At 68.9% G+C, this 57,671-nt stretch carries 41 protein-coding genes, 2 pseudogenes and 1 riboswitch (1 of these 44 only partly in view); of the genes and pseudogenes, 27 read left to right on the forward strand and 16 right to left on the reverse strand.

The genetic code is table 11. The features are described from left to right. A protein-coding gene (locus ACJ512_RS12345; protein WP_407685902.1) for an MMPL/RND family transporter crosses the window boundary here: on the reverse strand, positions 1-2,367 show its 5' portion. The gene continues 1,041 nt to the left of window position 1, outside the view; the window shows 2,367 of its 3,408 coding nt (coding positions 1-2,367); it begins with the start codon at positions 2,365-2,367; the stop codon falls past the left edge of the window. 241 nt (positions 2,368-2,608) lie between these two features. Here ACJ512_RS12345 and ACJ512_RS12350 point away from each other — a divergent pair, with 241 nt between their 5' ends. Then, positions 2,609-3,331, forward strand: a complete 723-nt coding sequence (locus ACJ512_RS12350) for a GAP family protein (protein WP_407685903.1) — start codon at positions 2,609-2,611, stop codon at positions 3,329-3,331. 25 nt (positions 3,332-3,356) lie between these two features. Here the strand turns inward: ACJ512_RS12350 and ACJ512_RS12355 are convergent, their stop codons facing one another. The 4 genes from ACJ512_RS12355 to ACJ512_RS12370 form a co-directional block, all read right to left on the reverse strand. Further along, entirely contained in the window at positions 3,357-4,625 is a 1,269-nt protein-coding gene (locus ACJ512_RS12355; protein WP_407685904.1) for a glycosyltransferase, read from the reverse strand. Positions 4,626-4,675: 50 nt separating this feature from the next. After that, a complete protein-coding gene (locus tag ACJ512_RS12360) occupies positions 4,676-6,121 on the reverse strand; it encodes a condensation domain-containing protein (RefSeq protein WP_407685905.1) in 1,446 nt (481 codons plus the stop codon). A 58-nt stretch (positions 6,122-6,179) separates the two neighbouring features. Beyond that, positions 6,180-12,431, reverse strand: a complete 6,252-nt coding sequence (gene pks2 / locus ACJ512_RS12365; protein ID WP_407685906.1) for a sulfolipid-1 biosynthesis phthioceranic/hydroxyphthioceranic acid synthase — start codon at positions 12,429-12,431, stop codon at positions 6,180-6,182. A gap of 304 nt (positions 12,432-12,735) precedes the next feature. Then, positions 12,736-14,421 (reverse strand): IS1634 family transposase, encoded by a 1,686-nt coding sequence (locus tag ACJ512_RS12370; RefSeq protein ID WP_461479793.1) that lies wholly within the window; start codon positions 14,419-14,421, stop codon positions 12,736-12,738. 997 nt (positions 14,422-15,418) lie between these two features. Between ACJ512_RS12370 and ACJ512_RS12375 the strand changes: the two genes are divergently transcribed. The 6 genes from ACJ512_RS12375 to ACJ512_RS12400 all read left to right on the forward strand — a co-directional run bounded on the left by ACJ512_RS12375 (position 15,419) and on the right by ACJ512_RS12400 (position 24,019). Further along, positions 15,419-15,997, forward strand: coding sequence for a carboxymuconolactone decarboxylase family protein (locus ACJ512_RS12375; RefSeq protein ID WP_407688384.1), 579 nt, complete (start codon positions 15,419-15,421; stop codon positions 15,995-15,997). 66 nt (positions 15,998-16,063) lie between these two features. Next, positions 16,064-17,188, forward strand: a complete 1,125-nt coding sequence (locus ACJ512_RS12380; RefSeq protein WP_407688383.1) for an NAD(P)H-dependent flavin oxidoreductase — start codon at positions 16,064-16,066, stop codon at positions 17,186-17,188. Further along, on the forward strand, positions 17,185-17,847 hold the full coding sequence (locus ACJ512_RS12385; protein WP_407688382.1) for a TetR/AcrR family transcriptional regulator: 663 nt from the start codon (positions 17,185-17,187) through the stop codon (positions 17,845-17,847). Before ACJ512_RS12380 ends, ACJ512_RS12385 begins: the two co-directional genes overlap by 4 nt. 105 nt (positions 17,848-17,952) lie before the next feature. After that, positions 17,953-18,123, forward strand: a riboswitch (M-box (ykoK) riboswitch). Positions 18,124-18,412: 289 nt separating this feature from the next. Beyond that, positions 18,413-18,649, forward strand: a complete 237-nt coding sequence (locus tag ACJ512_RS12390) for an Rv1535 family protein (protein WP_407688381.1) — start codon at positions 18,413-18,415, stop codon at positions 18,647-18,649. A gap of 223 nt (positions 18,650-18,872) precedes the next feature. Beyond that, a complete protein-coding gene (ileS, locus tag ACJ512_RS12395; RefSeq protein WP_407688380.1) occupies positions 18,873-21,989 on the forward strand; it encodes an isoleucine--tRNA ligase in 3,117 nt (1,038 codons plus the stop codon). Positions 21,990-22,321: 332 nt separating this feature from the next. Next, the gene (locus tag ACJ512_RS12400; protein ID WP_407688379.1) at positions 22,322-24,019 is read left to right on the forward strand and encodes a PE family protein; all 1,698 of its coding nucleotides are present in this window, start codon (positions 22,322-22,324) and stop codon (positions 24,017-24,019) included. A gap of 26 nt (positions 24,020-24,045) precedes the next feature. Here ACJ512_RS12400 and ACJ512_RS12405 read toward each other — a convergent pair whose 3' ends face one another. Beyond that, positions 24,046-24,612: a class I SAM-dependent methyltransferase gene (locus ACJ512_RS12405; RefSeq protein ID WP_407688378.1), complete on the reverse strand. Its 567-nt coding sequence runs from the start codon at positions 24,610-24,612 to the stop codon at positions 24,046-24,048. 34 nt (positions 24,613-24,646) lie between these two features. Here ACJ512_RS12405 and ACJ512_RS12410 point away from each other — a divergent pair, with 34 nt between their 5' ends. Next, a complete protein-coding gene (locus ACJ512_RS12410; protein ID WP_461480067.1) occupies positions 24,647-26,044 on the forward strand; it encodes a DNA polymerase IV in 1,398 nt (465 codons plus the stop codon). Here ACJ512_RS12410 and ACJ512_RS12415 read toward each other — a convergent pair. After that, positions 26,009-26,947 carry an asparaginase gene (locus ACJ512_RS12415; RefSeq protein ID WP_407688377.1) on the reverse strand — a complete coding sequence of 313 codons (939 nt, stop codon included), beginning with the start codon at positions 26,945-26,947 and terminating at the stop codon, positions 26,009-26,011. The two genes, ACJ512_RS12410 and ACJ512_RS12415, sit on opposite strands and share 36 nt — an antisense overlap. A 193-nt stretch (positions 26,948-27,140) precedes the next feature. On the opposite strand from ACJ512_RS12415, the gene lspA reads away from it, so the two are divergent. Next, a complete protein-coding gene (lspA, locus tag ACJ512_RS12420; protein ID WP_407688376.1) occupies positions 27,141-27,722 on the forward strand; it encodes a signal peptidase II in 582 nt (193 codons plus the stop codon). Then, the gene (locus ACJ512_RS12425) at positions 27,719-28,645 is read left to right on the forward strand and encodes an RluA family pseudouridine synthase (protein WP_407688375.1); all 927 of its coding nucleotides are present in this window, start codon (positions 27,719-27,721) and stop codon (positions 28,643-28,645) included. The genes lspA and ACJ512_RS12425 overlap by 4 nt, the downstream gene beginning before the upstream one ends. A 1-nt stretch (position 28,646) precedes the next feature. On the opposite strand, the gene ACJ512_RS12430 is transcribed toward ACJ512_RS12425, so the two are convergent. Both ACJ512_RS12430 and ACJ512_RS12435 read right to left on the reverse strand, forming a co-directional pair. Continuing rightward, positions 28,647-29,405 carry a class I SAM-dependent methyltransferase gene (locus ACJ512_RS12430; RefSeq protein WP_407688374.1) on the reverse strand — a complete coding sequence of 253 codons (759 nt, stop codon included), beginning with the start codon at positions 29,403-29,405 and terminating at the stop codon, positions 28,647-28,649. Positions 29,406-29,421: 16 nt separating this feature from the next. After that, a complete protein-coding gene (locus ACJ512_RS12435) occupies positions 29,422-29,928 on the reverse strand; it encodes a lysozyme inhibitor LprI family protein (RefSeq protein ID WP_407688373.1) in 507 nt (168 codons plus the stop codon). Between the two features lie 240 nt (positions 29,929-30,168). Between ACJ512_RS12435 and ACJ512_RS12440 the strand changes: the two genes are divergently transcribed. The 4 genes from ACJ512_RS12440 (at position 30,169) to dnaE (ending at position 36,196) form a co-directional block, all read left to right on the forward strand. Then, complete coding sequence (locus tag ACJ512_RS12440) at positions 30,169-31,185, forward strand: SDR family NAD(P)-dependent oxidoreductase (RefSeq protein ID WP_407688372.1); 1,017 nt, start codon at positions 30,169-30,171, stop codon at positions 31,183-31,185. Between the two features lie 22 nt (positions 31,186-31,207). Further along, the gene (locus ACJ512_RS12445) at positions 31,208-32,011 is read left to right on the forward strand and encodes an SDR family NAD(P)-dependent oxidoreductase (protein WP_407688371.1); all 804 of its coding nucleotides are present in this window, start codon (positions 31,208-31,210) and stop codon (positions 32,009-32,011) included. A gap of 120 nt (positions 32,012-32,131) precedes the next feature. Then, positions 32,132-32,563 carry a type II toxin-antitoxin system Rv0910 family toxin gene (locus tag ACJ512_RS12450; RefSeq protein ID WP_407688370.1) on the forward strand — a complete coding sequence of 144 codons (432 nt, stop codon included), beginning with the start codon at positions 32,132-32,134 and terminating at the stop codon, positions 32,561-32,563. 66 nt (positions 32,564-32,629) lie between these two features. Beyond that, positions 32,630-36,196, forward strand: coding sequence for a DNA polymerase III subunit alpha (gene dnaE / locus ACJ512_RS12455; RefSeq protein WP_407688369.1), 3,567 nt, complete (start codon positions 32,630-32,632; stop codon positions 36,194-36,196). Positions 36,197-36,220: 24 nt separating this feature from the next. Here the strand turns inward: dnaE and ACJ512_RS12460 are convergent, their stop codons facing one another. After that, on the reverse strand, positions 36,221-36,397 hold the full coding sequence (locus ACJ512_RS12460) for a hypothetical protein (protein WP_407688368.1): 177 nt from the start codon (positions 36,395-36,397) through the stop codon (positions 36,221-36,223). A 151-nt stretch (positions 36,398-36,548) separates the two neighbouring features. Here ACJ512_RS12460 and ACJ512_RS12465 point away from each other — a divergent pair, with 151 nt between their 5' ends. The 11 genes and pseudogenes from ACJ512_RS12465 (at position 36,549) to ACJ512_RS12515 (ending at position 44,821) form a co-directional block, all read left to right on the forward strand. Then, the gene (locus ACJ512_RS12465) at positions 36,549-37,778 is read left to right on the forward strand and encodes a transposase family protein (RefSeq protein WP_407689821.1); all 1,230 of its coding nucleotides are present in this window, start codon (positions 36,549-36,551) and stop codon (positions 37,776-37,778) included. 58 nt (positions 37,779-37,836) lie between these two features. Further along, on the forward strand, positions 37,837-38,316 hold the full coding sequence (locus ACJ512_RS12470) for a VOC family protein (RefSeq protein ID WP_407688619.1): 480 nt from the start codon (positions 37,837-37,839) through the stop codon (positions 38,314-38,316). Between the two features lie 99 nt (positions 38,317-38,415). Then, positions 38,416-40,281: a lysophospholipid acyltransferase gene (locus tag ACJ512_RS12475; protein ID WP_407688620.1), complete on the forward strand. Its 1,866-nt coding sequence runs from the start codon at positions 38,416-38,418 to the stop codon at positions 40,279-40,281. Between the two features lie 241 nt (positions 40,282-40,522). Beyond that, positions 40,523-40,765: a hypothetical protein gene (locus tag ACJ512_RS12480; RefSeq protein ID WP_407688621.1), complete on the forward strand. Its 243-nt coding sequence runs from the start codon at positions 40,523-40,525 to the stop codon at positions 40,763-40,765. A 144-nt stretch (positions 40,766-40,909) separates the two neighbouring features. Then, positions 40,910-41,182: pseudogene (locus tag ACJ512_RS12485) on the forward strand (TetR/AcrR family transcriptional regulator); the annotation flags it as partial. A 58-nt stretch (positions 41,183-41,240) separates the two neighbouring features. After that, positions 41,241-41,483, forward strand: a complete 243-nt coding sequence (locus ACJ512_RS12490; RefSeq protein ID WP_407688622.1) for an aquaporin — start codon at positions 41,241-41,243, stop codon at positions 41,481-41,483. Between the two features lie 146 nt (positions 41,484-41,629). Next, positions 41,630-41,779, forward strand: a complete 150-nt coding sequence (locus ACJ512_RS12495) for a hypothetical protein (protein ID WP_407688633.1) — start codon at positions 41,630-41,632, stop codon at positions 41,777-41,779. Between the two features lie 56 nt (positions 41,780-41,835). Beyond that, positions 41,836-42,273, forward strand: coding sequence for a nitroreductase family deazaflavin-dependent oxidoreductase (locus ACJ512_RS12500; RefSeq protein ID WP_407688623.1), 438 nt, complete (start codon positions 41,836-41,838; stop codon positions 42,271-42,273). A gap of 34 nt (positions 42,274-42,307) precedes the next feature. After that, the gene (gene ilvA, locus ACJ512_RS12505; protein ID WP_407688624.1) at positions 42,308-43,597 is read left to right on the forward strand and encodes a threonine ammonia-lyase; all 1,290 of its coding nucleotides are present in this window, start codon (positions 42,308-42,310) and stop codon (positions 43,595-43,597) included. A gap of 362 nt (positions 43,598-43,959) precedes the next feature. Further along, positions 43,960-44,478 (forward strand): DUF5994 family protein, encoded by a 519-nt coding sequence (locus tag ACJ512_RS12510; RefSeq protein ID WP_407688625.1) that lies wholly within the window; start codon positions 43,960-43,962, stop codon positions 44,476-44,478. A gap of 112 nt (positions 44,479-44,590) precedes the next feature. Continuing rightward, on the forward strand, positions 44,591-44,821 hold the full coding sequence (locus ACJ512_RS12515; RefSeq protein ID WP_407688626.1) for a hypothetical protein: 231 nt from the start codon (positions 44,591-44,593) through the stop codon (positions 44,819-44,821). A 231-nt stretch (positions 44,822-45,052) separates the two neighbouring features. Here the strand turns inward: ACJ512_RS12515 and treZ are convergent, their stop codons facing one another. The 6 genes and pseudogenes from treZ to ACJ512_RS12545 all read right to left on the reverse strand — a co-directional run bounded on the left by treZ (position 45,053) and on the right by ACJ512_RS12545 (position 55,150). Continuing rightward, the gene (treZ, locus tag ACJ512_RS12520) at positions 45,053-46,786 is read right to left on the reverse strand and encodes a malto-oligosyltrehalose trehalohydrolase (protein WP_407688627.1); all 1,734 of its coding nucleotides are present in this window, start codon (positions 46,784-46,786) and stop codon (positions 45,053-45,055) included. After that, positions 46,779-49,079 (reverse strand): malto-oligosyltrehalose synthase, encoded by a 2,301-nt coding sequence (gene treY, locus ACJ512_RS12525; RefSeq protein WP_407688628.1) that lies wholly within the window; start codon positions 49,077-49,079, stop codon positions 46,779-46,781. Before treY ends, treZ begins: the two co-directional genes overlap by 8 nt. 3 nt (positions 49,080-49,082) lie before the next feature. Next, positions 49,083-51,284: a glycogen debranching protein GlgX gene (glgX, locus tag ACJ512_RS12530; protein ID WP_407688629.1), complete on the reverse strand. Its 2,202-nt coding sequence runs from the start codon at positions 51,282-51,284 to the stop codon at positions 49,083-49,085. 36 nt (positions 51,285-51,320) lie between these two features. Beyond that, positions 51,321-53,489: an acyltransferase family protein gene (locus ACJ512_RS12535; RefSeq protein WP_407688630.1), complete on the reverse strand. Its 2,169-nt coding sequence runs from the start codon at positions 53,487-53,489 to the stop codon at positions 51,321-51,323. 246 nt (positions 53,490-53,735) lie between these two features. Beyond that, positions 53,736-54,392: pseudogene (gene ripD, locus ACJ512_RS12540) on the reverse strand (NlpC/P60 family peptidoglycan-binding protein RipD); the annotation flags it as partial. Positions 54,393-54,709: 317 nt separating this feature from the next. Continuing rightward, complete coding sequence (locus tag ACJ512_RS12545) at positions 54,710-55,150, reverse strand: hypothetical protein (protein ID WP_407688631.1); 441 nt, start codon at positions 55,148-55,150, stop codon at positions 54,710-54,712. 62 nt (positions 55,151-55,212) lie between these two features. Between ACJ512_RS12545 and ACJ512_RS12550 the strand changes: the two genes are divergently transcribed. Both ACJ512_RS12550 and ACJ512_RS12555 read left to right on the forward strand, forming a co-directional pair. Next, entirely contained in the window at positions 55,213-56,523 is a 1,311-nt protein-coding gene (locus ACJ512_RS12550) for an adenosylmethionine--8-amino-7-oxononanoate transaminase (protein ID WP_407688632.1), read from the forward strand. A gap of 405 nt (positions 56,524-56,928) precedes the next feature. Further along, positions 56,929-57,564: a hypothetical protein gene (locus tag ACJ512_RS12555; RefSeq protein ID WP_461480068.1), complete on the forward strand. Its 636-nt coding sequence runs from the start codon at positions 56,929-56,931 to the stop codon at positions 57,562-57,564. Positions 57,565-57,671: the final 107 nt, after the last annotated feature.

Consider the following 57,671-nt stretch of genomic DNA (forward strand, 5'->3'; position numbering starts at 1 on the left):
CCCGGTCGGAACTCCGACCACCGACACCTTGGCATCGGCCAGCTCGGTGTTCGGCAGGGCGGAGCGGGCCGCCTTCTCGATCGTGTTGACCTGATCCATCGCCTCGGTGGTGAACGGGTTCAGCGCACTCTGGATGAAATAGCGGGCCGCGTGACCGTCCGGCGAGAGGAATATCTGGGCGCCCTTTTTGAACTCGTCCCTGGTCGTGATCTGGGGGGGCAGGTTGAACCCGGCCATCGACGGCGTGTCGGCGTCCTGCTTCATGTTCAGCAGGAATTGCGACGCCTCGTTGAGTCCGGTGCCCAGCTTCCTGGTCTGCTCGACCAACGCCTTCACACCGCCCGCGATCGCCCGGCTGCCGTCGGCCAGCATGGTGGAGCCCTGTTGCGCCTGCGCCATCGTGGCCTGTAGGCCCTTGATCGTCTTCATGGCACTGGATGCCTGCGTCAGCGTCTGCTGCACGGTGTCCAGCGTCTGGCCGATGGTCGCCGCCTTCTGGGCCGACTGCAGATTGCGGGACATGATCTTCAGCGAGTTCAGGGTGCCGTCGTTGTCGGCCGCGACCAGGGCCGCCAACCCGGCGCGCGACTGCATACAGCCGGGGTCGGAGTTGCATTCCGGGCTGTCGTTGAGCGCCGCCAGCATCGGGCCGGCCCACTGGGCCGTGTTCTCGGCGTGCGCGGTGGACGCGCCGAGGTTGTCGCCGAGTGATTTCATCTGCCCGGTGTAGGTGGACCCCTGGTCGAGCGCGGCGATGGCCTTGTCACCGCCCAGCATCTGCTCCATGGACGTCAGCGTCCCGACCACTCCGCTCAGACTCGACACGGTGCCGGTGACCTGGTCCCGAAGCTGGGCCAGGGCATCGGCCAGCTGGTTGGAGCCGTTGACCAGCTTGTCGAGGTCGTCGCCGTGGTTGGCGATCTGGCCGGATGCCTCGTCGAGCTTGCCGCCGACTTCGCCGGCCTGCCAGGACAGCTTCATCTGTTCCAGCCGTTCACCATTGGGCCTCGTCAGGCCCCGCACCATGGTGACGTTGGGTAGTTGGCTCACCCGGTTGGCGACCTGCTCGAGGTCGGCCAGGGCGGTCGGGGTGCGCAGGTCGTGGGAGGACTGGACGAACAACATCATCGGGGTCATGGCGTTCATCGGAAAATGGCGGTTCATCGCCGCGTAGCCCTGGGAGCTGTCGACGGAGGCCGGCATCGTCTTGAGGTCGTCGTAGTTGAAGCGCATCACGCTGGTGCAGCTGGCGAGGGCGACGAGCACCACCAGGCTGCCCACCAGATGGATTCGCGGCCGGCGCACCACCCGCGTTCCGGTGATCCGCCACATGCGGGTGGTCAACTCGCGGCGGGGCTTGATCCAGCCGCGGCGTCCCGCCAGGACGAGCAGGGCCGGCATCAGCGTCACCGCGGAGCACAACGCGATGACGATGGCGATGGAGATCGCCGGGCCGACGGCCGAGAACACCTGCAGCTTGGTGAAGACCATCGCGAGGAAGGTGACTGCGACCGTGGCCGCCGACGCGGCGATGACCTTCCCGATCGACATCAACGCGTTCTTGACCGCTTCGTCCGACGTCTGGCCGTGCCGCACATAGTCGTGATAGCGGCTGATCAGAAAGACCGCGTAGTCCGTTCCCGCACCGAGCATGACCGCGCTCATCAGGATCATGCTTTCCAGGTTGAACGGCAGGCCCGCGCCGACGAGCCCGGACAACACGCCCTGGGTGGTCCCGATAGATGCACCGATGTTGGCCAACGGCACCAACATGGTGACCACGTTGCGGTAGATCACGAACAAGATGACCAGCACGCAGATCACCGTCGAGATCTCGATGAAGTGCGCGTCCTCTTCGGTCATCGCGGTGATGTCGGCGATGCTCGCGAGCGGCCCGCTGAGGTAGGCGGTGAGCGTGGTGCCCTTCGTGACCTGCTGGGCTATCTCCTTGACGTGGCGATACGCCGCCAGCGTCGCGGGCGCCATGGCCTCGCCGGGGAAGCTGACCGGCAAGTTGATGGCCTTGCCGTCCTTGCTGGCCAGGAGCTCGCGCATCTCCGGCACTTTCAGGACGTCCTGGACGGCTATCTTGGCCTGCTTGTCCTGCTCGTCGTGCTGCAGCGTGTCGATGAGTTTGCGGTAGGTGTCCTCGTCGGCGGGTGTCAGGCCCCTCTCGTCGACCAAGATGATCAGCGCCTCGGAGCCCCCGCCGATCTCGTGGAAGGCCTTTTGCATCTCGTGGCCCACGATCACGGTCGGGGCGTCGTCCGGCAGGGGCTTTTGCTCCTGCTTGGCTGCCTGTACCGGAAGCGGGGGAAATATCAGCGCCAGGGCGCCGGCGAACATGATCCAGCCGGCGATGACCACGAGCGGTCGCCGTATGACGAAATCGCCTAGGTGGTCGAACAGCCCCCCGGGTTTCGCCGCATCATGAGAACCAGTACGGCTTGACACGCAACAACCCTACAATTCGATATCGATCCACGTCGGGGGATCGCGATCCGCGAGGTGATCGTGATCTGGATGTGATATTAGCCGGGCCGGCCGTCGCGCATCGATTTTCCGGTTGCCCGGTGCGGCCCGGTACAATCGCGTAGCGTTTGCCGTCATGTGGGGCTTCGTGCTGTGGATGGCGCTGGTCACGGCGCCCGACCCGGTGCGCATGGGTATCGCCATCCTGTTGGTCTCGCGGCCACGGCCGTTGCTCAATCTGTTTGCGTTCTGGCTCGGCGGCATGACAACGGGCGTGGTTGCTGGCCTGACCGCGTTGCTGGTTCTGCGCGACGCGTTGCCCGGCCTGGTGCACGACATGACGGCGACGATGGCCCGTCTCACCGGCGGGCACGTCCAGATCGTCGTCGGCGTGCTCGTCCTGTCGGTCGCCGCGGTGGGCGCGATGCGCAGGCCGGCCCGGGTGCCGGTACCCGCCGGGGGACCGGTCGCGCCGCCGCCGCAGTCGAGCACCCCGACGGCGTTCTCCCAACTGGTCTCGCGCGCCCGCGACACGCTCGGTGGCGGCAATCCGTGGGTGGCGTTCGTGGTCGGCCTGGGGCAGGCGACCCCGCCCGTGCAGTACCTGGCGGCGCTGACGGCCATCCTGGCCTCCGGGGCCGCGTTCGGCACGCAACTGGGCGCGGCCGTCACGTTCACCGCGGTGACGCTGGTGCTGGTCGAGATTCCGCTCGTCAGTTACCTGGTGGCGCCCGCGCGGACCGAGGCGATCACGCTGCGGGCGCACCGATGGATGCGCACCCACAGCCGGCGGATCCTGGTCGTCGGCGCCGGCGTGCTGGGCGTCGTCATGCTGGCCCAGGGGACGGGCTTCGCCTGAATCGGCGCCTGAGTCGGCGCCTCCGCTACCGCGTCGTTCCGCCGGAGCCCGCCGCGATCAGGTGGTGCCTCCGGACTTCGTCCTCGAGCAGGTCGGCGGTGGTGGTCACGCTGACCTTGGCCGGTGTCATGCGGTCGGCGATCTGGCGGGCACGCGCGACGTAGTCTCCAGCCAGGACGGTGCGCAGGTCTTTGAGCAGCGACTTCTTGGTCACTCCCGCGAAGCGCCGCGCCTTGCCGACTTTGAGCGTCGTGACCTGCAGTGCCCAGGCCGGCTGTTCGGCGCCGATCCACAGGACCAGCGTGGGCACGCCGGCCCGCATGCCCGCGGCCGTGGTTCCCGCGCCGCCGTGATGGACGACCGCGCGACAGGACGGGAACACGGCCGCATGATTGACCTCACGGACCACCTTGACGTTGTCACGGTGCGGTGCGTCGCCGAAATCGGTGACCCCGGCGCAGATCAGCGCCCGCTCGCCCAGCTGCGCGCAGACGTCGCCGATCATCGCGACCGCGTCGGCGGGCGATTCGACCCGCATACTGCCGAATCCGAAGTAGATCGGCGGTGTGCCCGCCGCGACCCACGACGCGACCTCGTCGTCGCACGCCGTCGGCTGCTCCAGCGTCAGCTGGCCCACGAAAGGACGCCGGCTGTTCCATTCCTCGCTGAGGCCCGGAAAGTAGACCGCATCGTAGGCCTGGATCTCCAGCGCTCCGTCGTCGATCATCCGCCTGGCCGACGAGCGCCACGTCTTCGGTAGGCCCAATGCTCGGCGCTGGGTGTCTTCGGCGTCTTTGGTCATCCACCAGTACATCCCGTAGAGCGCCCGCATCGTCGTACGGATCAGCGGCCCGGGCACGTACGGAACGAGGTGGCCGTTGACCCGGTGCGGGAAGTGATGCATGGCGGCCATCGGAATGCCGTAGTACTCGGCGATATTCGCAACGACGCCCTGATAGGTCTGCCCCGACACGATCACGTCGGCATCCTCGGCCAGCGACACCAGCGTCGTGCTCATCTCCGCCCAACCCCGCGTCAGGTACTCCGCGCCCGGCCGCAACACGTTGACCGGATTCTGGACCCGCCAAAAGTGCCTGAACACTTCCTCGTCCAGCTGCGTGTGCGAATCGGGACCATAGGCGACGGCCGACAGCCCTACGGACTCGACGAACCCGATCAGGTTGGGCGGCACCGCCATCCGCACCTCGTGTCCTCGGCGCCGCAACTCCAGGGCAACCGCGGCGCAGGGTTCGACATCGCCACGGGTGCCGTGGACGGCCAGGACAGCTTTCATCGCTGGTATCGGTTACCTTGCGCGCGTGGGCTTGTGGGGCCTGGCGGGCCTCACCTGGCGGCGCGGGCCGGAATCTCGGCCAGGCTGCCCGCGACGACCTTGTCGAACGCCGACTTCAGCGCGTCCGTGTAGCGGATCACCGACTCGCGGGCGACCGGGTTGTTCGGGAAGGAGACCATGATGGAAACCTCGTCGAACAGCCGGAACACCGTCGAGTACATGTAGGCCGGGCTGCGGCCGTCGGTGAACGCGGTCGCGTTCACCCCGTCCAGCGCGGTGGCCACGATCGCGGACAGGGGAGGCAGGCCCGCGTCCATGTAGCTCATCATGGTGAACTGCGGCCCGTACTTGCGCAGCCACGGGGCCAGTTCCAGCACCTTGTCGAACGGGACGTTCGCGCATTCCATGTTCGCGTCGAAGGATTCCTGCGCGGCGCGGGCGGTCTCCCCGAACGAGTTGGGGTTGATGGGCACCGTGAACGGCACCACACCGGTGAACCAACCCACCGTCATGAAATCCGCCGGGCTCTTGCGCTTGTCGGTCGGCGTGAGCCCGTAATACGTGTCCGCACCGGACAATTCGTGGTGAGCCAGGGCGGCGCAGGCGAACAGGCCGCCGCTGAACCGGGCACCCGCCTTCTGGCACAGGGCCTCGAACTGCGCCGTCTGCTCCGGCCCCAGCAACTGCACCGCGTGCACGTCCCCGCCGCACGGGATCGACTGGTCACCCAATGGCAGCGGGAAGTCGGGCAGGGTGCCGCCGTTGGCCTCGGCGAACTCGATCCACTTGCGCACCTCGGGGGAGTCCAACGTCATGGACGACACGGTCTGCGCCTCGCGCAGGCAGAAGTCGTCGTAGCTGGCCGCCGGCGGCAGGGTGACCGGCGCCTTGCCCTCCAGGATCGCGGTGTAGTTCATCAGGATCTCGACGTACAGCCCGGCGATCAGCATCGGGTCGCAGTGCAGGTGGTCGACCACGGCGTACAACGCGAAGCGCTCGTCGTACTGGACGATGCCGAAACGGAAGCAGTCCCACTGCAGCGGGTCCGGCGTCGCCAGGACGTGCTCTTCCCACTCCGGCTGCGTCATCTCACCGTATTGCTTGGCGACGAACTGGATGTCGCGCGGGTTCTCGATGGTGTGCCGGACGATGTCCTTGGGCCCGTTGTACTCGAACCAGCTGTGGTAGGTCGCGTGGCGACGAAGGTGCGCGTTGATGACGTAGGTCATCGCGCGGATGTCGCAACGGCCGGGAACGTCCCAGGAGCCCATGACGGCCCGCGAGTAGTCGAGCCCCTTCTCCTTGAACTCCACGTAGCCGCGAAGGTGGCCGACCTGCATCGAGCTCGCCGGCACCTGGCTGACCGGCGCCTGCCGGGCCTTCGCGAGCGAACCAGGCGTTGGCTGCCACGTCACGACTGAGCCCCCGTTCAGGTCCCAGTCGTAGGCGTTCCCCACCCGCAGGCTGTCGTGCTCGGTGCCTCCACCTATGAACACGTTTCCCTCCTCTGTTCCAACTCCTGAAAACCGGGCCACTTTGCCGTCCAGATCTCCGTCACGCCGGTGCATCCTCTTTGGGCGCCAGCTTGTCGAACAGGTGATCTGCCAAACCCCGCACGGTCGTGATATCGGCAGAGGTGATCCGTACCCCCGTTTGAGATTCGATGTGCGTCCGCAACTCCAGGTTGCCCAACGAGTCGAGGCCGTATTCCGAAAGCGGATGGTCCACATCGATGTTGCGACGCAGTATCAGCCCGATCTGCTCGGAGAGCAGACGCCGCAACCGGGTTGGCCACTCCTCGAGCGGCAGCTCGGCCAGCTCGGCGCGCAGCTTGCTGGAACCCGAACGCTGTTCGCCGGCCGTCTTGAACAGCTCGAGGAACTTGCTGCGTTCGGCGAAGGACGCGATCCACGGGGTCCCGACGAGCGGGGTGTAGCCCGTGTACGCCCGGTCGTGGCGCAGCAGCGACTCGAACGCGTAGGCGCCCTCGTCCGGCGTGATCGCCGCGCCGCTGCCCTCGGCGAAGTCGGCACCGCGGCCGATCTCGGCCCAGGCACCCCACGCGATCGCGGTGGCCGGCAGCCCCTGGGTGCGCCGCCACTGGGTGAAGGCGTCCAGCCAGCTGTTGGCCGCGGCGTAGGCGCCCTGGCCCGGCGAGCCCAGCAGGGCCGCCGCCGAGGAGAACAGACAGAACCAGTCCAGCTCCGCTTTCTGAGACTGGCCAGTGGTGGCCTGGTGCAGGTTCCAGGCGCCGTACACCTTGGGCGCCCAGTCGCGGTCGAGCAACTCGTCGGTGATGTTGAGCAAGGTGGCGTCCTCGACCACCGCCGCCGCGTGCAACACGCCACGCAGCGGAAGCCCCGTGGACGTCGCCGTGGCCACCAGCCGCTCCGCGGTGTCGGCGTGGGCGATGTCGCCGCATTCCACGATCACGTCAGAACCTATCGCTCGGACGAGCTCGATCGTTTCAAGCGCCTTCTGCGTCGGCTCCGAGCGCGAGCTCAGGACGATGCGGCCCGCGCCGGCCGCGGCCATCTTCTCGGCCAGGAACAGCCCCAGGCCGCCCAGACCGCCGGTGATGATGTAGGAGCCGTCGCGCCGGAACACCGGTGCCTGCTCGGGCGGCAGCACGACGCTGCTACGCCCGGCCTGCGGGATGTCGAGGATGAGCTTGCCGGTGTGCTCGGCAGCGCTCATCACCCGGATCGCGGTGGCCGCCTCGGCGAGCGGGTAGTGCGTGCTCTCCGGCATCGGCAGCACGCCCTCGGCGGTCAACCGGTACACCGTGCTCAGGATCTCGCTGACCTGATGCGGGTGGCTGACCGACATCAGGCCCAGGTCGACGCCCCAGAACGCGAGGTTGCGCCGGAAGGGGAACAGACCCAGCTTGGTGTCGCCGTAGATGTCACGCTTGCCGATCTCGACGAACCGGCCACCCAGGGCCAGCAGCTTGAGCCCGGCCAGCTGCGCGGCACCGGTCACCGAGTTGAGCACGATGTCCACGCCGTAGCCGTCGGTGTCCTGACGGATCTGGTCGGCGAACTCGATGCTGCGCGAGTCATACACATGCTCGATGCCCATGTCGCGCAACAACTGTCGACGCCCCTCGCTGCCGGCGGTGGCGAAGATCTCCGCACCCGCGGCGCGGGCGATCGCGATGGCCGCCTGCCCGACACCGCCGGTGCCGGAATGGATCAGCACCTTGTCGCCGGCCTTGATGCGGGCCAGGTCGGTCAGGCCGTACCAGGCGGTGGCGTGCGCGGTGGTCACCGCGGCCGCCTGCGCGTCGGTCATGCCCTCGGGCAGCTTGGTGGCCAGGCGCGCGTCACACGTGACGAACGTGGCCCAGCAGCCGTGGGGGGACATGCCGCCGACGTGGTCGCCGACCTTGTGGTTGGTCACGTCGGGACCGACGGCGGTCACGACGCCGGCGAAGTCGGTGCCCAGCTGCGGCAGGATCCCGTCCAGGCTCTGGTAGCGGCCGAACGCGAGCAGCACGTCGGCGAAGTTGATGCTCGACGCGGTGACCGCCACCTCGATCTCCCCGGGCCCCGGCGGAACCCGGTCGAAGGCGGCGAACTCCATGCTCTGCAGGTCGCCCGGCATGCGGATCTGCATGCGCATGCCGTCGCTCTCGTGGACCGCGATCGTGGTCTGGCGCTCCTCGGGCCGCAGCGGCGAGGGGCACAGCCGTGCGGTGTACCACTCGTCGTTGCGCCACGCCGTCTCGTCCTCTTCCGGGCCGACCAGCAGCAACTGGCGAACCACCTGCTCGGCGTCGGTGTTGTCGTCGACGTCGATGTGGGTGGTGTGCAGGTGCGGGTGCTCGGCCCCGACGACGCGCAGCAGGCCGCGCAGGCCGCCCTGCTCGAGGTTGGGCCGGTCGTCGGAGAGCACCGTCTGCGCGTTGCGGGTCACGACGTAGAGCCGTGGCGCCTCGCCCTCGATCTCGGGCAGCTCGCGGATGATGCGCACCAGGTGACGGACGTACTCGCCGCCCCGGGAGGCGCTTTCCGCGTCGGTGGCGCCGTTGGGCGGCGCGGTCAGCAGGACGACGCCGGTGAACCCGCCGTTGCCGATCTGGTTGCGCAGCCGCTCGGTGACGGCGGCGTGGTCGGCGTCCTGCGGCCACGACATCGTCGTGCACTCCGTGTCGTGCAGCTTCATCGCGTCGGTGAACGACGCCGCCACCAGGTCCGCGGCATCGGAGGTGCTGATCAGCAGCCACGCTCCGGGCTCGGCGGTGGCCACGTCGGGCAGCGACCGCTGTTGCCACTCGACGGTCAGCAGCCGCTCGCTCATCACGCGGGCGCGCTCGCTGCCCGGCGCCGAGCCGGTGCCCATCTGCAGCCCCCGCACCGTCAGCAGGACGGCGCCGTGCTTGTCCAGCAGGTCGAGGTCGGCCTCGACGGCACCGCCGGTCGCCGCGGTCACCCGCGAGTAGCAGTAGCGGGCGGTGTGGACGGGACCGTAGACGCGCAGCTGGTGCACGCCGAGCGGCAGCAGCAGGCCGCCGAAGCTGGCGTTCGCGACGCTGGGGTGAGCGGCCACCGACTGGAAGCAGGCGTCCAGCAGCGCCGGGTGCACGCCGTAGCTGGTTTGCTGCGTCCGGATCACGCTGGGCAGCCCGATCTCGGCCAGCACCGTGGTGCCGGTGCCCTCGGCGGTGTGCGCGGCGGCCAGGCCGGTGAAGGCCGGACCGTACTGGATGCCGCACATGTCCATCGCGTTGCGAAGGTCGGCGCCTTCCAGGTGGCTCGGGTGGGCCGCCAGCAGGGCGTCGATGTCCTGTGCCTGCGGGTGCTCCTCCTCGTCGAGCACGTCGAACAGGACCGCGCTGGCGCGCCGCACCTGCATGCCCTCGTCGGTGGTCTCCACCGAGAAGTTCAGCGCGCCGGGGGCCTCCGCGGTCGCGGTCAGGCTGACCTGGGTCTCCTCGTCCAGGAGCAGCATCTGCTCGAAGCGGACGTCGCGGACCCCCGCCGTCTCGCCGAACACGGTGCGGGCCGCGGCCAGCGCCATCTCGCAGTAGGCCGCACCCGGCAGCGTGGCCGTTCCGTGGACCTGGTGGTCGGCCAGCCAGGGCAGCACCGCGGTGCCGATCTCGGCCTGCCACACGTGGCGCTCGGGCTCCTCGGGCAGGCGCACGTGCTGGCCCATCAGCGGGTGCACCGCGACGCTGGAGCGCAGGGCGCGCGAGCTGTGGCCGTCGCGGCTCAGCAGCAGCGTCCGGTGCGTCCAGGACGCCAGCGGGGCATCCACCAGGTGGCCGTCGGGGTGCAGCACCGAGAAGTCGACTGCGGCGCCGGTGGAGTACACGTCGCCCACGAAGCCGCGCATACCCCGGGGCAGCGGCTGCTCGCGCCGCATGGCGGCGAGGGCGGCCACCGTCATGTCCAGGCTCTTGGCGGTCTGGTCGACGGCGTGGGTCAGCAGCGGGTGCGGTGCGAGCTCCCCGAAGACGCGGTAGCCGTCTTCGAGCGCCGCCTGCACCGCCGCGGAGAACCGCACCGTGTGGCGCAGGTTGTCCACCCAGTAGTTGGCGTCGCAGTACGGCTCCTCGCGGGGGTCGAACGAGGTGGCCGAGTAGTACGGAATCTCGGGAGTCAACGGCTCGATGTCGGCCAGGACCTCGTACAGCTCGTCGAGGATCGGGTCGACCTGCGGCGAGTGCGACGCCACGTCGACGGCCACCTCGCGGGCCATCACCTCACGCTGCTCCCACGCCGCGACGAGCTCGCGGACCGTCTCGGTCGCCCCGCCGATCACGGTGGACTGCGGGGAGGCCACCACGGCCACCACGGCGTCGTCGACACCGCGGGCCATCAGCTCCGAGAGCACCTGCTGGGCGGGCAGCTCCACCGAGGCCATCGCACCGTTGCCGGAGATCGTGGTCATCAGCTTGGAGCGCCGGCAGATGACGCGCACCCCGTCCTGCAGCGAGAGCGCCCCGGCGACCACGGCCGCGGCCGACTCGCCCATCGAGTGGCCGATCACCGCGCCGGGCCGCACACCGTAGGACTTCATCGTCGCGGCCAGCGCGACCTGCACGGCGAACAGCGTCGGCTGCACCCGGTCGATCCCGGTCACCTTCTCGGGCGCGGTGAGCGCCTCGGTCACCGAGAATCCGGACTCGTCGGCGATCAGGGGCTCCAGCTCGGCGATGGTCGCGGCGAACACCGGCTCGTTGGCCAGCAGGTCGGCACCCATCGCCGCCCACTGCGAGCCCTGGCCGGAGAACACCCACACGGGGCCCTTGTCGTCCTTGCCGGCCGCCTCCTGGTAGGGGGTGTCGCCGTCGGCGACCTCACGCAGCGCCTCGACCAGCTGCGCGTTGGTGCCGGCCAGCACGGCCGTCCGCACCGGGCGGTGCCCACGCCGGCGGGAGAGGGTGTAGGCCAGGTCCGCCGGCGTCAGCTCCGAGGCGTGGGCCTCGACCCAGTCGGCGAGCCGCCGGGCGGTCTCGCGCAGCCCCTCGGCCGACGAGGCCGACAGCGGGTAGAGCAGGGCGCCGTCGTGGCGGGTGTCGATCACCGCGCCGTTTCGTGAAGTGGTCTCGGGGGCCTGTTCCACGATGGCGTGCACGTTCGTGCCGGAGATGCCGTACGCCGACACCGCCGCCCGCCGCGGTTGGCCACCGTTGGTCGGCCAGGGCGTGGTCTCCTGCGGCACGAACAGGCCGGTCTCGATCTGGGCCATCTCGGCGGGCAGGGTCTCGAAGTGCAGGTTCTTGGGAACGACGCCGTGCTGGAGGGCGAGCACCGCTTTCATCATGCCCAGCGCGCCGGCGGCGGCCTGGGTGTGTCCGAAGTTGGTCTTGACGGCGCCGAGCACGCACGGTTGGTCGACGCCGTAGACCTCGGCGAGGCTGGAGTACTCGATCGGGTCACCGACCGGCGTGCCGGTGCCGTGCGCCTCGACCATGCCGACGGTGCTGGGGTCCACCCCGGATGCGGTCAGGGCCGCGCGGTACACCGCGGCCTGCGCCTCCGCCGACGGCATCGTGATGTTCATGGTGTGGCCGTCCTGGTTGGCGGCCGTGCCACGGATCACCGCCAGGATCCGGTCGCCGTCGCGCTGCGCATCGGCCAGGCGCTTGAACAGCAGCACCACGCAACCCTCGCCGGTCACGAAGCCGTCCGCCTTGCTGTCGAAGGCGTGGCAGTGCCCGGTCCCCGACAGCATGCCGCCGGCCGACGCGGACACCGACCTGCGCGGTTCGAGCAGCACGTTGACGCCGCCGGCGAAGGCGAGGTCGCTCTCGCCGTCGGCGAGGCTGCGGCAGGCCTGGTGCACGGCGAACAGGCCGGACGAGCACGCGGTGTCGATGGTCGCGGCCGGTCCGTGCACCCCCAGGGCGTAGGCGATGCGCCCGGAAGCCATGCAGGAGATGGTGCCCGGCGTTCCGTAGGGTCCGTCGAACGCGTCGGTGGCCGCCGACACGAATTCGTAGTCGCTGTAGTTGTATCCGACGAACACGCCGGTGGCCTCGGCCATGGTGGCCTTGGTGAGGCCGGCGTGCTCCATGGCCTCCCACGCCGTCTCCATCAGCAAGCGCTGCTGTGGATCCATCGCAGTCGCTTCTTTTTCGGAGATGCCGAAGAACTCGGGGTCGAAAGCGCCGATGTCATCGAGGAACGCGCCCCACTTGCACATCGACCGTCCGGGCACACCCGGTTCCGGGTCGTAGTAGTAGTCGACGTCCCAACGGTCGGCCGGGATCTCGACGACCAGGTCGTCGCCGCGCAGCAACGCTTCCCAAAAGAGGTCAGGGGAGTTGATGCCCCCCGGCAGCCGGCATGCCATCCCAATGACGGCTACCGGAGTAACTCCTGCCCTATCCACTGTCCTTCACCTCTCCTTGCCTATCCTGAAGTTCCTATCACTGCCGCAAGCTCTTATCAGCGCTTCGAGAAATATCGTTGAATTTTCAGTGCTGGCCGCGAACATCGCAGTGCCGCACGAACAACCCATCGACCCCCGCAATCGAAGCCTGCCGCTAGCGGGAGTTTCCGGCCTTCGTTGAGCGACGGCCTGATTTGCCCTGGTGGGGTTGTGTTTTTGGGCAGGGCTGGTGTATTACCCAACTCGCGGTGTTGGGCGCTGTTGGTCAGCGGGTGGGTGCGTATTGGTGGATTGCGAACAGGTCGGCGAGTCGCTGTTGGGTGGGGTTCATGTCGGTGAGCATGCGCTGCACGCGGGGCCGTCCCTTGCTGCCGTCGTGGTAAATCAACACGGTCTCTTGGATGCCGACGAGTTCGTCGAGCAATTCGCGTACCGACAGGTGCAGCCCGGCGTGCTCGGTCTGGCGGCGCATCAGGTGGGCGACGGCCAGGGCGAGCACGCAGTAGAACACGTGCACCCGGATCTTGGAGTCAGTCCAGTGGTGCATCGGGCTGAACGAGACCACGTGGGGGTCCTTGAGCTGGCGGAACCCGAATTCGGCGTCGGATTGCGATCGGTAGGCGGCCACCACGTCGGGCACCGGCCAGTCGCGGTTGGTGAACAGGATGCGCTTGCCGAACAGCCGCTCTTCCATGCGCTTTCGGGCCTTGGTGTCGGTGCGCCAGGACAGCCTCAACTGGGCGGGCGCCTCGCCGGTCAGGGTGACGGTGATGATGTCGGCGACCCAGCGGGGCTTGCAGATCGCGGTGATCTCGGCCTGGACCTGGTCGCGGTCGCGGCGGGTGCGGCCGCGCGCGAGGCGAGCGGCCAACTCGGCCAGGCGGCGCCGGGCCTTGGCCAGGGTCTGGTCCAGGCCGCGGGATTGCTTGGCCGCCAGGTTCGCCGAGTGGGTGAGCACCGCTCGGCGGGTGACGCCGAGCGCGGTGACGGTGGTGTCGACATAGCGCAGCCCGGGGTAGCGGTCGTCGTCCACGGGCCGGTAGTCCCGGGTCGGGATCTGCAGCAGTTCGGGGTGATCGCTGGGCGGCAGCGAACCGACGAACCCGATCCCGTGCGCCTCCACCACCGCATGGTTGTCGCCGCTGTTCTGCCCGGCGTCATAGACCACGGTCAGCGACTCCACGTGCTCGACCAGGTCCCGGTAGCGGGTGACCAGTTCGTCGACGACGGTGCTGAACTGGGTGACATCGGGCCGGTCCCCGGGATAGGCGTGCGCGATCACCGGCACCCCGCCGTCGCGGGTGACGACCAGGGCCAGCCCGACCAACCGCAGATCGGTGCGTTTCTGCTTGGCCTTGCCCCGCTGCGCGATCGGCGCGCGGTCGTTGCCGGTGTCGATGAAGGTGGCGAAGTTGGTCATGTCCAACGCCAGCCCGGTCAAATCCAGCCCGAACTCGGTCACCATCCGCCGTCCCAGCCGGGTCTCGATCTCACGCAGTTCGGTCTGGCCGAGGCGGTCCATCGCGTCCCAGAACCGGCGATGATCCACCGCGGCCCGGTCCAGCTTCACCCACCGCGGCCCGGCCGTGGTCGCCCACCAGTCGGCGAAGCCGCGCTTGGAACACGGGTCGACAATCCGGTTCGCGCACGCCAGCGCCAGATAGGTGCCCACCGATGCGGCCGCGTTCGCGTACCGGGGCGCCACCTCGTCGACGATGCCGGCCACATCCAGCCGGGCCAGCATCGACCACACCGCAGCCAGATCCCCGAACTGCTTGTGCTGGCTACGGATCGGCTGCCCGGCCGGCGTCTCGGACAGCTTCGCCATCACCTCCTCCGCGCTGCCCAAATACTGCTGAGACACGATGCGCGGCTTGCCCTGCACGCGGGCCGATTCCACCAGGTAGTAATAGGTCTGCTTGCCGCGTCGCTTACCCACGATCGACGCCATATATGGGTAATACACCCCAATCACACAAACCTCAAGCACCACAACACAAGACACGCCGCTCAACTACGAAGGCCGGAAACTCCCGCTAGACCTCGGCGCGATCTGAAGCGTAGCGGCTTCGGTTCACCTGCGCGGAAAAATCGTTCGGACGTACAAAAAATTTACAATCCTCAGGCGTGTCCCAAGCCGGTGCACCGGCTTGACTGACTCATCGGTCATTAGACCATCGCGCCCCTGTCATGCCTCCTGATCAGGTAGAAACTGCAGCTAGAGGCGCTGTGCGCCAACGTTGTCCAGTATTCGTGGGTTCGGGCCGCGGTGCGGCGGACGAGTGCGACAGTGATGTAGCCCTCCGCGGCTGGGTGGGCGTTCCCCTGGGGAAGCGCCCGTCGATGTAACAGGGGACTGCCGCATCGGCGGTGCTTTGCCGAGCGGTGATCGGGCGCCGCGGCGCCGCTTTCCGGCTGCCCCAGCGAGGTCCGGGCAGACGCGAGTTCGGCGCCTGGAAGTGGCGATCCAGGGGAGCCCGATGGCGTGATGGTAGGTGCTTCGGGGAATCCGCGTGGGCAATTCGGCGAATTGATATGCATAAGTGACGTATTCCACATCAATGCGTGCCGCGCCGTCACCCTGATCGTTACTATACAAGCGTTAAATTAATGGCTCGAACCGTCTTCGGGGCGGGGGCGGATCGGACCTCGTCGACCGTACGCGCAAACCGGTTGCCGGCCCGGATCGATCGAAATGTCACGGGCTGCCCGTCATGTCTGGTCGGCGGGCCGAGGTTTCGGTGTGGCCGCCGGACGGCCGTTGGGCGGCAACGGTTTCCGGTCGACCGTGCTGCGGACCCGGTGAAAGCCGCTGCACGCAAGGATGTTTCGGTAGCGGCCGAGTCCGCCCGGTCCGGCGGGTCGTCGTTGTGTCCGGCACCCACCCGATGGATACCATGGCCGGTGAACACAACGGATTCCCGCCAGTACAAGGGAGTACGCACGCCATGACGACAGCCCGGGTGCCCAGACTGCCGCTCGACGAAGCCAAAGCCGCCGCCGACGAAGCGGCCGTGCCCGACTACATGGCGGAGTTGAGCATCTTTCAGGTGCTGCTCAACCATCCGCCGCTGGCGCGCGCTGTCAACGACCTGCTCGCCACGATGCTGTGGCACGGCGACCTCGACCCGCGCCTGCGCGAGCTGGCGATCATGCGGATCGGCTGGCTCACCGCCTGCGACTACGAGTGGACGCAGCACTGGCGGGTCGCTTTCCGGCTGGGGGTGCCGGCCGACGACCTGCTCGGGGTGCGCGACTGGCGGCACCACGACTCCTTCGGGCCCGCCGAGCGTGCGGTGCTGGCCGCCACCGACGACGTGGTGCGCGACGGCGCGGTCAGCGCAGCGAGCTGGGCGGCCTGTGCGCGCGAATTGAACGGCGACACAAAGGTTCTGCTGGAGTTGGTCACCGCGATCGGCGCGTGGCGGATGATCGCGTCGATCCTGCACAGCCTCGAAGTCCCGTTGGAAGAGGGCGTCGCGAGCTGGCCGCCGGACGGCCGCCCGCCCGCATCCGACGCGTCGTGAGGGCCGAATCCTCCGCCCTTCGCAAACTAGATTGACTTATCAGTCATCAAATCTTAGCGTCGGCGAATGCGAACCAGGGCCGCCGAACTGCTCGGCGTGGAGTTCCCGATCTGCGCCTTCAGCCACTGCCGCGATGTGGTGGCCGCGGTGACCAATGCGGGCGGATTCGGGGTTCTCGGCGCCGTCGCGCACAGTCCCGAGCGCCTGGAGAACGAGCTGACTTGGATCGCGGAGCAGACGGGCGGCAAGCCCTTCGGGGTGGATCTGCTGTTGCCGCCCAAATACGTCGGGTCCGAGCGGGGCGGGATCGACGCCGCGCAGGCCCGGGACCTGCTGCCCGAGGAGCACCGCGCCTTCGTCGACGATCTGCTCGCCCGCTACGGCATCACGGCGACCGCCGACCAGACCCGCCGGCCGTCCGGCGGGCTCAACATCTCTCCCAAGGGTTACGAACCGCTGCTCGACGTGGCCTTCGCTCACGACATCCGGCTGATCGCCAGCGCGCTGGGGCCGCCCCCGGCCGATCTCGTCGCGCGCGCCCACGACAACGACGTGCTGGTCGCCGCGCTCGCGGGCACCACCCGGCACGCGCAACGGCACGCGGCGGCGGGGGTGGACCTGATCGTCGCGCAGGGCACCGAGGCCGGCGGCCACACCGGTGAGGTCGCCACGATGGTGCTGGTGCCCGAGGTGGTGGACGCCGTCGCGCCGGTCCCGGTGCTGGCGGCCGGGGGCATCGCCCGGGGCCGCCAGGTCGCCGCCGCGCTGGCGCTGGGGGCCGAGGGCGTCTGGTGCGGGTCGGTGTGGCTGACCACCGAGGAAGCCGAGACGGTCCCCGCGGTCAAGGAGAAATTCCTGGCCGCCAGCTCCTCGGACACGGTGCGGTCGCGGTCGATGACCGGAAAGCCCGCCCGGATGCTGCGCACCGCCTGGACGGACGAGTGGGAGCGCCCCGACAGCCCCGCCCCGCTCGGGATGCCGCTGCAGAGCGCGTTGATCACCGAGTCGCAGGTGCGCATCAACAAGGCCGCCACCCATCCCGACTCCAGGGCCCGCGAGCTGGCCACCTACTTCGTCGGCCAGGTCGTCGGATCGCTCGATCGGGTCCGGCCGACGCGTGCGGTCGTCCTCGACATGGTCGAGGAGTTCATCGACACCGTCGGGCGCCTCGAGGGTCTGGTCGACAGGTGAGCGGCGGCGTCCGCCGGAGCCGCGCGGTCACCGACGAGGACAAATCGCAGCGGCGCGACCAGATCCTGGGGGCCGCCAAAGAAGTGATCGCGCGCAAGGGTTTTCACGCGACAACGATCGCCGACATCGCCCAGCGGGCGAACCTGGCCTACGGCTCGGTCTATTGGTACTTCCACTCCAAAGACGAGTTGTTCCACGCGCTGACGGCGGCCGAGGACAGCGCGCTGCGCAGCCACGTCGGCGCTGCTCTGGCCGCGGCCGCAGACGGCCCGGATCAGGCGCCGCTGCGCGTATCCCTGCAAGTCGCCGCGCAAGCCACCTTGGAGTTCTTCGAGGCCGACAAGGACACCATCAAGCTGCTGCTGCGCGACCCTTACGCGCTCGGCGAACGATTCGAGAAGCAGTTGGGCGGCATGTACGAGCGGTTCGTCGACGACATCGAATCCGTCGTCCTCGCGGCGCAGGAACGCGGTGAGGTGGTGGCCGCCCCGCCGCGGATGGTGGCCCACAGCCTGGCCGCGCTGGTGGGGCAGCTGGCGCAGCGGCGGCTGAGCACCGACGACGGCGTCACCGCGGCCCAGGTCGCCGACTTCCTCGTCGCGCTGGTGTTCGACGGGCTGCGCCCGCGTGATCCCATAAGCCCTGCTCAGCCGGGATAAAGCTGGGCGACGCCTGTGGGACAGGTGAAGGGGAGCATAAAGAATCGCGAACACGGCACGCCGGGAATTTGACCGCGCCCTACCCGTCGTGCATCATCGGTCAGGTATGCACCTCGTTAGGTGAGGCGGCTACACGAATACAGGCCACTGACCCCGAACGTCGAAAGACGCCCCGGGTCAGGACAGCTCCTCCCGGCTTAAGGGTTGAGCCCAGGTGGCTTCCGGGCAACCGGATCACGTCGTGTGGTGTCAAAACTCTGACGAGAGGGGTGCCGGTCTCCGACGGTCGTCGGGTTCTGTACTCCACGCGTGCGCGCTGATCGTGCGGATAGTCCGCACGAGTCGTGACCGTCGAGGAGGTGAGGGACGCATGAGTTCCAGCGATAGTCCGGGTCGAAGTCCGAACTTCGTCTCGTCCCGATCCGTTCTCCGGCACGACATCCTCGGCTGAGTTGTCACTACGCCAATAGGCCTGCCAGCCAGGCGTTCTGGGAGCGGAACCACAACGGGACGGGACGCGTCAGTCCAGTCAGTTCTCGTTTTGGAAGTCCCCGAGGAGGCGATGATGACCGCAGCCCTGTACGACGAAGTGGTGAGCCCGGCGCCCGTCCGCACGCTGACGGTGGTGCGCGACACCGACGCGGTCGCGGCGCCCGCGCCCCGGAAGGCGGCGCGCCGGTTGGGCAGCCTGCCGTTCGGCGGCGACCCCCTGGTCGACGGCGCGGCCCACCTGCTCTGCATCCCGCTGCGGCACGTGTACGCGGCGCTGTGGCGCGTCGGCGTGCTCGAAGTCCGCGCGTGAGTGCATGAGTAGAATCGACGCAACGGCATCGATCCGGCCATCACCGGGGAGCCTTCGGAAGAACAGCCATTTCGGCCCAGTAGACCCGAACGGGTAGGCCCGTCAAAGCCTTTCAACGAGCGGCCACGCGAAAGTGCGGCAAGCGGGGTGGTACCGCGGCGCTCGCGCACCCGGCGCGGCGTCGTCCCTGTAACGGCGTTTGGCACAGGAGACGACGCGCGACGTGACCGACAAGGCTTACCCCAAACTGGCCGGCGGGGCGCCCGACTTCCCGGCGCTCGAGCTCGAGGTTCTCGACTTCTGGGACCGCGACGACACCTTCCGCGCCAGCATCGCCCGCCGCGACGGCGCCCCGGAATACGTCTTCTACGACGGCCCGCCATTCGCCAACGGGCTGCCGCACTACGGGCACCTGCTCACCGGATACGTCAAAGACATCGTCCCGCGGTATCGCACCATGCGCGGCTACAAGGTGGAGCGCCGCTTCGGCTGGGACACCCACGGGCTGCCCGCCGAGCTGGAAGTCGAGCGCCAGCTGGGGATCACCGACAAATCGCAGATCGACGCGATGGGCATCGCCGCGTTCAACGACGCCTGCCGCGAGTCGGTGCTGCGCTACACCGACGAATGGCAGGCCTACGTCACCCGGCAGGGCCGCTGGGTGGACTTCGGCAACGACTACAAGACGCTCGACCTGCCGTACATGGAGTCGGTGATCTGGGCGTTCAAGCAGCTGTGGGACAAGAGCCTGGCCTACGAGGGGTACCGGGTGCTGCCGTACTGCTGGCGCGACGAAACCCCCTTGTCCAACCACGAATTGCGGATGGACGACGACGTCTACCAGAGCCGCCAGGACCCCGCGCTGACGGTGGGCTTCAAGGCGATCGGTGGCCCGGTGGACGGCGCCTACCTCCTGGTGTGGACGACGACACCGTGGACGCTGCCGTCGAACCTCGCGGTGGCCGTCAATCGCGATGTCACCTATGTCCAGGTGCGGGTGGGCGACCGGCGGTACGTGCTGGCAGAAGCCCGATTGGGCGCCTACGCAAAGGAACTCGGCGAAGAGCCCGAAGTGCTCGGCACCTATCGGGGCAGTGATTTGTTCCCGGTACGGTACGTGCCGCCCTTTCCCTACTTCATGGACACGCCGGATGCGTTCCGGGTGCTTTTCGGCGACTTCGTCACCACCGAGGACGGCACCGGTATCGTGCACATGGCACCGGCCTACGGCGAGGACGACATGGCGGTTTGCGAGGCGGCGGGGATCCGGCCGGTCACCCCGGTCGACGCCAAGGGCCGCTTCGACGCAGGAGTCCCGGACTACCAGGGGCAGCACGTCTTCGACGCCAACGCGCAGATCATCCGGGACTTGAAGAACGGGAGCGGGGCGGCCGCGGCCAACGGCGCGGTGTTGCTCCGCCACGAGACCTACGAGCACCCCTACCCGCACTGCTGGCGCTGCCGCAACCCGCTGATCTACCGGGCGGTGTCGTCGTGGTTCGTCTCGGTCACCGAGTTCCGGGACCGCATGGTGGAGCTCAACGAGCAGATCACCTGGTACCCCGAGCACGTCAAGCACGGCCAGTTCGGCAAGTGGCTGCAGGGCGCCCGCGACTGGTCGATCTCGCGAAACCGCTACTGGGGCACCCCGATTCCGGTTTGGAAGTCCGACGACCCGGCCTATCCCCGCGTCGACGTCTACGGCAGCCTGGACGAGCTGGAGCGCGACTTCGGGGTGCGCCCGGACAACCTGCACCGGCCCTACATCGACGAGCTCACCCGGCCCAACCCCGACGACCCGACGGGTCGCAGCACGATGCGGCGCATCTCCGACGTGCTCGACGTGTGGTTCGACTCGGGGTCGATGCCGTACGCGCAGGTGCACTACCCGTTCGACAACGCGGATTGGTTCCAGACGCACTACCCGGGTGACTTCATCGTCGAGTACATCGGCCAGACCCGCGGCTGGTTCTACACGCTGCACGTGCTGGCCACCGCGCTGTTCGACCGCCCTGCGTTCAAAACCTGTGTGGCGCATGGCATCGTGCTGGGGTCCGACGGCCAGAAGATGAGCAAGTCGCTGCGCAACTACCCCGACGTCACCGAGGTGTTCGACCGGGACGGCTCCGACGCGATGCGCTGGTTCCTGATGGCCTCGCCGATCCTGCGCGGCGGCAACCTGATCGTCACCGAGCAGGGTATCCGCGAGGGCGTGCGACAGGTGCTGCTGCCGCTGTGGAACGCCTACAGCTTCCTGGCCCTGTACGCGCCGAAGGTCGGTACCTGGCGCACCGACTCGCCGCACGTGCTGGACCGCTACATCCTGGCCAAGCTGGCGGTGCTGCGCGAGGACCTCACCGCGGAGATGGAGTCCTGCGACATCTCCCGGGCCTGCGAGCATCTGCGCCAGTTCACCGAGGCGTTGACGAACTGGTATGTGCGGCGCTCGCGTTCGCGGTTCTGGGAGGAGGACCCCGACGCCGTCGACACCCTGCACACCGTGCTGGAGGTGACCGCGAGGCTGGCGGCTCCGCTGTTGCCGTCGGTCACCGAGATCATCTGGCGCGGTCTGACCGGCGGGCGCTCGGTGCACCTGACCGACTGGCCGGACGCGGGCGTCGCGCCCGCCGACGCGGACCTGGTGGCCGCGATGGACCAGGTCCGCGACGTGTGCTCGGCGGCGTCATCGCTGCGCAAGGCCAAGAAGCTACGGGTGCGGCTGCCGCTGCCGAAACTGACTGTGGCAGTGGAGCACCCGCAGAGTCTGGAGCCGTTCGCCGACCTGATCGCCGACGAGCTCAACGTCAAGGCCGTCGAGCTGACCGACGCCATCGACACCTACGGCCGCTTCGAGCTGACCGTGAACGCCCGGGTGGCCGGGCCGCGGCTGGGCAAGGACGTGCAGGCCGCGATCAAGGCGGTCAAGGCCGGCGAGGGCGTCGTCAACCCGGACGGCACCCTGACCGCGGGCCCGGCGGTGCTGCAACCGGGCGAGTACAGTTCACGGCTGGTGGCCGCCGACCCGGAGTTCACCGCGGCGCTGCCCGGCGGGGCCGGCTTGGTGGTGCTCGACGGCACCGTGACCCCTGAGCTGGAGGCCGAGGGCTGGGCCAAGGACCGGATCCGCGAGCTGCAGGAGCTGCGCAAGTCGACCGGGCTGGACGTCTCCGATCGCATCGCCGTGGTGATGTCGGTGCCCGCCGGGCGGGCCGACTGGGCGGCGGCACACCGGGACCTGATCGCCGGCGAAATCCTGGCCACCAGCTTCGGCTTCGGCGAACCGGGGCCGCACGCCGTCGCGATCGGCGACGGCGTGCGGGTGAGCCTGAGCCGAACCTAGCGTCCTGCGCCGTTAATTCGTCGGCCCCGTTCGCTGAGGCGCCGAGACTGCGGTGGTGGCGACGTCGAGGCGAAAAAGGAGCGCTGAACGCAGTCTCGAAGCCGCCAGCGCAGACTGGGCACCGCCGGCGGCGTCTGTTAGCAACCTCCGACGAACTTACGTGCGAGACCACTAGCCGCCGCGTGCCATCCGCGATACGGGCCGATCGATAGGATCAAGTTCGGCGATCACGTGTGCGGGTAGGGCGCCCGGCCGGCCCGGGGCTCCAGTGGTGCGCCGGGCCGGCGGAGACGCCCCATCGATTCCGGCCGCGGCGCAAAAAAGGAGAGACGATGTCTTATCTGGTTACCGGCCCGGATCTGATGGCGGCCGCGGCGGCGAATCTGGAGCGGGTCGGTGCGGCGCTCACCGAGGCGAACGCGGCCGCGGCGGCTCCGACGACCGCGGTGGCGCCGGCGGGCGCCGACGAGGTGTCGCGGGCGGTCGCCGCGCTGTTCTCCCGCTTCGGCCAAGCCCACCAGTCGCTCAGTGCGGGCGCCGCGGCGTTGCACGGAGAATTCGTGCGGACGCTGACCGCCGCGGCCGGCGCCTACGCGGGTGCCGAAGCCGCCGTTGCCGCATCTTTGCGCGGTGCGGGCAACGTCCTTGGTCTGTCGGTGTCGAGCGCGAACCCGGCCGGCGCGGTGGCGCTGATCATGGGGCCCAGCGGCATCCCCGTACCGCCCAACGTGTACCTGCGGGCCGTGAACGATCTGTATGTCCAGGTGCTCGATGCGGGTGCGTCCCCGTGGCCGTTGACGACGCCGGAGGGGCTCTACCCGATCACCGGGGTCAACAGCCTGCGCTTCGACACGTCATTGACCCAGGGCGTCGCCACGCTGTACTCGGCGATCCTGCACCAGATTGCCGTCGGCAACCACGTCGACGTTTTCGGCTACTCGCAGAGTTCGACCCTGTCCTCGCTGGTGATGTCGCAGCTCGCGGCGGATCACGTGCCGTCCGGCGACGTGTCCTTCATCCTGGTGGGAGACCCCAACAATCCCAACGGGGGTTTTCTGGAACGCTTCGTCGGTGGCTTCGTTCCCAGCCTCGGCCTGACGTCCACCGGCGCGACCCCGAGCGACCTGTATCCGACCACGGTGTACACCAGCGAGTACGACGGATTCGCCGATTTTCCCCAATATCCGATCGATTTGCTGTCGGACCTGAATGCCTACGCAGGCATGCTTCTCATTCACACCACGTACGGCAGCCTGACGGCGCAACAGATTTCCAGCGCCACCGATCTGGGCACCTACGGCGACACGACCTACTACATGATCCCCGAGAGCAACCTGCCGCTGCTGGACCCGCTGCGGTGGATCCCGTTCGGCAATCCGCTGGCCGACCTGATACAACCCGATCTCAAAGTGCTGGTCGACCTCGGTTACGGCAGTACGACCCAGGGTTACTCGCCCGGCGCGCCCAACGTGCCGACACCCTTCGGGCTCTATCCGACGAACGTCAGTCCGGGCGAGGTCGTGTCCGCGCTGGCCCAGGGGTTGCCGCAGGGATTCGCCAGGGCCGTCTCCGATCTGCAGACCGGGCAGTTGACGAATTACTCGTCTTTGCAAGGGTTTTACGACGGCATCTACACGTTCGGCCTCATTCCCAGCCAACACCCGACCCTAGCCCAGTTGCTGGGTGCGGGGGCCACCTACTTCAACGCCGACGTCCCCACCACCCCGATCACGCTGACCTCCTCGCCCACGGAAGTCGGCAACATTCTCGCCGGCGTGGTTTCCACGGACGTTTCGGTCACGCTTCCGGTGGTGGACACCGCGCTGGCCGCGTTCACCTCCCTGCCCAATTACGATGTCAGTTTGTTCCTGACCAACCTTGCGGCCGGCAACCTTGTGGCCGCCGTCGGTGATCCGATCGCGGCCGACACGGCGCTGATCCCGTTCATCCTCGGGGCCGGTGGTCTCGCCCCGGTCGGCGAGGCCCTCGTGACGACCGGTTACGATCTGCTCGGAGGCTTCCTGCCGTGAGGCGCGCGGTGGGTCGTGCTTCGCAGCTAGCCCTTGCGGGCGCGCCAGCGCAGCCGGCCTTCGCACACATCGACCTTTACGTCACGAAAACCGATCGCGCGCAAGCGGTCCGGTAGCTCCTCGGGCGAGACCGGGTTGCACGTGTCGCGAACGTGCAGGAGGCGAAAGCGCAGCGAGGACATGCTGTCACTGCCGGCGAACACGCCGCCGGGCCGCAGCACTCGAAAAGCCTCGGCAAACAACCGGTCCTGCAGTTCGGCGGTCGGCACATGGTGCAGCATGGTGAAGGACACCACGGAGCTGAACTCGGCGGCGGGCAACCCGGTGTTCGTGCCGTCTGCGTTGACGATGTGCGCCCGGTCCCCGTAGAGCCGTTGCAGGCGCTGCGCCATGGCGGCGTCGATCTCGACCGCGGTGAGCCGCGGCGTTTTGTCGATCAGCACCCGCGTGGTGGCGCCGTACCCCGGCCCGATCTCGAGGGTGTTGTCGCCGAGGTCCGCGCCGTCGAGCACCCAGGGCAGCAGCTGCCCCTTGACCTGTCGTGCCCAGCGTGCGGAGTTGCAGCACAACCGGTGACACAGGTTCATCGCCATAGCAAAAAACCCTAGACCAATAGCATGTGCAGGTGTGGTGTCCCGCTGGGTACTGCACCTGGACATGGATGCGTTTTTCGCGTCCGTCGAACAACTCACCCGACCGACGCTTCGGGGTCGGCCGGTGCTGGTCGGCGGTCTGGGCGGTCGGGGCGTTGTGGCGGGCGCCAGCTACGAGGCGCGCGCGTTCGGCGCACGGTCGGCCATGCCGATGCACCAGGCGCGCCGGCTCATCGGCGTCACCGCAGTGGTGTTGCCGCCGCGCGGCGCGGTCTACGGAGTGGCCAGTCGGCGGGTCTTCGACACCGTGCGCTCGGTGATGCCCGTGGTCGAGCAGTTGTCCCACGACGAGGGCTTCGGCGAGCCGGACCAGCTCGCCGGGGCCTCGGCCAAGGATGTCGCGACGTTCTGTGAGGATCTGCGTCGGCGGGTGCGCGAGGAAACCGGGCTGACCGCATCGGTCGGTGCGGGTTCGGGCAAGCAGATCGCCAAGATCGCGTCCGGCCTGGCCAAACCCGACGGAGTGCGGGTGGTGCGCCGCGACGACGAGCGGTCGCTGCTCGGCGGATTGCCGGTGCGCCGGCTCTGGGGCATCGGCCCGGTCGCCGAGGACAAGCTGCACCGGCTCGGCATCGAGACCATCGGACAGCTGGCCGCGCTGACCGACGCCGAAGCGGCCGACATCTTGGGCGCGGCGGTCGGGCCGGCGCTGCACCGGCTGGCCCGCGGGATCGACGACCGCCCCGTCGCCGAGCGCGCCGAGGCCAAGCAGATCAGCGCCGAGTCCACTTTCGCGGTCGACCTGACCGGCCTCGAGCAATTGATCGAAGCGATCGGACCGATCGCAGAGCACGCACATCGACGCCTGCTACGCGACGGCCGCGGCGCGCGCACGGTCACGGTGAAGCTGAAGAAATCCGACATGAGCACCCTGACCCGTTCGGCGACGCTGCCCTACCCGACCACCGACTCGAGCGCGCTGGTCGCGATGGCTCGGCGCCTGCTGCTGGATCCCCGCGAGATCGGGCCCATTCGGCTTCTGGGCGTGGGGTTTTCGGGGCTGAGCGAGGTGCGCCAGGAGTCGTTGTTTCCGGACTTGGAGCTGTCGGCGCCCGAAGCGGAATCCGCGCCCGTGCAGACCGCCACCGACGCGGTGTTCGCGCCCCGGCCGGACACCTGGGCGTGGCGGATCGGAGACGACGTCACCCACTGCGAACTCGGGCACGGCTGGGTGCAGGGCGCGGGGCACGGGGTGGTCACGGTGCGCTTCGAAACCCGTGCTCGCGGTCCGGGGCAGGCGCGCACGTTCCCCGCCGACACCGGTGACCTCGCCGGCGCCGATCCGGTCGAGTCCCTGGACTGGCCGGACTATGTCGCTGCGCGGCAAGCCGGTTCGTCAGCCCCAGCGGGCGATGGCCGCGGCAACGGGTAGTTCCGCGGCCAACGCGGCCATCAGCAGCAGCCGGGCCTGGGAGGGCCGCAGGCGGGGCACCAGCACGGCGCCGGCCTCCACCAACTCCTGCCCGGGGCCGTAGCCCGCGCTGACCCGCGCGCCGGGCACCCGGGTGGACACCGCGACCACCACGCCGTTGCGGCAGTGGCGGCGCACGCCGTCGATCACCGCCGCTCCGGCGTTGCCCGAGCCCACCGCCTCCAGCACGACGGCCGCCGCGCCGGCGGACACACACGCATCCAGCGCGACCGCGTCACTGCCCGGGTACACCGCGACGATGTCGACCCGGGGCGCCGTGGCGGCGCTCAGATCGCCGATGTACGGCCGGGTCTTGGGGAGGGTCAGCGCCACCCCGCCGTTGACGGTGCCGAGCAACTCCCCGGCGAAGCCGCTCGGGTCCGCGGTCGTCGCCTTGTACAGGCCCAGGGGTGCCAGCAGGTGCCCGGCGAAGCAGACCAGCACACCCAGCCCGGCCGCGGCCGGGCTGGACGCGACCGCAAGCGCGTCACGCAGATTGCCCGGCCCGTCGGCGTCGGGGGCGTCGGCGCTGCGCATCGCGCCCGTCATCACCACTGGTGTTGCGCCCGCATAGGTCAGTTCCAGCCATAGCGCGGTCTCTTCGAGGGTGTCGGTCCCGTGCGTGACGACCACGCCGTCGGCGCCGCCGTCGATCGCCGCCTGGACCGCGGTGCGGATCCGGCCCCAATCGGCAGGTGTCAGCTGCGAGCTGTCCACGGCCAGGAGGTCGACGACTTCTATCTGCTGATCGCCGCCGAGCCCCGACGTCAGTTCCGCTCCGCTCCGCGTGGGCCGGCGCACCCCGTCGGGGCCGGTGCTGGTCGCGATCGTTCCTCCGGTGGTGACGACGGTGAGCCTTGCCATGGGAGGATCATCCCGCACGGGACGCCGGCGCCCGTTCGCCGAGGTGCCGAGACTGCGGTGGCGGCGACATCGAGGCGAAAAAGTAGCGCTGAACGCAGTCTCGACGCCGCCAGCGCGGACTCGGCACCAGCGGCGTCCGGTAACAACCCCCCGTCGAACTCACGGGCGAGGCCACTTAGGGGATGATGAGGGGGTGTCCGAGGAAACCACGGGATCTGTCGAGCCGGTGGCTGCGACCGGGGAACCCGCGGGCTCTGCACCCCAGAGCCCGCAGCACCCGCCCCGGAGGCTGCGCCTGCTGCTGTCGGTTGCCGCGGTCGTGCTGAGCTTGGACGTCGTGACCAAGGTGCTCGCCGTCAAGCTGCTGCCGCCGGGCCAGCCGGTCTCCATCATCGGTGACACGGTGACCTGGACCTTGGTGCGCAATTCGGGGGCGGCGTTCTCGATGGCAACCGGGTACACCTGGATGCTGACGCTGATCGCGACCTGTGTGGTGGTCGGCATCTTCTGGATGGGGCGGCGACTGGTGTCGCCGTGGTGGGCGGTGGGCCTCGGCATGATCCTGGGCGGCGCCATGGGCAACCTGGTCGACCGGTTCTTCCGGTCGCCCGGCCCGCTGCGGGGACACGTGGTGGACTTCCTGTCGGTCGGCTGGTGGCCGGTGTTCAACGTCGCCGACCCGGCCGTGGTCGGCGGGGCCATCCTGCTGGTGGTGCTGTCGGTCTTCGGCTACGACTTCGACACCGCGGGCCGGCGCAAGGCCGGCCGGCGTTGACCGAGCGCTCGATGCCCGTACCGGAGGGCTTGGCGGGCATGCGTGTCGACGCAGGCCTGGCGCGCCTGCTGGGGTTGTCCCGCAGCGCCGCGGCGGCGATCGCCGAGGAGGGCGGTGTCGAACTGGACGGCGCGCCGGCCGGAAAGTCCGACCGGCTCACGGCCGGCGCCTGGTTGCAGGTGCGGATGCCCGAAGCGCCGGCGCCGCCGGAGAACACGCCCGTCGACATCGAGGGGATGACGATCCTCTACTCCGACGAGGACATCGTCGTGGTCGACAAGCCCGCGGCGGTGGCCGCGCACGCGTCCGTCGGCTGGAGCGGACCCACGGTGTTGGGGGGCCTGGCCGCCGCGGGCTATCGGATCACCACGTCGGGAGTGCCCGAACGGCAGGGGATCGTGCATCGCCTCGACGTCGGCACCTCCGGGGTGATGGTGGTGGCGTTGTCCGAGCGCGCCTACACCGCGCTCAAACGGGCCTTCAAACAGCGCACCGTCGACAAGCGGTACCACGCCCTGGTGCAGGGGCATCCGGACCCGTCCAGTGGCACGATCGACGCCCCGATCGGACGTCACCGCGGCCCCGACTGGAAGTTCGCGGTCACCAAGGACGGCCGGCACAGCCTCACCCACTACGACACGTGCGAGGCCTTCATCGCCGCCAGCCTGCTCGACGTGCACCTGGAAACCGGCCGCACGCACCAGATCCGGGTGCATTTCGCCGCGCTGCACCACCCGTGCTGCGGGGACCTCACCTACGGGGCGGATCCCGTGCTGGCGAAAAGGCTTGGCCTGGAACGACAATGGCTGCACGCGCGGTCCCTGTCGTTCGTCCACCCGGCCGACGGCCGGCGGGTGGAGTTCATCAGCCCCTACCCGCCCGACCTGCAGCACGCCCTGGACGTGCTGCGGGTCGAAGGGTGAATCACGTGGGCTTGCGCGCCTCGGCGAGGACCCGCGTGGAGTGGGCGACGAAGCGCCCCTCGGCCTGAATGCGCTCGTGGAGTTCGGCCAGCCGCTCGCGGTAGCGCTGGACCGTGAAGTCCGGCACCGTCCAGATCACCTTGCGCAGGAAGTAGATGACGGCCCCGATGTCGAAGAACTCGGCGCGCATCCGCTCCATCCGCATCTCCACCACCTGCAACCCGGCGGCCTGCGCCTGCGCGGCCTGGTGGTCCGGATGCAGCTCGGCCCATTTCTCCGGCTGCGGCCCGATGAAGTATTCGACGAGCTCCGCCATGGTCGCCGGGCCGATCTGTTGCGCCAGGTAGGTGCCGCCCGGGCGCAGCACCCGCGCGAGCTCGGTCCACCGCACCGTGATGGCGTGCCGGCTGGTCACCAGGTCGAACGCGTCGTCGGCGAACGGCAACTCGGCCTCGTCCCGGGTCTGCACGACCACCACGCCGCGCGGATGCAACAGCTTGGTGGCCAGGGCCGCGTTGGGCGGCCACGACTCCGTGGCAACCATCGCGGGCGGAAACTTCTCGGCGCCGGCGAGCACCTCACCGCCCCCGGTGCCGAGGTCGCAGGCGGCCGTCGCGTCCGCCAACCGCCGGCTCATCAGCCGTTGGTAACCCCAGGACGGGCGCTCCTCGGTCGCGCGTCCGTCGAGCCAGGAGAAATCCCAACCGTCCACCGAGACCTGTTCGGCTTCGGCAACCAGATCCTCGAAGGTGCGAGTCATGCGGGCGCGGGGCGGCTCACTCGGGCCGGCAGATGAACGTCGCGCCGTTGAAGATGAGCGTGGCCTCGCCCCGGTGTTCGGCGCTGTCCGAGCCGGGGTAGCCGGACCGTTGCAGAAACAGAGCCTGGTGGTCGCCCTTCCAGTTGAGCACCGCGCTCGGCGGGGCCAGCTGGCGGTAGAACTGCGAGGTGAGCTGGCCGAAGCCCGCGGGTTGATAAGCGGCCAGCACGCAGCCGCGGACGTCGGTGTTGTAGGCGCAGCCGTCGCGGGCGGCCTTCCAGTTCTTCCGCGCGGACAGCAGGGCCGCGCGGTCGGCGCCGGGCCGTGCCAGCGCCTTGTGATACGCGGCCTTGGTCCGGTGGTTGAGGTCGTTCAGATGCGGGTCGGCGCAGATCAACTGTTTGACCGCGTTGACCGGCGCGGCGCAGTCGGCACCCGCGGTGGTGCCGGCCGCTGGATGGGCTGCGGCCAACCCGCAGACGCTCAAGACCAGGGCCGCGACGGTGGCGGGCAGCAGTCTCATACCCGCCAAGTATGACCCGTTCGGCGGGTGTCGTATGCGCCACACCGCATAGTCCACAGGTTGTTCGCAGCGTGTGCTCAGATCTTTGCCCGGCTGTTATCTCGCGGGCGACCTCGCGAGCGCCCGGGCGTCGGAGCGACGGGAATCTGTCGCTATCCGCAACCATTCGCTGACCGATGTCCTAGGTTTGCCCTATGACCCGCGTCACACCATGCACCCTGTCCTCAGGAGCGATCGCTGATGAACCTCGGTGACCTCACGAACTTGGTCGAGAAGCCGCTGGCCGCCGTGTCCAATCTGGTGAACACCCCCAACTCGGCCGGGCGCTACCGGCCGTTCTATTGGCGCAACGTGCTCGACGCGGTGCACGGCCGCACCCTCGAGGACGCGGTCGAGGGCAAGGTGGTGCTCATCACCGGTGGGTCCTCGGGCATCGGGGAGGCGGCCGCGAAGAGGATCGCCGAGGCGGGTGGCACCGTGGTGCTGGTCGCCCGCACCCGCGAAAACCTCGAGAAGGTCGCGGACGAGATTCGCGGCAACGGCGGAACCGCCCATGTCTACCCGTGCGACCTGTCGGACACGGACGCCATCGCCGCGATGGCCGACCAGGTGCTCGCCGACCTGGGCGGCGTCGACATCCTGATCAACAACGCCGGGCGCTCGATCCGGCGCTCGCTGGAACTGTCCTACGACCGGATCCACGACTACCAGCGGACCATGCAGCTGAACTACCTCGGCGCCGTGCAGCTCATCCTCAAGTTCGTCCGCGGGATGCGCGAGCGCGGCTCGGGTCAGATCATCAACGTCTCGTCGGTCGGGGTGCAGACCCGCGCGCCGCGCTTCGGCGCCTACATCGCCAGCAAGGCCGCGCTGGACAGCCTATGCGACTCGCTGCAGGCCGAGACGGTCAACGACGGCGTCCGGTTCACCACGGTGCACATGGCGCTGGTGCGCACCCCGATGATCAGTCCCACCACGATGTACGAGAAGTTCCCGGCGCTGACGCCCGATCAGGCCGCCGGGGTGATCGCCGACGCCATCGTGCACCGGCCCCGGCGCGCGAGCTCGCCGTTCGGGCAGTTCGCCGCCGTCGCCGACGCCGTGAACCCGGTGGTCATGGACATGGTGCGCAACCGCGCCTTCGACATGTTCGGCGACTCCCAGGCGGCCAAGGGCGGCGAATCCGATTCGGACTCAAAGGAACTGGACAAACGCAGCGAGACGTTCGTGCGCGCGACCCGCGGGATACATTGGTGACACGGGGAAGATTGGTAACACGATGAGCCTTCCGAAACCCGACGACCGCGCCACCGTCGTCATCACCGGCGCCTCCTCCGGCATCGGCGCCGAACTGGCGCGGGGATTGGGGCGGCGCGGCTTCCCGCTGCTGCTGGTCGCGCGCCGGCGCGAGCGCCTCGACGAACTGGCCGACGAGGTGGGCGCGGACTACTCGGTCGGGGTGGAGGTCCTGCCTCTCGACCTGTCCACCCCGCGATCGCGCGGTGTGCTGGCGGAGCGGCTGCGCGGCGAACCGATCGCCGGGTTGTGCAACAGCGCCGGTTTCGGCACCAGCGGGTTGTTCCACACGCTGCCGCTCGAACGCGAGAGCGAAGAAGTCACCCTCAACTCGCTGGTGTTGATGGAACTCACCCACGCGGCCCTGGCCGGCATGGTCGAGCGCGGTGCCGGCGCGGTGCTGAACATCGCGTCGATCGCCGGGTTCCAGCCGATGCCCTACATGGCGGTCTATTCGGCCACCAAGGCTTTCGTGCAGACGTTCTCCGAGGCCGTCCACGAGGAACTGCACGGGACGGGCGTGTCGGTCACCTGCCTGTGTCCCGGACCGGTGCCCACCGAGTGGGCCGAGATCGCCAGTGCCGAGCGGTTCAGCATCCCGGTGGCGCAGGTCTCCCCGCGCGACGTCGCCGAGGCCGCGATCGAGGGGATGCTCGCCGGTAAGCGCAGCGTGGTCCCGGGAGTGGTGCCCAAGGCGGTCAGCATGAGCGGCAGGTTCGCGCCGCGCAGCGTGCTGCTACCCGCACTGCGGATCGGCCAGCGCCTGCGCGGCGGGCCGGACCGCTAAGCCGGCCCCGCCGAGCAGACGCAAAATCGCCCATTTCGACCGCGAGATGGGCGATTTTGCGTCTGCTCGCGCCGGCAGCGCGCCATGACCGCTTCGCGCGGCCCGGGCTAGGCTCGGGCCATGGCCGCGCTGGACATGACCGCCGACATGCCGATGAGTCCCCACGACATGTGGGACCGCGTCTCGGACCTGTCGGAGCTCGGCGAGTGGCTGGTCATGCACGAGGGATGGCGCAGCGAGCTGCCCGACGAGATCACCGAGGGCACCGAGATCGTCGGCGTGGCACGGGCCAAGGGCATGCGCAACCGCGTCACCTGGACGGTGACCACGTGGAACCCGCCGCACGAGGTCGCGATGTCGGGGGCCGGCAAGGGCGGCGCCAAGTACGGCGTGACGCTCACCGTGCGGCCCACCGCCGGAGGGTCGGCCCTCGGCCTGCGTCTCGAGCTGGGCGGACGTCCCCTGTTCGGCCCGGTGGGTTCGGCCGCCGCCCGCGCCGTCAAAGGCGACGTGGAGAAGTCGCTCGAGCGCTTCGTCGAGCTGTACGGGTAGGGCCGCAAGACACACTTCGCGACACGCCCGAACGGCGTCGGTCCTCGGTCATAGACTGGCGTCCCTATGACCGGTCCGATTCCTCCTCACGCAAGCGTTCGTCGCGAGTCCTCTTTCGTGCACCTGCATAACCACACCGAGTACTCGATGCTGGACGGTGCCGCGAAGATCACGCCGATGCTCGCCGAGGTGGACCGGCTGGGGATGCCCGCGGTCGGGATGACCGACCACGGAAACATGTTCGGCGCCAGCGAGTTCTACAACGCGGCCACCAAGGCCGGGATCAAGCCGATCATCGGCGTCGAGGCCTACGTCGCTCCCGCTTCCCGCTTCGACACCCGGCGGATCCTGTGGGGGGATCCCGGCCAGAAGGCCGACGACGTCTCGGGTAGCGGCTCCTACACCCACCTGACGATGGTCGCCGAGAACGCCACCGGCCTGCGCAACCTGTTCAGGCTGACCTCGCTGGCGTCTTTCGAGGGTCAGCTCGGCAAGTGGTCCCGGATGGACGCCGAGCTCATCGCCGAACACGCCGAGGGCATCATCGCCACCACCGGGTGCCCCTCGGGCGAGGTACAGACGCGACTTCGCCTGGGCCACGACCGCGAGGCGCTGGAATCGGCCGCCAAGTGGCGCGAGATCTTCGGGGCCGACAACTACTTCCTCGAGTTGATGGACCACGGGCTGTCCATCGAACAGCGGGTCCGCGAGGGATTGCTCGAGATCGGGCGCAAGCTGGGCATCCCGCCGCTGGCCACCAACGACTGCCACTACGTCACCCGCGACGCCGCCCACAACCACGAGGCGCTGCTGTGCGTGCAGACCGGCAAGACACTGTCGGACCCCAACCGGTTCAAGTTCGACGGCGACGGCTACTACCTGAAGTCGGCCGCCGAGATGCGCGGGCTCTGGGACGCCGAGATACCCGGGGCGTGTGACTCGACGCTGCTGATCGCCGAGCGGGTGCAGTCCTACGCCGAGGTGTGGGAGCCGCGGGACCGGATGCCGATCTTCCCGGTGCCCGAAGGACACGACCAGGCGACCTGGCTGCACCACGAGGTGATGGCCGGACTGCGCCGGCGTTTCCCGTCCGGCGTCGGCCAGGACTACATCGACCGCGCCGAGTACGAGATCAAGGTCATCTGCGACAAGGGCTTCCCGTCGTACTTCCTGATCGTCGCCGACCTGATCAACTACGCGCGCTCGGTCGACATCCGGGTGGGGCCGGGGCGCGGTTCGGCGGCCGGCTCGCTGGTCGCCTATGCGATGGGCATCACCAACATCGACCCGATTCCCCATGGCCTGCTGTTCGAGCGTTTCCTCAACCCGGAACGCCCGTCGGCGCCCGACATCGACATCGACTTCGACGACCGCCGCCGCGGGGAGATGGTGCGCTACGCGGCCGACAAGTGGGGCCAGGACCGGGTGGCCCAGGTCATCACCTTCGGCACCATCAAAACCAAAGCGGCGCTCAAGGATTCGGCGCGCATCCACTACGGCCAGCCCGGCTTCGCCATCGCCGACCGGATCACCAAGGCGTTGCCGCCGCCGATCATGGCCAAGGACATCCCGCTCTCGGGCATCACCGATCCGGCCCACGAGCGCTACAAGGAGGCCGCCGAGGTCCGCGGCCTGATCGAAACCGACCCCGACGTGCGCACCATCTACCAGACCGCGCGCGGCCTGGAGGGCCTGATCCGCAACGCCGGTGTGCACGCCTGCGCGGTGATCATGAGCAGCGAGCCGCTCACCGAGGCCATCCCGCTGTGGAAGCGGCCGCAGGACGGCGCGATCATCACCGGCTGGGACTACCCGTCGTGCGAGGCGATCGGCCTGCTGAAGATGGACTTCCTGGGCCTGCGCAACCTGACGATCATCGGCGACGCGATCGAGAACATCAAGGCCAACAGGGGCATCGATTTCGACCTGGAGTCGGTGCCGCTGGACGACAAGCCCACCTACGAGCTGCTGGGCCGCGGCGACACCCTCGGGGTGTTCCAGCTCGACGGCGGGCCGATGCGCGACCTGCTGCGCCGCATGCAACCCACCGAGTTCAACGACATCGTCGCCGTGCTCGCGCTCTACCGCCCGGGTCCGATGGGCATGAACGCCCACAATGACTACGCCGACCGCAAGAACGGCCGTCAGCCGATCAAGCCGATCCATCCGGAGCTCGAGGAACCGCTGCGCGAGATCCTCTCCGAGACCTACGGCCTGATCGTCTACCAAGAGCAGATCATGTTCATCGCGCAGAAGGTGGCCTCCTACACGATGGGCAAGGCCGACGCGCTGCGCAAGGCGATGGGCAAAAAGAAGCTGGAGGTGCTCGAGGCCGAATACAAGGGCTTCTACGAGGGCATGACCACCAACGGCTTCTCGGAGAAGGCCGTGAAAGCGTTGTGGGAAACCATCCTTCCGTTCGCGGGCTATGCATTCAACAAGTCGCACGCCGCCGGCTACGGGCTGGTGTCGTACTGGACCGCCTACCTGAAGGCCAACTACCCGGCCGAATACATGGCCGGCCTGCTCACCTCGGTGGGCGACGACAAGGACAAGGCCGCGGTGTACCTGGCCGACTGCCGCAAGCTGGGCATCACCGTGTTGCCGCCGGACGTCAACGAGTCCCTGGTGAACTTCGCCTCGGTCGGCAAAGACATCCGCTTCGGCCTGGGCGCGGTGCGCAACGTCGGCGCCAACGTGGTCGGTTCGCTGATCAAGACCCGCAACGAGAAGGGGAAGTTCACCGACTTCTCGGACTACCTGAACAAGATCGACATCGCGGCCTGCAACAAGAAGGTCACCGAGTCGCTGATCAAGGCGGGCGCGTTCGACTCACTGGACCATGCCCGCAAAGGCCTGTTCCTGGTGCACACCGACGCCGTCGACTCGGTGCTGGGTACCAAGAAGGCCGAGGCGATGGGCCAGTTCGACCTGTTCGGCGGCAGCGACTCCGGCGCCGACGCGGTGTTCACCATCAAGGTGCCCGAGGACGAGTGGGAGGACAAGCACAAGCTGGCCCTGGAACGCGAGATGCTGGGCCTGTACGTGTCCGGGCATCCGCTCAACGGGGTGGCCCACCTGCTGGCCGCGCAGGTTGACACCCAGATCCCGGCGATCCTGGACGGCGACGTGCCCAACGAGACCCAGGTGCGCGTCGGCGGCATCCTGGCGTCGGTGAACCGCCGCGTCAACAAGAACGGGATGCCCTGGGCATCAGCGCAACTCGAAGATCTCACCGGTGGCATCGAGGTGATGTTCTTCCCGCACGCCTACTCCGCCTACGGCGCCGACATCGCCGACGACGCGGTGGTGCTGGTCAACGCCAAGGTCGCCATCCGCGACGACCGGATCGCCCTGATCGCCAACGAGCTGGTGGTGCCCGACTTCTCCAACGCGCAGGCGAACCGGCCGCTCTCGGTCAGCCTGCCCACCCGCCAGTGCACCGTCGACAAGGTCAGCGCGCTCAAGCAGGTGCTGGCGCGCCATCCCGGAACCTCGCAGGTGCACCTGCGGCTCGTCAGCGGTGACCGCATCACCACACTCGAGCTTGACCAGTCGCTGCGGGTGACGCCCTCGCCGGCGTTGATGGGCGACCTCAAGGAGCTGCTCGGCCCCGGCTGCCTGGGCGCCTGAGCGCCGGTTTCCCCGCTCGGCGGGTCATGCCGCCGACGGATGCTTGTGCACCACACCGCCTTTCATGACGAAGTCGACGCGACCGGTGACCTCGATATCGGCGAAGGGATCCCCGGGCATGGCGACCAGGATGTGTCGGGGCACCGCCCGCTCGGAGACCCCGTCCCACACGTCGGCACCGGTGATCAGCGTCGTCGCCATCGTCGCATGGTATTCCCGGGCGCTCGCCTGTCAATCGGACGCGTTGACTCACCAAAAATGCGCGCGTAGACCCATTCGTTGCCTCAGCTGAGAATGCGCGCGTGCGGCGCGCCTACCCGGCCGGAGATGTATCGCTGGATAGGCCCAGAGGATGGGACTGACGGTGAGTCAACGCAAGGCTGTGACGAAGGCGATCGCGACCCGCTACGCGCGAGCTGACAAGGCCGGCAAGGGCCGGATCCTCGATGAGTTGTGTGCTACCACCGGCTGGCACCGCAACCATGCACGCAAGGCATTGAAGAATGCACTGCGCCCGAAGGTCGTCAAGATCAGGGCGCCGCGTCCACCGAAGTATGGGCCGAAAGTTATTGCGGCGCTGACGTTCTGCTGGGCGGTGCTGGGAATGCCCGCCGGCAAACGACTGGCGCCGATGCTCGACGAGTTGGTGGCGATCTTGCGCCGGTTCGGCGAGCTGATCATCGATGACGACACCGCGGCGCTGCTGGTGGGCATGTCGGCGGCCACCATCGACCGCCGCCTGGCCCCCGAGCGCAAGCGCCACGAGCTCAAGGGCCGCAGCCATACCAAGCCGGGATCACTGCTCAAATCCCAGATCCCGATCCGCACCTGGGCGGACTGGGACGACGCGGTGCCCGGGTTCGTTGAGATCGACCTGGTCGGCCATGAGGGCGGCAACGCCGCTGGTGAGCACGCTTACACGCTGACCGTCACCGACATCGCCACCGGGTGGACCGAGAACCGCAGCGTGCCCAACAAGGCCCGTAAATGGGTGCTCGCGGCGTTGGACGATATCGCGAAGGCCATGCCGTTCCCGATCCTGGGCGTAGACAGTGACAACGGAAGTGAGTTCATCAATCATCACCTGTTGGCCTGGTGCGAGCAGCGGAAGATCACCTTCACCCGCTCACGGCCAGGCAACTCCAACGACGGTTGCCACGTGGAGCAGAAGAACTGGGCGATCGTGCGCACCGTGGTCGGCTACCACCGTTACGACACCACCGCGGAACTGTTGCTGCTCAACAAGATCTGGGTATTGCAGTCACTGCTGACCAACTACTTCTACCCGCAGCAAAAACTCGTTTCGAAGACCCGTGTCGGCGCGAAGGTCAGCAAAAAACACGACAAGGCCACCACCCCGCATCGTCGCGCGGAGCGCCACGAGGCGGTCTGCGCCCAGGACAAGGCGATCCTCGCCGACACCTACACCGGCATCAACCCAGCCGCCGTGCAACGCCAGATCCAGGCCCTGACCACAGAGCTACTCACGATCACCACCAGCAAGGCCGGGCCGGCCAAAAAAGCCCCCGTTACGCGCGCATCCTCGAATGAGGCAACGAATCAATCCTCGCGCGCATCTTGACACGAGGCAACAGGTCGGATGCATAACATGTTGCGCACCGACCGCGCGAGGAGAACCCATGAGAAGCCAACCGCCCCCCATCGCCGTGCAGGACTTCTCCCACGTCTGCGTGGGTGTCTCCGACATCGAGGCCTCCATGGCGTTCTACACCGCCGTGCTGGGCATGGACGTCGTGTTCGACGTCGCGCTCGAAGGGGCCGCTCTGGACGCGGTGACCGGCGGGGCCGCGCAGCGGGGCCGCATGGTCGGCGGCCTGATCGGCGGGGCGATGGTCGAGCTGTTGTCGCTGGGCGCCGTGCCGGGCACGCCCAGCGGCCCGCACCTGGGCTACACCAACATGTCGTTTCGGGTCGAGAACCTCGACGCCGCCTACGAATCCGTCCGGCGCGACCACCCCGAGGTCCGGGCGGACCCGCCCGTCGACATCGGGGGAGTGCGGATGTTCTTCATCTACGACCCCGACGACACCCCCATCGAGCTGCTGGAGCTGCCCGCCGGGGTGACCTCCACGCTGCAGCTGTGGCGTCCCGGAGGCTGACCCGACCGCCTTCGGCAAATCCCGTGATGTGTTCCACGGCGCCGATCGCCGACGTACGCTCACCGTTGTGACGACGGCGACGACGATCCGGGAGCGGCGGTGACCGCGCGCGCACTCGGCCGCGTGGGTGTGCGAAAGGCGCTGCAGCGCACCGGCATCAAAGGCGAATCGAGTGTCCCGTTGGCTACCGACCCGACGGAGGTGAGCCAGCTGCTGCGGGCGCGCTGGTACGACGAGCGGCTGAGCGCGCTGGCGGCCGAGCTCGGGCGCGATCCCGGCGCCGTGCGCGCCGAGGCCGCCGGCTACCTGCGGGAGATGGCGGCCTCCCTGGACGAACGCGCCGTGCAGGCCTGGCGCGGGTTCAGCCGCTGGCTGATGCGCGCCTACGACGTGCTGGTCGACGAGGACGAGATCGACCAGCTGCGCAAGCTGGACCGCAAGGCGACTCTGGCATTCGCGTTCTCACACCGCTCCTACCTGGACGGCATGCTGCTGCCCGAGGTGATCGTGGCCAATCGGCTCTCGCCGGCGCTGACGTTCGGCGGGGCCAACCTGAACTTCTTCCCGATGGGTGCGTGGGCCAAGCGCACCGGCGCGATCTTCATCCGCCGCCAGACCAAGGACATTCCGGTCTACCGGTTTGCGCTGCGCGCCTACGCGGCGCAGCTCGTGCAGAACCACGCCAACCTGACCTGGTCGATCGAGGGTGGCCGCACCAGGACCGGCAAGCTGCGCCCGCCGGTGTTCGGGATCCTGCGCTACATCGCCGACGCCGTCGACGAAATCGACGGCCCCGAGGTGTATCTGGTGCCGACATCGATCGTGTACGACCAGTTGCACGAGGTGGAGGCGATGACCACCGAGGCCTACGGGGCCGCCAAACGTCCCGAGGATCTCCGTTTCCTGGTCCGCCTCGCGCGCCAGCAGGGCCACCGGCTGGGCCGGGCCTACCTGGACTTCGGCGAGCCGTTGCCGCTGCGCAAGCGGCTCGAGGAACTGCGCGGCGACGAGTCGGGCACCGGGACCGAGATCGAACGCATCGCCCTGGACGCGGAACACCGCATCAACCGGGCGACCCCGGTGACTCCGACCGCGGTGGTCAGCCTCGCCCTGCTCGGGGCGGACCGCTCGCTGTCGATCAGCGAGGTGCTGGCCACCGTGCAGCCGCTGGCGAACTACATCGCCGCGCGCAACTGGGCGGTGGCCGGCGCGGCGGACCTGACCAACCGCTCGACGATCCGATGGACCCTGCACCAGCTCGTCGCTTCCGGAGTGGTCAGCGTCTACGACGCCGGCACCGAGGCGGTCTGGGGCATCGGACCCCACCAGCACCTGGTCGCGGCGTTCTACCGCAACACCGCCATCCACATCCTGGTCGACCGGGCCGTCGCCGAGATGGCGCTGGTCGCGGCCTGCGAGGGCGGAGAGTCGGTCGCGCCGGCGACCGTGCGCGACGAGGCGTTGCGCCTGCGCGAACTGCTCAAGTTCGAGTTCCTGTTCTCCGGGCGCACGCAATTCGAGAGGGAGCTGGCCGACGAGATCCGCCTGCTGGCCCCCGTGGACACGACCCAGACCTATCGCGCCGCCGACGTGCGGCGGCTGCTGGAGTCGGCCGACGTGCTGCTGGCGCATCTGGTGTTGCGCCCGTTCCTGGACGCCTACCACATCGTGGCCGACCGGCTCGCCGCCTACGAGGACGAATCCTTCGACGAGGAAACCTTTCTCGCAGAGTGCCTCGAGGTGGGCAAGCAGTGGGAGCTGCAGCGCCGCATCGCCAGCGCCGAGTCGGGGTCGATGGAGCTGTTCAAGACCGCCCTGCGGTTGGCGCGGTACCGCGAGCTCGTCGACGGCTCGGGGGACCCCGACGGAGCCGACCTCGCCAAGCGCCGTCAGCAGTTCGCCGACGAGATCGCCACGGCGACAAGGCGAGTCAACGAGATCGCGGAACTGGCGCGGACGCGATAGCCGGCGCCTCGCCGCGCGGAAGGGCCTCCGGGCGGCCCGGCGGTTGATCGCAGCTTTCGCGCTGCGCCACGCGGCGTAACGCCTGTGGGCGGCTGTCGAATCGGCTGAAATTCCCGAATCGTGCTGTGATCCCCATCACTATGAGGAATACCCCCGCGGGTATCCGCATTGGTACCGCCTGAGGCCGTAGCACCGTGCTTTGCGCCCCGGGCCCCGGGCCGACGAGTGAAGGAAGCAAGCCATGGCGACAGGTACCAGAGAAGTCGTCTCCGGCGCGTCGGTGGCAGTGCCGCTGCGGCGCCGGCAGGGTGCCCCGATGTGCTCGGGTCGCCGCTGCTCGGACGCCCTGCGCGTTGTGGTCGTGTCGATGCGTCGTGCCCTCCTGACGCCCGGGGGAGTTGCGCGCCCGCCGCGCACCGGCTGCTCGGCGCGCTGCGGATATCTCGAGCGCTCCCTCATGGCTCGCGAGGCGGACAGGCTCTGAAGCGCCTGCGCGGTGCCGGTCCCTGCTATTGTCGCCGACATACTGAACGTTTAGTTCGCTATGTGGGTGTGCATGGGGTGATACGTGGCTGACCGCGCCGCAGGCCGTCCCGGCCGTCCCCGCAGTGAGCCGTCGCGGGTGGCCGTGCTGGCTGCGGCATCCGCGTTGCTCAACGAGGTTGGGCTGCGGGCCATGACGACCGACGAGATCGCGGCCCGCAGCGGGGTGAGCAAGGCGACGATCTACAAGTGGTGGTCGAACAAGTACGCGGTCGCCGTCGATGCCTTTCTGTCCGAGATGGCCACGGAATCGTCGGATCCCGATACTGGTTGTGCGCGTGAGGATTTGCGCCGCACACTGCGGGGTATGATCCGCTTCTACAGAAGCAGGTCCGGAAGGGCGTATGCCCAGTTGGTCGGCGAGGCGCAGTTCGACCCGCACATCGGCGCCGAGTTGCGTGAGCATCGTGCTCAACGTGGCGACCAGCAAGGACCACCCGGACAACTCCTTCTACGGTCTGGCCATCGGCGCCACCGTGCTGGTGGGCGCGGTGGCCGTGGGCGGGGTATCCGGCGGCGCCTTCAACCCGGCCGTGGTCGTCGGGGGTGCCGCGATGGGCCTGTTCGCCTGGTCGACGCTGAGCTACCTGGTTGCCCAGGCGATCGCCGGCGCCGGCGCGGGCCTGGTGTTCCGCGCGCTCAACCCGGAGGACAAGTGAGCGGGCGGATCGGGCATCTGCCGAGAAGGGTTGCGCGTGATCGGGTTTCGGCCGGGACGGACGGCGCGATATCGGTCGCGAACCCGAAGTGGTCTGGGGCCACCAGAAAACTGCTCAGCGCCGCAGTCGCTTTCATGGTCTGCGTTGTGGCGGCAGAACCGGCCCGCGCCGACCCCAACCCGTTCGCCGTCCTGGGCTGTAGCTGCCACGAAACGGCTTCGGCCGGCAGCCCGGATCTGCAGAACGAGATCGAGCAGGGGATTCGGCAGGGTCTGGCGACCCCGCACCGGCCCTGATCCCCGGCGGCGCCGCCGCGAGTCTTCCGGGGCGCCACCGCCGTAAAATGGCGGGCATGCCACTTACCGGAGAGTACGAACCGTCGCCCTGGGATTGGTCTCGCGAACAAGCGGAGAAGTTCGCCGAGTCCGGTGGGACCGAAGCCGCCGATTTGCGGGGCATGCCCATCATCTTGCTGACCACCGTGGGAGCCAAGACGGGCAAGCTGCGCAAGACGCCGCTGATGCGCGTGGAGCACGACGGCGAGTACGCCTGCGTCGCGTCGCTCGGTGGGGCGCCGAAGAACCCGGTCTGGTACTACAACGTGAAGAAGAACCCGCGGGTGGAACTGCAGGACGGGTCCGTCACCCGCGACTACGACGCCCGCGAGGTGTTCGGCGAGGAAAAGGCCGTCTGGTGGGAGCGTGCCGTCGAGGCGTACCCCGACTACGCGGATTACCAGAAGAAGACCGAGCGCCAGATCCCGGTGTTCGTGCTGACCCCCGTCGGCTGACGCTCCGCCCGGGCGGTCATGGCACCATTGATCGGTGTCCGCCGAAGTGAGCCAGAACCCGAGCGTGTCACCGCTGTGCGCGGCTGACGTCGACGGCGCGGCCAAGCGGATCGCCCCGGTGGTCACGCCCACGCCCCTGCAGCTCAGCGATCGGCTGTCGGCGATCACCGGCGCCCGGGTCTATCTCAAGCGCGAAGACCTGCAGATCGTGCGGTCCTACAAGATCCGCGGCGCCTACAACCTGCTGGTGCAGCTCTCCGACGAGGAGCTGGCCGCCGGGGTGGTGTGTTCCTCGGCCGGCAACCACGCGCAGGGTTTCGCCTATGCGTGCCGGAGGCTGGGCGTGCGCGGCCGCGTCTACGTCCCCGCCAAGACCCCCAAGCAGAAGCGGGACCGGATCCGCTACCACGGCGGTGAGTTCATCGAGCTGATCGTGGGCGGGTCGACCTACGACCTCGCGGCCGAGGCGGCGCTGGCCGATGTCGCCCGCACCGGCGCCACCCTGGTGCCGCCGTACGACGACGCGCGGACTATGGCCGGGCAGGGCACGATCGCCGTCGAACTCCTCGCGCAACTCGACGAGCTCGGCGGGGAACCCGACCTGGTGGTGGTCCCGGTGGGCGGTGGCGGATGCATCGCCGGCATCACCACCTACCTGGCCGAGCGGACGACGAACACGGCGGTGCTGGGCGTCGAGCCGGCCGGGGCCGCGGCCATGATGGCCGCGCTGGCCGCCGGCGAGCCGGTCGAGCTCGATCATGTCGACCAGTTCGTCGACGGTGCCGCGGTGCGGCGCGCGGGTGCGCTCACCTACGCGGCGCTGGCCGCGGCCGGTGACATGGTGTCGATCACCGCGGTGGACGAGGGGGCCGTGTGCACCGCGATGCTGGACCTCTATCAGAACGAGGGCATCATCGCCGAGCCGGCGGGCGCGCTGGCGGTTGCCGGGCTGCTGGAAGCCGACGTCGAACCCGGATCCACTGTGGTGTGCCTGATCTCGGGCGGCAACAACGACGTCTCGCGCTACGGCGAGGTACTGGAGCGCTCGCTGGTCCACCTCGGGCTCAAGCACTACTTCCTGGTGGACTTCCCGCAGGAGCCCGGTGCGCTGCGCCGTTTCCTCGACGAGGTGCTCGGGCCCAACGACGACATCACCCTGTTCGAGTACGTCAAGCGCAACAACCGCGAGACCGGTGAGGCGCTGGTCGGCATCGAACTGGGCTCGGCCGCCGACCTGGACGGGCTGCTGGCCCGGATGCGGGCCACCGAGATCCACGTCGAGCCGCTGGCGCCGGGTTCACCCGCTTACCGCTACCTGTTGTAGCCCGCCGCTTCCGGGCGCGAGCGTGCGCATATGTACGCGCTTCGCGGCGTGTCGCCGTGCAGACACGCACGCCCGGCGGCAGTTGCGGGCACGTGGGCATCCGTGATAGCTCAACCAACGCGATTTCGCCGTGTGAGGGTGTAGTCTCGACCTTGAGCTTGACATAAGCCGACGTGAATCTCGGGAGTGCCTACCGGTACAACCGAAATCGTGGTCTACGACTGACTTTGTTTGTCGATCCTCACGTTCATATGCCCGGTTCGGCCGGAAGCGAAGGGATCGTCGATGGATCAACGTGCGTCACGTGCGGGTCGCCTGGCGGCAGCGCCGACTCGCGCTCCGGTCTCGACGATCTCGGCACCATGAACCGGGGCGTGCGTGGCCGGCGCCTGGCCAGCCCGGTGCGTATCGCCCTGGCCGCCGAACTGGGTTCGCCCATCGACGGGGCGTGGTGGCCGCACACCTCCTCGATCGCGGCCGAGCTGCCCGAACTGGTCGGTGCGCTGTCCGCCCGTCTGGGGGAGATCATCGACATCAGTGTCAACTGGTCGTCGCTGGAAAGCTCCCCGGACCTGGACGCGCTGAACCGCCTTCGGGTCGGCGACGGCGGCCGGGCCGTCGGGCGCCAGCGGCTGATGGTGGTCGTCGGTAGCCGGGCCTGCGCCAACGTCCTGGTGGTGCCGTGCAGGACCTCGGCCGCTCTGGCGACGATGGTGTTGCGGCAGGCGGCCGCCCTGCCCGTAGCGCGCGTGGAACGCGAAAGCCAAGAATTCCGGACCGGCGCAGACATCATGCGGGCGGCCCGCACGGCAAGCGCGCGTTGCGGCCAGCGCTGGCCGGATGAGCGCGGTGCTCCTGCCGAAGCGGCCGTGGCCGATTGACAGCGATCCCATGCACCGCGGAGACGGGCCCGGCGGGTGTGCGAGACGAATTCCCTCTTGATAGGCGACGGGCAATGTCGCCCTCAACTCTTGGTGAGAAAGGACGAACGATATGACCGTGCAGAACTGGATGGACGCACCCGAGATCCATCCCTCCCAGATCCGGGTCGGCGACACCATCGGCACGATCGAGCCCAGTCATCTGCCCTTCAAGGTGAAGATGATCGGCGAGCCGCAGAAGAGTCCCAAGCAGTGGACGTTCTTCGGCCAGGACGACAACGGCCGGCAGCACGCGAGCACGTTCAGCGAGGCCCAGGTCGTTCGCCGGTACGCCAAGTCGTAGTAGCGGCGGCGCCCTAGGAGCGTGGGTCAGTAATCCCAATCGCGGGTTCCGCAGGTGAAACTTCGGAATCCGCGCTGGCTAGATTTGGTGGACCGGCCTGTTTTCGTTCGTCAGCGGCGATCTCAGGCCCTCGCGATTTTGCGGGTTTCTTCAAATCCCAATACTGACCCACGCTCCTAGGCTGCGCGAGCAGACGCAGAAGTACCCGAAACGGCGTCGTTGAGGGGGCTTTTACGCCTGCTCGGCCGTGGAGATGATGGCGAAGGAATTGCCCTCGAGCACGGTGCGCTCGGCGTCGACGGCCGGTTCGCCCCAGGCCAGCACGACCTCGCCGGTGACCGGCACCGCCACCGGCCGGGCCGCCAGGTTGCACGCGATGCGTAACCGGCCGCGCCGCAACACGATCCAGTGTTCGTCCTCGTCGTAGTCGACGGCGAGGTGATCCAGCCACGGATCGGCCAGGTCGGGGTGGTCGTGCCGCAACGCGATCAAGTCGCGATACACCCGGTGTAGGCGGGCGCGCTCGCCGGAGTTGACCTCGTCCCAGTCGAGTTTGGAGCGCTGGAACGTCTGCGGATCCTGCGGGTCGGGGATGTCGTCGGCGTCCCAGCCGTGCTCGGCGAACTCGGCCCTGCGTCCCTTCCGGGTCGCCTCGGCCAGCTCCGGTTCGGGATGGGAGCTGAAGAACTGGAACGGGGTCGAGGCGCCCCATTCTTCGCCCATGAAAAGCATTGCCGTGTAGGGAGACCCGAGGACGAGGGCGGCCTTGACCGCCAGCTGGCCACCGGTCAGGTTCTGCGACGGCCGATCCCCGAGTCCCCGGTTTCCGACCTGGTCGTGCGTGCAGGTGTAGGCGAGGAGCCGGGTGGCCGGCACGGTCGTCGTGTCCAGCGGGCGGCCATGGCGGCGGTGCCGGAACGACGAATACGTCGCGGCGTGGAAGTACCCGTGCCGCAGCGTGTGCGCCAGCGTGGCCAGCGAGCCGAAATCGGCGTAGTAGCCCTGCCTCTCGCCGGATACCGCGGTGTGGATGGCGTGATGGATGTCGTCGGCCCATTGCGCGGTGATCCCGTACCCGCCGCGATCCCGGGTGGTGATCAGCCGCGGGTCGTTGAGGTCGCTCTCGGCGACCAGCGACAGCGGGCGGCCCAACCGCTCTGACAGCCAATCGGTTTCGGTGGCCATTTCCTCCAGGATGTGGATGGCGGTGGTGTCGACCAGCGCGTGCACGGCGTCTAGCCGCAGCCCGTCGGCGTGAAAGTCGCGCATCCACCGCAGCGCGCACCCGATGATGTAGCGGCGCACCTCGTCGGAATCGGCGTCGGCGATGTTGATGCCCTCGCCCCACGGGTTGCTGCCCGACGACAGATACGGGCCGAACCGCGGCAGGTAGTTTCCCGACGGGCCCAGGTGGTTGAACACCGCGTCGATCAGCACGCCCAAACCCCGCGCGTGGCAGGCGTCGACGAACCGGACCAGGCCGTCGGGACCGCCGTAGGGTTCGTGCACGCTGTACCACAGCACGCCGTCGTAGCCCCAGCCGTGGGTGCCGGCGAAGGAGTTGACGGGCATCAGCTCGACGAAGCCGACCCCGAGATCGACCAGGTAGTCGAGGCGTTCGATGGCCGCATCGAAGGTGCCGGCGGCGGTGAAGGTGCCGACGTGCAGCTCGTAGATCACCGCCCCCGCCAGGGGCCGCCCGGACCAGCCCGAGTCGGTCCAGGCGGCCGCGGCCGGGTCCCACAACTGTGAGCGCTCGTGCACCCCGTCGGGTTGGCGGGGTGCACGCGGGTCGGGCAGCACGGTGGTGTCGTCGTCGAGCAGGTAGCCGTAGCGGGCGTCCGGGGCCGTCTCGACGGTGGTGTGCCACCAGCCGTCCTTCGAGCGCGTCATCGGGTGCACCCGGCCGTCGACGTCGAGCCGGACCAGCTCCGGTTTGGGTGCCCAGACCCGGAATTCAGTCATGGTGCCGCTCCAGCAGCACGACGGGCAGGTCCGCGAACAGCTGGGCGGCCGCGGTCGGGCCGTCGGCGACGGCGCCGGTGAGCGTGTCCTTCCAGGTCCCGTCGGGAAGCGGCAGCACGGTGTTGCCCCAACCCTTCTCGGCCAGCCGCACCGTCCAGCGGGTCACCGCGACCACGATGTCCTCGCCGCGGCGGAACGCCACGATGTGCTCGGCGGCCTCGCCGTCGGCCAGCACCGGCGTGTAGCCGCCGCGCAGGAAGCACCCCGGATGGGCACGACGCAACCGCAGCGCCGTGGTCACCACCCGCAGCTTGGGATGCTGTAGCTCCCGCAGGGCGGACCGGCGGGCGGCGTAGTCGACCGGGCGGCGGTTGTCCGGGTCGACGAGGCTGTCGTCCCACAACTCGGTGCCCTGGTAGATGTCGGGCACCCCGGGCACGGTGAGCGCGAGCAGCTTCTGGCCCAGCGCGTCGCTCGCGGCGTGCGAGTCCAGTTGCGCGACAAGCTCGGTCAGCTGGCCGGCGACCGGGCCGTCGAGCACGGTGTCCAGCCAGCGGTGCACCGCGTCCTCGAACTCGGCGTCCGGGTCGTTCCAGGAGGTGCGCAACGACGCCTCCCTGATCGCCTTCTCGGCGTAGGCGTGCAGGCGCTGCCGCAGCTCGTCGGTGACCTCCCCGCGCAGCGGCCACACCCCGAAGATGTTCTGCCACAGGAATCGTCCGGTCGCCGCGTCGGGGGAGGGGGCCAGGACCTCCCAGCGGGCCACGAACTCGGTCCACAGCGACGGCACCTGCGAGAGCACACCGATGCGGGCGCGCACGTCCTCACCGCGCTTGGTGTCGTGGGTGGTCAGCGTGGTCATCGCCTGCGGCCACAGCCGGGCGCGGGTGGCGGCGCTCTGGTGGAATTCCGCGGAGCCGACACCGAACCGCGAAGGCTCCCCACCCACCTCGTTGAGCGACACCAGCCGGGCGTCGCGGTAGAAGAGGCAGTCCTCGCTCGCCTTGGCGGTCACCGCGCCGCACAGCTGCTGCAGCCGGGTCGCCGGTTCGCCGCCGCGCGCCAGCGCCGCGGCCAGCACCTCCAGCGCGGGGCCCAGGTGCGGTGCGGCCGCCTGCGTTTCGGCCAGCGCCGTCGGCATGATCGCGGCCAGCCCCGGATAGTCGGAGCGGTAGACGCCGATGTGGCTGAGCAGGGTGGCCACCGCGTCGGGCAGCAGCGGATGATCGGCGCCGGCGGCGGCGACGACGCTGCGCCGCAGCCGGCGCAGCTCGCTGCCCAAAGTCTGGGTGGCCGAACGGAACTTGAGTTCGGCCAGCAGCTCCGGCGTCGCCTCGTAGTCCACTCCCGCGGATTCGACCAGCGCGGTCAGCGCCGGGGCGCCCGCCGGGTCGACGAAGACCCCGCCGACCTCGCGCAGCACGTCGTAGCCGGTGGTGCCGGCCACCGGCAGCGTGGGCTCGAGCGCCTCGTCGGGAGCCAGGATCTTCTCGATGACGATCCAGGCGTCGGGGCCGACGAGGGCGCGCAGCCGGGTCAGGTAGCCACCGGGATCCGACAATCCGTCCGGGTGGTCGATCCGCACGCCGTCGACGAGTCCGTCGGCGAACCAGCGGGCGACCTCGGCATGGCCGGCGTCGAACACCGCGGGATCCTCCTGGCGCAGTCCGGCCAGGGAGGTGATCGAGAAGAACCGCCGATAGCCGCAGAGGCCGTTGCGCCAGCCCACCAGCCGGTAGTGCTGACGATCGTGCACCTCGGGGCCGGTGCCAGCCGCGGTGCCGGGCGCGATCGGGAACGCCAGGTCGCCCAGCCGCAGCACGTCGCCGTCGACTTGCAGCGCGGCGGCGTCCTCGTCGGAACCCAAGACGGGCAACACGATCCGGCCGTCCTCGTCCAGGTCCCAGTCGATGTCGAAGAACGCCGCGTACGGCGACGAGCGACCGTGCCGCAACGCGTCCCACCACCACGGGTTCTGCTCGGGTTGGTCGATGCCCACGTGGTTGGGCACGATGTCGACGATCAGTCCCAGCCCGCGCTCCCGGGCCGCCGCGGCCAGTCGTGCCAGCCCCTCGGGGCCGCCGAGTTCGGGCGAGACCGCCGTCGGGTCGGCGACGTCGTAGCCGTGGCTGGAGCCGCGGACCGCCGTCGTGATCGGGGACAGGTACAGGTGCGAAATGCCCAGCTCGTCGAGGTACTCGAGGAGGTTCTCGGCGTCGGCGAAGGTGAACGCGAATCCGCTCGATTCACCCCGCAACTGCAAGCGGTAGGTGGCCAGGGCCGGTAAAGCCATGCGTCACAACGTCTTGCGGAGTACCAGCAGCGAGCGGGACGGCACGGTGATCTTCTCCTCGGCGTTGACGACCTGGTCGGCCTCGCCGACGGGATCGTTGGTGTCCAGTTCCACCGTCCACTCCTGGGCGTAGTCGGCGTGCGGCATGACGAACTCCAGCGTTCGCTCGTCCGCGTTGAAGCACAACAGGAACGAGTCGTCGACGACTCGTTCGCCGCGTGCGTCGGGTGAGGTGATGGCCTCGCCGTTGAGGAACACCGCCACGCACTTGTGCAGGGGTTTGCCCCAGTCCTCGTGGGTCATCTCCCGGCCGTCGGGCGTGAGCCAGGCGATGTCGTGCAATTCGTCGGCGCTGCGGATCGGTTCGCCTTCGAAGAACCGCCGCCGGCGAAACACCGGGTGTTGCTTGCGCAACGTGGTGACCTTGCGCGCGAACGCCAGCAGATCCGAGTTCTTCTCGGCCAATGACCAGTCCATCCACGACAATTCGGAGTCCTGGCAGTACACGTTGTTGTTGCCGTTCTGGCTGCGGCCCAACTCGTCGCCGTGGGCGATCATCGGCGTGCCCTGGCTGACCATCAGCGTGGCCCAGAAGTTGCGCATCTGGCGGCGGCGCAGCTCCCGGACGTCGGGGTCGTCGGTGGGCCCCTCCGCGCCGCAGTTCCACGAGCGGTTGTGGCTCTCCCCGTCCCGGTTGTCCTCGCCGTTGGCCAGGTTGTGTTTCTCGTTGTAGGAGACCAGGTCGGCCAACGTGAAACCGTCGTGGGCGGTGACGAAGTTGATGCTGGCGCTGGGGCGCCGGCCGGTCGCCTCGTAGAGGTCCGAGGAGCCGGTCAGCCGGGACGCGAACTCACCCAGGGTTGCGGGCTCGCCCCGCCAGTAGTCACGCACAGTATCGCGATACTTCCCGTTCCACTCGGTCCACAAACCAGGGAAGTTGCCGACCTGGTACCCGCCCTCGCCGACGTCCCACGGCTCCGCGATCAATTTGACCTGGCTGACGATCGGATCCTGCTGCACCAGGTCGAAGAACGCGCTCAGCCGGTCGACGTCGTGCAGCTCGCGGGCCAGGGTGGCGGCCAGGTCGAAGCGGAACCCGTCGACGTGCATCTCGGTCACCCAGTAGCGCAACGAGTCCATGATCAGCTGCAGCACATGCGGGTGGCGGGCGTTGAGACTGTTGCCGGTGCCCGTGTAGTCCTTGTACAACCGCAGGTCGGTGTCGACCAGCCGGTAGTAGGCGGCGTTGTCGATGCCGCGGAAGTTGATGGTCGGGCCCAGGTGGTTGCCCTCGGCGGTGTGATTGTACACCACGTCGAGGATGACCTCGATACCGGCCTCGTGGAAGGCGCGCACCATGGCCTTGAACTCGGGGACGCTGGCCTTGCGGTTGGCCGCGTACTCGTTGTGCGGGGCGAAGAACCCGAACGTGTTGTAGCCCCAGTAGTTTCGCAATCCCAGGTCCAGCAGCCGCGAGTCGTGCATGAATTGGTGCACGGGCATCAGCTCGATGGCGGTGACGTTGAGCGACTGCAGGTGGTCGATGACCGCCGGGTGGGCCAGTCCGGCGTAGGTGCCGCGCAGTTCGTCGGGGACGTTGGGATGGGTCTGCGTCATCCCCTTGACGTGGGCCTCGTAGATGACCGTCTCGTGGTACGGGGTGTTGGGGGACCGGTCATAGGCCCAGTCGAAGAACGGGTTGATCACCACGCTCGTCATGGTGTGGCCCAACGAGTCGACCCTCGGGGGGGTCCCCGGGTCGGCGCTGACGTCATCGGGTGCGTCGGGGTCGACGGCTTTCAGGTCGTAGGAGTACAGCGCCTGGTCGAAGTTGAAGTCGCCGTGAAAGGCCTTCCCGTAGGGGTCGAGCAGCAGCTTGCTCGGGTCGCAGCGATGCCCGGCCGAGGGGTCGAACGGGCCGTAGACGCGAAATCCGTAACGCTGGCCCGGGGCGATGTTGGGCAGATAGGCATGCCAGACGAACCCGTCGACCTCGTCCAGCGGGATCCGGGACTCGCGTTTGCCGTCGTCGTCGATCAGGCACAGTTCGACCTTCTCGGCGATCTCGGAGAACAACGAGAAGTTGGTGCCGGCGCCGTCGTAGGCGGCTCCCAGCGGATAGGGAGTTCCCGGCCACACCGTGGCGAGCCTGGGTTGTTCGGAATCGTCAGCGCCTGCTTCTGAAGTGCGATTGTTCGTCGGCATCACAAAACCTTATCCGCGGGCGGTCGGTCGGGGCCCTTACCACCACCCGGTGCTGTCGGCGATCTGGCGGCCCAGCTCATTGGTCATGGTGCGCACGTAGGTGGGGGACAGGTGATGGGCCCCGTGGTAGATCAGCACGTTGCCCTCGACCGCGCGGCAGATGTCCTGTCGGCACACCGCGTCGGACATGTCGAGCGGTTTGAGCACCGGGAACCGGTCGACGAAGTCGAGGGTCGGATTGCGCTCGGCCAGCACGTCGGAACGCTTGATCCCGCACGACACCGCGTCGCCTCCCTTGGCCAGGCAGTCCGCGGGATCGAACGGTTTGCCGTCCTTGACCAGCCACGGCGTGTCGCGCATCGCCAGAACCGGGATGTTGTTGTCGGAGAACGCCTGCCAGATCCCGATGTAGGTCGCCGGCATCACGTCGCCGGGTTTGATGTTCCACGGGCGGGTGGAGGTGGTGAACACGTAGTCGGGATGGTCGGCGATCAGCTTGGCCATCGTCCGCTGCACCCAGTCGTGGCATTGCGGGTATGCGGCGTTGTTGCCCATGATCAGCGGGACTTCCGCGGTCGACAACGGGCAGCCCATCTTCAGGTAGGTGACCACCTTGAAGTGGTGGGTGCGGCCGAGCTGGTCGAGCGCGGGCAGCCAGTGCTCGGCGTGCGACCCGCCCGCCAGCGCGATGGTCCGGGTGGCGGCCTCGTCGCCGTAGGTGCAGTTCACCACCGCCGGGTTGACGAAGTTGCTGATGCAGCCGTCCCGCGTGGAGGCCGGGTAGTCGTGCCGCACCTCGAGCACGGTCGGCCGCATCCGCAGCGTGGGCACCCGCACGTGCGTGGTCAGGGCGCGGGCACCGGGGTAGTCGTGGGCGTTGAGCCCGCTGAGTTCTTTGCCCGCGGCGCGCAGGTCGGTGACGTGCTCGCGCCAGCTGAACGCCGTCGCGGTCAGCGTGACGCCGAGCAGCACCACCGCCGACCCCAGCGCCATCGTCGGCCGGCGCAGGCGGGCCTGCCACGGGAGCGCGGGGACGGCGGTGTCCGCGCCGGCGGGCGCGCGGTAGCGCAGCGGGTTCTCGACGAGCCGGGTGGTCAGGTAGGCCAGCACGCCGGACACCGCCAGCACCGCCGAGCCTTCGAGGAAGTTGGCGTGCCGGTGACCGGTGAAGGACAGCCAGAAGATCAGCAGCGGCCAGTGCCACAGGTACAGCGAGTAGGCCATGGTGCCCAGCGCCAGCAGCGGCCCGGTCGCCAGGAGGCGATTGGGCAGCGGCAGCCGCCGGCCGCCGCCGGGGTCGCCCGGCAGGTTGGCCCCGGCGAGGATCATCAGCATGGTGGCGCCGACGGGCACCAGCGTCCAGGGCCCGGGGAACTCGCGGACGCCGTCGATGAGGGCACCGCAAGACACGATCGTCGCCAGCGCGACCGAGGCGACCGTCGTGCGCAGCCACATCGGCCAGCGCAGGTAGGGCACCAGCGCACCGGCGAGCGCCCCCAGCAGCAGCTCCCATCCCCGCGCGAAGCTGTTGTAGTAGGCCGTCGACTGGTTGTCCTGGTGGGCGATGATCGCGTAGACGAACGAGGCCACCGTGAGCGCACCCAGCAGCACGATGAACCCGGAACGCAGGCGTGGGGCCGCGGGCCCCCGGAACCGGCGCCACAGGTAGGCGAACCCGGCGATCAGCAGCAGGAAGGCGACGTAGAACTGGCCCTGCACCGACATCGACCAGATGTGCTGCAGCGGGCTGACGGCCTCGCCCGCCTTCAGGTAGTCCGAGACCGTGTTGGCCAGTTCCCAGTTCTGGTAGTAGCCCAGGCTGGCCAGGCTCTGGTTGGCGAACGTCTCCCAGCGGGTCTCGGGCTGCACCAGGATCGTCAGCGCGGCGCACCCGGCCAGCACCACGACCAGCGCCGGGACCAGGCGCCGGATCAGCCGGATCACCTCGGCCACCGGCGACAGCGGCGCGGCGGGGTTGAGCGCGGCGCGCAGGATCTTGCCGCCGAAGAAGAACCCGGACAGCGCCAGGAACACGTCGACGCCGCCGGAGACGCGGCCGAACCAGACGTGGAACATCGCGACCAGCGCGATGGCGATGCCGCGCAGGCCGTCGAGGTCATGGCGGTAGAAGTTGGTCGCGCGAGCCCCGCTGGCCGGCTCCGGGTCGGTGACCGGCGGGCGGGGCGGGGACGAGAGGCTCAACATGGCTGGAGCCAATTTACCTAAACCGCCACCTGCTCTCCGGTCATGATGGCCGGTGATCGAGCAGGTGGCGGCTGTCGGGTAGTGCCGCGGCGGTTACCGCGTGATGCCGGCGGGTGCGGGCTGCAACGGCGCCTGCTGCGCCGGCAGTTGCAGTGCGGGCATTTGCTGCAGCGGCGCCTGCTGGACCGGCCGCTGCTGCAACGGCGCCTGCTGGACGGGTGCCTGCTGCAGTGGCACCTGCTGGGTGGGCGCCTGCTGGGCCGGCGCCTGCTGGGTGGGCACCTGCTGGGCCGGCGCTTGCTGGGTGGGCACCTGCTGGGCCGGCGCTTGCTGGGTGGGCACCTGCTGGGCCGGCGCCTGCTGCAGGGGCGCCTGCTGCAGGGGGGCCTGCTGGACGGGCACCTGCTGGGTTCCGAGCACCCGGACCAGGTAGGGCGTCATACCGGTGCTGCGCACCGGCGAGACCTGGACGACGTCGCCGACCTCCAGCATCTGCCCGTTGCCCAGGTACATCGCCACGCTCTGGGTGCCCTCGGGGCCGTAGAAGAGCAGGTCGCCCCGGCGAGCCTGCTGCGGCAGCACCTTCTGGCCGAGCTTGTAGATCTCGCCGGAGGAGCGCGGCAGCCGGATCCCGGCGCCCGCGTAGGCGTACTGCATCAGGCCCGAGGCGTCGAAGCCGACGGTGGTGATGCCGCTTCCCCGGCCGCGGGTCGGGCCGGTGATGCCGCCGCCGCCCCAGGCGAACGGCACGCCCCGCTGGGAAAGTCCCCGCATGATGACGACGTCGGTGGCCTGCTGATAGTCCATCGGCCGCACGATCGGGTCGGCGCTCGCCACGGCAGGCGCGAGCAACGCGCCGAACAGCACCGCCAGGCCCGCTGCGAAGAGGTAGAGGCGCTTCATCTTGGTTCCTTCCGAACTTCTGGTGGGCCTCAGCGCGGTGACTTCGCGCATCGGCCCCTATGTCATGACTCGCGCGAAGTCCTCCTCGTCGTGGTCCGACGCCGCGGCATGACGTTGGTGGTGCGAACTCGGTCGGCTAGCCGGCTGAATTCACACCAGTCACTACAGACACTTCTACAACAGAAGTCGCGGCCGGAAAATAGCTGGTGAGGCCCACAGGGGATTATTTGTCGGAACGTGACCGGACGGTGACGGCATCGGCCCAAAACCGCATGCGCAGTTGTGATTTCGGTCTCACGCGGGGGCCGCGCCGGGGCTCAGAGCCAGTAGCGTTCGCTGAAGGTCGTGAGCAGGAAGCCGACCACCGAGGCGATCATGAGCAGCGCGAGCGAGAGCACCGGCCAGAAGGACATGTACCAGCCCTTCAACAGCGAAACCACCGGGCCGACGACGGCCGCGGCAACGGCCGCGCCGATCCCGCCCCACACCAGCGGACGGATGTAGAAATCGAGGCCGAAGGGCACCATCCCGCACTCGTCCCCCTCGCACACATGGGCGAGGAAGCCGAAAAGCCTTGCCGGCCAACGCGTTTCCGTGGCCAGGACGACGAGCAGAATCAGCAGCGCGACGGTGCTGACGACGTCCCACGCGGCCAGCCGCAGCCGCAGCACCCGGGGCGCCTCCTCGTCGTAGTCCACCGGTGCGGACGGGGCGGGGTCGCCCGGACCGGGGTCCTCGGGCTGATGCGGCGTGGCCATGTCATCCCATGCTTCCCGATGGCCGGGGATTGTGCGACCCGGCTGCTTTACGCTGCATCTCTATGCCTGCGGCGAGAGCCCGGTTGACCCCCGGCGAAATCAGCGCGATCGACGCCGCACACCTGTGGCATCCGTACAGCACGATCGGCCGGGAAGCCGTGCCGCCCGTCGTGGCCGTCGGCGCCCGCGGCGCCTGGCTGACGCTGATCCGCGACGGCCGGCCGATCGAGGCTCTCGACGCGATGAGCTCCTGGTGGACCGCCATCCACGGGCATGGCCACCCGGTCCTGGACGCGGCGCTGACCAGCCAACTCGGCGTGCTGAACCACGTGATGTTCGGCGGCCTGACCCACGAGCCCGCGGCCCGGCTGGCCCAGCTGCTGGTGGAGATCACCCCGGCGGGTCTGGAGACGGTCTTCTTCAGCGACTCGGGGTCGGTGTCGGTCGAGGTCGCGGTGAAGATGGCGCTGCAGTACTGGCGCAGCCGGGCGCGGCCCGGCAAACACCGGCTGATGACCTGGCGCGGCGGCTACCACGGCGACACCTTCACGCCGATGAGCGTCTGCGACCCCGAGGGCGGCATGCACGCGCTGTGGACCGACATCCTGGCCCGGCAGGTGTTCGCCCCGCAGGTGCCCCGCGAGTACGACCCGGCCTATACCGCTGCGTTCGAGGAGCAACTGGCCGAACACGCCCATGAGCTGGCGGCCGTGGTCGTCGAGCCCGTGGTGCAGGGCGCGGGCGGGATGCGCTTTCACGACCCCCGCTACCTGTCCGACCTGCGCGAGATGTGCCGTCGGCACGAGGTGCTGCTGGTGTTCGACGAGATCGCCACCGGCTTCGGCCGTACCGGGGAGCTGTTCGCGGCCGACCACGCCGGGGTGAGCCCGGACATCATGTGCGTGGGCAAGGCGCTGACGGGGGGATACCTGAGCATGGCCGCCACCCTGTGCACCCGCGACATCGCGGCCACGATCAGCGCCGGGGAAGCGGGTGCGCTGATGCACGGGCCCACGTTCATGGCCAATGCGCTGGCCTGTGCGGTGTCGGTGGCCAGCGTGGAGGTGCTGCTGGGCCAGGACTGGCGGTCGCGGGTCGCCGAGATCGGCTCGGGGCTGGCCGAGGGGCTCGAGCCCGCGCGGGCGCTGCCCGGCGTCGCCGACGTGCGCGTGTGCGGCGCGATCGGCGTCATCGAATGTGACCGGCCCGTCGACCTGGCCGTCGCCACCCCGGCGGCGCTGGACCGCGGCGTGTGGCTGCGCCCGTTCCGCAACCTGATCTATGCCATGCCGCCGTATATCTGTACGCCCGACGAGATCGGGCGGATCACCTCCGCGATGGTCGAGGTCGCGCGGCTCGTCGTCGACGCCTGAGCGCCGGCCGTCGCGGCCGCACTTTCTTGACGAAACCGGACGGGCGGCGCCTTGGCCGTCCCAATCGTTATGGCCCCCGACCGTGCCGCGTGGCGGATCCGGGCCGCTGACCTGGGCTTCCCCGCAGGTGAAGGCGGCGGGCGTGGGAGGCGTTCCTTGTCCGCCGGGCCCGGGTGCTGCCGTCGCGGGCCCGCCCTCTCAGGGAAATCTCAACAACTTCTTGGGCTTTGGCTAGCTCGGCTCAAAGCATCCGCAAAGCAGGGGAGCCCAGTATCTATCTCATGACCAGTGAGTTGCTCTGCGCGAACCTGATCGAACGCTACCTGGACACCTGCGGGCTGCGTTTCCGGCGGGAGCGCAACTGACGCTACCGGCGGCACCGGCGGGGCCGGCGGCTACACGGGCTTGGTCGGGAGCACGGATCTGGGCTTCAGCGTTCCGACCGGAGCGACCGGCGGGGCCGGTGGTGACAGCACCAGCGGCACGGGCGGCGCCGGTGGAGCCGGCGGGGCCGGCTTTGAGCTCGGCGGTACCGGCGGGGCCGGCGGCAGCGGCGCCACCGGCGGTGCCGGCGGCCAAGGCGGCCTGGCGTTCAACCTGGGGTGGGGAACCGCCACCGGCGGGGCCGGCGGAGTGGGCGGCGCCGGCACGGTCGGCGTCGGCGTCGGCGGGCAGGGCGGCCACGGCGGCACCGCGATGATGGGGCCCTACAACGTCGCCGTCGACAACTTCGGTGGCCTGCTGAAGTACCTCCCCACCGACTGGGGTACCGCCTACGGCGGCGCCGGCGGGGTGGGCGGCGTCGGGGTGACCACCGGTGGTACCGGCGGGACGGGCGGGACCGCGTTCAACCTGTTGGCGAGCGGAACCGCCTATGGAGGCACCGGTGGAGTCGGCGGCACCGGCGTCACCGGCGGCAACGGCGGCACCGGCGGCAACGTCTACGCGGCCAATCCGGCCACTGCCTTCGTCGGGAGCGGTGGCGCGGCCGGCGGGTCCGGCGGAACCGCGGGCGGTCCCGGCAGCGTCGTGTCGCTGTAGGTTCACAGACCGCGCGAATCTCGGGTCGCGCCGCGGCGGCCGTACCTGCGTTTACCGGAAAACGCAGATATACATGTGTGCAACGAGATAGATTCCGTATCGCTCGT

This window comes from Mycobacterium cajalii (assembly GCF_045809005.2).
Classification (GTDB): Bacteria; Actinomycetota; Actinomycetes; order Mycobacteriales; family Mycobacteriaceae; genus Mycobacterium.

What these genes read in the sequence shown, in the direction of transcription:
- glgX (WP_407688629.1), bottom strand. Translation starts at nt 51,284, where the DNA reads ATGCCGACGAACAATCGCACTTCAGAAGCAGGCGCTGACGATTCCGAA.
- pks2 (WP_407685906.1), bottom strand. Translation starts at nt 12,431, where the DNA reads ATGGCATGCCGGCTGCCGGGGGGCATCAACTCCCCTGACCTCTTTTGG.
- ACJ512_RS12380 (WP_407688383.1), top strand. Translation starts at nt 16,064, where the DNA reads ATGCGAACCAGGGCCGCCGAACTGCTCGGCGTGGAGTTCCCGATCTGC.
- ACJ512_RS12435 (WP_407688373.1), bottom strand. Translation starts at nt 29,928, where the DNA reads ATGAGACTGCTGCCCGCCACCGTCGCGGCCCTGGTCTTGAGCGTCTGC.
- treY (WP_407688628.1), bottom strand. Translation starts at nt 49,079, where the DNA reads ATGGCTTTACCGGCCCTGGCCACCTACCGCTTGCAGTTGCGGGGTGAA.
- ACJ512_RS12430 (WP_407688374.1), bottom strand. Translation starts at nt 29,405, where the DNA reads ATGACTCGCACCTTCGAGGATCTGGTTGCCGAAGCCGAACAGGTCTCG.
- ACJ512_RS12545 (WP_407688631.1), bottom strand. Translation starts at nt 55,150, where the DNA reads ATGGCCACGCCGCATCAGCCCGAGGACCCCGGTCCGGGCGACCCCGCC.
- ACJ512_RS12415 (WP_407688377.1), bottom strand. Translation starts at nt 26,947, where the DNA reads ATGGCAAGGCTCACCGTCGTCACCACCGGAGGAACGATCGCGACCAGC.
- ACJ512_RS12480 (WP_407688621.1), top strand. Translation starts at nt 40,523, where the DNA reads ATGGCGACAGGTACCAGAGAAGTCGTCTCCGGCGCGTCGGTGGCAGTG.
- ACJ512_RS12450 (WP_407688370.1), top strand. Translation starts at nt 32,132, where the DNA reads ATGGCCGCGCTGGACATGACCGCCGACATGCCGATGAGTCCCCACGAC.
- ACJ512_RS12350 (WP_407685903.1), top strand. Translation starts at nt 2,609, where the DNA reads ATGTGGGGCTTCGTGCTGTGGATGGCGCTGGTCACGGCGCCCGACCCG.
- ACJ512_RS12550 (WP_407688632.1), top strand. Translation starts at nt 55,213, where the DNA reads ATGCCTGCGGCGAGAGCCCGGTTGACCCCCGGCGAAATCAGCGCGATC.
- ACJ512_RS12445 (WP_407688371.1), top strand. Translation starts at nt 31,208, where the DNA reads ATGAGCCTTCCGAAACCCGACGACCGCGCCACCGTCGTCATCACCGGC.
- ACJ512_RS12510 (WP_407688625.1), top strand. Translation starts at nt 43,960, where the DNA reads ATGAACCGGGGCGTGCGTGGCCGGCGCCTGGCCAGCCCGGTGCGTATC.
- ACJ512_RS12440 (WP_407688372.1), top strand. Translation starts at nt 30,169, where the DNA reads ATGAACCTCGGTGACCTCACGAACTTGGTCGAGAAGCCGCTGGCCGCC.
- treZ (WP_407688627.1), bottom strand. Translation starts at nt 46,786, where the DNA reads ATGACTGAATTCCGGGTCTGGGCACCCAAACCGGAGCTGGTCCGGCTC.
- ACJ512_RS12500 (WP_407688623.1), top strand. Translation starts at nt 41,836, where the DNA reads ATGCCACTTACCGGAGAGTACGAACCGTCGCCCTGGGATTGGTCTCGC.
- ACJ512_RS12470 (WP_407688619.1), top strand. Translation starts at nt 37,837, where the DNA reads ATGAGAAGCCAACCGCCCCCCATCGCCGTGCAGGACTTCTCCCACGTC.
- ACJ512_RS12405 (WP_407688378.1), bottom strand. Translation starts at nt 24,612, where the DNA reads ATGGCGATGAACCTGTGTCACCGGTTGTGCTGCAACTCCGCACGCTGG.
- ACJ512_RS12400 (WP_407688379.1), top strand. Translation starts at nt 22,322, where the DNA reads ATGTCTTATCTGGTTACCGGCCCGGATCTGATGGCGGCCGCGGCGGCG.
- ACJ512_RS12355 (WP_407685904.1), bottom strand. Translation starts at nt 4,625, where the DNA reads ATGAAAGCTGTCCTGGCCGTCCACGGCACCCGTGGCGATGTCGAACCC.
- ACJ512_RS12535 (WP_407688630.1), bottom strand. Translation starts at nt 53,489, where the DNA reads ATGTTGAGCCTCTCGTCCCCGCCCCGCCCGCCGGTCACCGACCCGGAG.
- ACJ512_RS12375 (WP_407688384.1), top strand. Translation starts at nt 15,419, where the DNA reads ATGACGACAGCCCGGGTGCCCAGACTGCCGCTCGACGAAGCCAAAGCC.
- dnaE (WP_407688369.1), top strand. Translation starts at nt 32,630, where the DNA reads ATGACCGGTCCGATTCCTCCTCACGCAAGCGTTCGTCGCGAGTCCTCT.
- ACJ512_RS12370 (WP_461479793.1), bottom strand. Translation starts at nt 14,421, where the DNA reads ATGGCGTCGATCGTGGGTAAGCGACGCGGCAAGCAGACCTATTACTAC.
- ACJ512_RS12515 (WP_407688626.1), top strand. Translation starts at nt 44,591, where the DNA reads ATGACCGTGCAGAACTGGATGGACGCACCCGAGATCCATCCCTCCCAG.
- ACJ512_RS12460 (WP_407688368.1), bottom strand. Translation starts at nt 36,397, where the DNA reads ATGGCGACGACGCTGATCACCGGTGCCGACGTGTGGGACGGGGTCTCC.
- ACJ512_RS12390 (WP_407688381.1), top strand. Translation starts at nt 18,413, where the DNA reads ATGACCGCAGCCCTGTACGACGAAGTGGTGAGCCCGGCGCCCGTCCGC.
- ACJ512_RS12465 (WP_407689821.1), top strand. Translation starts at nt 36,549, where the DNA reads ATGGGACTGACGGTGAGTCAACGCAAGGCTGTGACGAAGGCGATCGCG.